A 50,794-nucleotide genomic window follows, 5' to 3' on the forward strand; every position below is an offset into this window, starting at 1 on the left:
GGTATATTATTACAACAACATCAGGATTAAAACCAGTTTGAAAATGCCGCCTTCACAGTATTACGCCCTTACCGCCAAAGGTTGATTTATATGGACAAAAGTGTCCGAATTTCGGGGTGCATGCCACGGTTCGTTCCAATTTTTTCCGTAAAAGATTTTATTTCCATAAAATCTTTGGACAAAGCAAGTTTTTTGGCGTAGTTAGCGTCAATTATCCATTTTTTCAATGGTTCGAGCCAATTGTTTCCCTTTCGCCCAAAATCAGATTTCTTTTCTAAGAGATCTGTTTTTGTTTGGATGAGTTCGTTTTTTTTAGCTAAATAAATATCTTTTTCAATTGTGCCGTCCAAATACGCATTAACAAGTTTATCTAATTTCTGTTCCGTGTCTTTAACTTTTCCCTCAAGATTTTTGGCGAAAGATTTATTATCATCTTTCTGCTCGCTTTCCCAAATTTTAACTTTAGCCAGCATTTTTTCTTTCCAATCATCGTTAAGAGCGACTTTTTCTAGCCGTTCAGTTAGTTGGTTAAAAAGTTTTTTCTCGCCAATATATTTTTGACTACATTTGCCTAATTTTTTAGTACAGCGGTAATAGGTATAGATACCGCCGTTGCCTTTAGCTAATTGGGCGGTAATAGCTCCGCCGCATTCGCCGCACTTTAAAAGTCCGAGAAAAGGGAAGCCGTGTTTTTTCTTTTTAACCCTTATCCTCTTGCCATTGTTAATAACCTCCTGAACGGCTGTAAAAGCCGCTCTGGAAACAATTGGCGGGAAATCGCCCTCATAGCACTCGCCGCCTCTTTGGATAATCCCTAAGTAGATTTTATTATTCAACATCCGATGTATAACCGCCTTACATAGCGGTTTACCTAATTTGCCGACTACGCCCAAAAACTCCAGGCGCTGGCCCAAGCTTTTGTAAGTATGCTTGCCTGTGGCAAATTCCTCAAAAGCGATTTTAACCAGTTTAGATTTAAAAGGGTCGGGTTCAATATTCCTGGTCTTAGGATTATTAACATAGCCGAAAGGAGCCAAGCCCGGATATTGGCCGCGCCTGAGTTTTTGTCTAATTCCGCGCTTAACGTTTTCCGACAAATTATCCGAATAGTATTTAGATTGCCCGAAAGCCACTTGGAGCATAAACAAGCCTTGCGGAGTTGGCTCAAACCAGAAAGTAGGGAAGCGCAAAGAAACGATCTTGCCGATGTCTATACTATAAATAATTTGTCCGCCGTCAACCGAATTTCTAGCTAATCTGTCCGGGTGCCACGCAATTAAGCCGACTGGCTCCTTACTCTCATAAACTTTACTCATCATCTCGTTAAATATCTCTCGTCCTGGCTTCTTTGCGCTTTTGCTTTCAATAAACTGCTCGGATATAACAATATTTTCCCGCTTGGCGTATTCTGCCAACTCCGCGAGTTGTGCCTCAATACTCATAATTTGTCTTTCCTCGTCCTCGGTTGACTTTCGGGCATAAAGAAAGTATTTCATAGATGTTTAAAATTAGAGCGCGGAATTAAAAAACTTGCTTTGTCTCCGCCGCTCCCGCGGCGGACCGAAAAAATTGGTAAGACAAAAACAATATTTTTATAAATCGTGGGTTTATCCGCGAAATCAGTATTTAAATCATTATTTAGAAAAATTTTGTTTTTGTCTTCTGGCGCTTCGCGCCCGACGAACCGCCGCTTGCTAAATAGAGAGGTGGTTTGGGAGTGGAGGCAGGAGTGGAAAATTTTGGCTGATTTTAATGCTGAATTTAAAAACTTTGCCTTAATGCGCGAGCCCGCCTCCTCGGCGGGTAAACTCCGCGAGCGCATTCCATGCGCTCATAACGCTGAAGGTTTCATATGGTCGAGTTTATTAGACATAGGACGAACCTTTTTTATAAAAAAGGTTCAAAATTAAAAAAGCAATTCTCCCACAAAAAAATTCAAAGGCAGGGCGGGCAAAAAAGGAAAGGGGTCGGGGGAAAGGAAATTTTTGCCCGCCGTGCCTTTCTCCCGCCGAAGGCGGGCTAATCCGCCTCTTTTTCAAGCCAAGATTATTTTTCGTATCCCGATTACGGGATGCGCCGCCATTAGGTTGCGCTTGACCCGCCCACCCGTTCGCGCGCAACGACAGAGAACTCCCCAAATACACGCTAGTCTGGTATATTCCATTTTGGCATATTACACTATGGAATATATCATATAAATATTAAAACAACAAGTATGGGTAAAACAATTTATTCAAAAGATCACAAATTTTTAGTTGAACAATTAAAAAAAGCCCGAATTAAAGCTGGGCTTGACCAAGGGAAGGCAGCGGAACTATTAGGAAAAACTCAATCCTACATTTCTAAAATTGAAGCAGGGCAGAGGCGTATAGACATCGTTACGCTAAAAGAGTTTGCGAGGATTTATAAGAAGAATTTATCTTCTTTCATTAAATAATTATGCAAAAGTGGACACTAACAAAAATTAAATATGCGCTTAAAGAATTATCCGAAAAGGGATGGATAAAATCTAATCGCTTGCATAATACGGGAATTGGTAAAACTCTTGAGGATTATCTTGGAATTACCGAAAACAATATCGCCCTACCAGATTTTGGCGTGATGGAATTGAAATCGCAAAGGGCTGGTACTGCTTCCATGATGACTCTTTTTACCAAAAAGCCAGAGGGTATTACAAACGCGGAGATATTGGAAAAATTTGGCTACCCTGATCCAGAATATCCAAAACACAAAATTTTGCATCAAACTATTGCGAATGGAAAGAAAAATGCTCGGGGCTTCCGCTGTAAGATTGATGAAAAAGCTGGTAAATTATTAATACTTAAAAATAGGACTATCCTTGGATATTACGAATTAGAATTTTTGCGAAATAAAGCCATAGAGAAAATAGGAAACGGTCTGATTCTCGTTTTTGCTGACTGTAAGAAAAAAAATGGAGAAGAATATTTTCATTATGAAGAAGCCTGGTTGCTCAAAGATATAGATCCGGCGCAATTTCTTAAACTATCAAAATACGACATACGACTCGGTGTTTACCGAAGTGGTAAAAATGCAGGTAAACCACACGATCATGGCTCGGCTTTTCGCCTAACCCGCCTTTCGGAAAAAACATTTCCGTTATTGTTTAAAACTCATAGGCGAATTCTTTAATTTTTACGGAGAATTACGATGCTCTCTTTATTCATCGTTTCCTCCAATGCCCCAACAATATTTGTCGGCGAGTTTTTTATTGGCATTCTTTTGCCGGGGATATTTCTGACAAAAACATCTTCGCAGGTAAAGCCTATTTTTTCTCCCAACTCGGCAATAATAAAATCAGTTGGTATTCGTACTTGTTTTACTAGCCGATTGCCAACAACGAGACAAAAATATTTTTTAGATTTTAATATTTTATATGCTTGTCTTAAGCAATCGTTTAAGCCAATATAAAAACTTAAAACGTCTTTAGCTCTCTTTTCGTCTATTTTGGCAATTTTATTTAAAGAATCTTTCAAATATTTTGAATCAAGCGCGTGCTCTAAAGTTTTAGTCGCTCTTCCACCCAACAATTCGTTATCAACTCCCGATGCCTTGTTAGGGTCTTCAAAAATATCTATCCATTGCGCGGAGAGGCGAGAAAACTGGCCATAGGCGACTGTAGTTCTCGAATCTCCGTAAGGTGGAGAAGTTATAATACAATCAATTGAATTGTCTTTTATGTCGTTGGTTTTTGAGGAATCGCCGTAAATTATTTTGGTCCGAGCCTTTTTATTTACATCTTTGTAAAATTCAGTCATTCCCTTAATGTTCGCTTCAGTTTTCTTTTTAAAAATTCCTAAGACATCAGGACTATAATTTTCTAGTTTTTCTTTTTTAATTCTAACGAGTTTAAATTCACCATTTTTTGTGTTTGACGACAGCCGCGCGGTTTCGCTAAATGAAACTATAAAATAATTTCGTATATTTTCGTCTTTTATTCTTAAAATTGCCTGTTTGATTTTTGCCAATTGAATTATAACTTTTTCTTTAAACCAAAAATCAATATTATTAAAATTTGGTTTTTTTATTTCCGCATCTTCAACTCTTTCAATTTTAGCAAGAAGTTTAAAATACTCTTTTGTGAGCTCTGCGGGGTCAATTGGCGTTGTTTTGGCTTTGGCCAAGAATATTGCCAACGGATTTAGGTCAATGCCATAAGCATCCCTGCCTAAGAGTTTGCTTTCAACCAGCGCGGTACCGGACCCGCAAAAAATATCACAAATTATTTCTCCCGCTTGACTATAATTTTCTAAGAGTCGTCTAGCGACTTGCGGAATAAACATTGCCGGGTATGTATGTATTCCATGAGTATATGATTTTGTTTTTTCTCCTTTATAGTCCCAAGAATAATCAATTCTTCTAACGTATTTTTCGTCTTTGGCTTTTTCTTTTTCAATTTGCGTTTCTAAATTCCTAATGATTTTTACGACAACGCCCCTAATTTCAACTTCATCTCTATATATAGGAAAAAGGGTAGGATTTGCCGGCTGTAATCTAATACGATTTTTTTCTTTATATAATTTTTTAAGCGTAGCTTCGTTATCGTCTATAATCGCGACGACGGTTTGTCCATTATCGGCGTATTCTTGTTTTCTAATAATTACAATATCGCCATCAAAAATTCCTTCGTCAATCATACTATTTCCTTGCACGCGCAAAGCGTAATTATTTCCGTATTTTCCGACCTCGTCTTTTGAAACAGTTATTGTTTCGCCGGGAATTTCAATTGCTTCAATTGGCTGTCCGGCCGCTATTGTTCCCATTAGCGGAACTTCAATTGTTGTCTTCTCATTTCTGGTTGAGACCGCCCGTGGCTGGTTTTGCTCTTTTCGCAGATAGCCAGCTTCTTGGAGCTTTTTAACATGATGATGAGCCGTGGAAACAGAGGATAACTTAAAGTGTTTTTTAATTTCCTCAAGAGAAGGCGAAAAATCATTCTTTTTTTGAAAAGAAGTTATAAAATCAAGCACTTGTTTTTGTCGTTTTGTGATCATAATTTTAGAGCTATTGACTTTCTATTTATTTTCTACTACACTTTAATTATAGGTTATCTTTAAATTATCGTCAATAGGTAATGTATGCGGACAAATTAATTTTTTAAATATGGCAATACCAGAATCACAACTAACAACATGGTCAAATCAAGGAGCGGTTACCACTTCCGCCGCTGTTTATAATTCTGTGCGAACGGCGATTGAATCAAATAGTTCCCCCTTGAATGACCAATTAGACAATATTGAAATCTATTTGCAGGGTTCGTATAGTAATAAAACTAATATATTTGCGGAAAGCGATGTTGATATAGTAGTGCAATATAATCATACATTTAAAAGGAATATCACCAACCTGCCGGTAGACCAACAAAGAGCTTACTTAAACAGCTATTCTAATGCCTCATATCTTTGGCAACATTTTAAAGCCGATGTACTGAGGGCTTTAGAATTATATTTTGGGGTACAAAGAGTAAAATGCGGAAACAAAGCGATTAAAGTTATTTTCCCAAATAGCAGAATTACAGCCGATGTCATTCCTGCCTTACATTATCGAGAATATACAAGGTTTAACTCTGTCGGCAACGAGCATTATTTTGACGGGATTTCATTTGAAGATTCGGCGGGCAATCAAATTATTAATTTTCCTAAGGAGCATAGGAAAAATAGTGAAGATAAAAACGCGTCTCACCGAGCAAACCAGTGGTATAAACCAACAGTAAGGATATTTAAAAATGCGAGAAGCCATTTAGTTGATCTTGGAAAAATTTCGGAAGATTCCGCCCCCTCTTATTTTGTTGAATCAATGGTCTACAATGTCCCCGATAATTTATTTGGTCAAAATTATGAGTTAACGGTTCAAAATTCCATAAATTTTTTATACCAACACCAATTCAATAAATTTATTTGCCCTAACCATCAACATTTATTGTTTGGCGATGAATCCGTCCACTGGGATTCAGACAATATGACCCATTTTTTAAAAGAATTAATTGTCTTGTGGAACAACTGGTAAATTTATGCACCCATATTCAATAGATACAGAGGAAAGAAAAAACATTTTATTGTTTCTAGCCGTCATCAGCATTATTTTTTCTTGGAGTTTTTACAAAATACTCGGCTACTATCAATTCTCTTTGTCATGGTGGATTGAAAGTCCTTCGATATTATTTTTTTATGGTTTGTTTTTTGTAATTTTTGATAAGTGGCTTTGGCGATATCTTAAAAAAATAAAGTTTGTAAAAACTCCCAATCTAAATGGTGAATGGAACGGTAATTTAAAATCTTCTTTTGACAATCACAATGAGGAAATAAAAGCTACATTAAAAATTTTTCAAACTTGGACAAGGATTAAGATTTTATTAAAAACAGATCAATCTTCGTCACGGAGCGAAACCGCCTCAATTGTGGCTGATGCACCTGAAGGCATCTATTTAAGTTATCAATATATAAATGAACCAAAATCAAATGCAGTTAAAACTATGAGTATTCATAGAGGAACTGTGAGGCTGGTTTTTGATGAAAAAAAGAATACTTTGGACGGTGAATATTATTCTGGTAGAGATAGACAAAATTTTGGTAGTCTAAGTTTTAAAAAGAATATAAACATTAAAATTATTTAATTATAATTTTAAAGACTTACCAGATTATCGATATACATTTTGATTAATTAGTAAAATTATAAGTTATATATTATAATTAATTAAAGAAACAAAAAGCATATGAAAAGAATAGAATTAGAGGAGATAATAAAAAATATAAATAATAAAATTGAAAGTGTAGAAGTTTTAAATTCAAAAGTTGATAAGGCGAGTAATATTATTCAAAATTTAGAGACTAAGTTAACCACCCTTGAAGAGCGTAGAGGAAATATCAAGAGATTTGAAACAGAAATTGAATCAGTAAAATCTCAAATTGAGCCAAAAAAGCAAATTGTTGATGACTTAGCAGAAAAAGTAGATGACTATAACGCAATTATTGAAGAGCAGAAAAAAGAATACGCTAAATTAAAAGAAAATTTTGATAAATTATTGGAAGATAATAATAATCTTGAAATTACAATAAAAAATCAACTTGGGCTAGTGAGTGCCGAAGTTTTAGCTAACTCATTTTTTAATGAAGTAGGAAAGTTAAAAACAATTGTGGAAAGATGGTTTAAGTGGTTGCTTGGATCATATTTAGCCTTATTTATTTCAGTAATAAGTATAGCGATTTGGCAAGTTATTGAGGAAGGTTCTCTTTTTAAGTTAACCTTATTAATAAGGTTGCCCCTTATTACTCCTATAATATTTTTTGTATATTTTATAGAGAAGCAATATTGTATAGATCGTAAGTTGTCTGACGAATATATTTTTAAAGCAACGGTTGCACGATCGTTTGAAGCTTATAGAAAATTATTAAATGAGGAATCAGCCTGCGATAACGATAACCAAAATAAGCTTTTAGAAAAAAAATTAGATTTTGTTGTTGAGTCCATAAAAAATATTTATACGTCTCCATTGGTAAATTTTAAAGAGAAAGATAATAATGAAGTTGTTGGAATCGGATTATTGGAAAGAGTTGTTAGTATTATTAATAAAGTAATAAAGTAATTATTAGGCGGCGCGCCAATAGTATTGGCACGAAAAATAATTTTGGCTTGAAAAAGAGGCGGATTAGCCCGCTTTCGGCGGGGAAAAGGCACGGCGGGCAAAAATTTCCCTTCCCCCGACCTTTCCTTTTTTGCCCGCCTTGCCTTTGAATTTTTTTGTGGGAGAATTGCTTTTTTAATTTTGAACCTTTTTTATAAAAAAGGTTCGTCCTATGTCTAATAAACTCGACATAGACGAACGCTCACGTTCACGGAGTGCGTCCGCCTTAAATATATAAATATAATTCATGGAAAATAATTGGCACGCGAAATTAGGGCTTGATATTTTAAAGCAGCTGCAGTCTGATAATAGCGGCTTAAGCTTAGAAGCGGCGGCGGACAGGCTGAAAAAGTATGGCGAAAATAGGCTATTGGAAATTAAAGTTGACAGCCTGGTGGTTATTTTTTTCCGCCAATTTCAAAGTCCGTTAATTTATATTTTGTTTATTGCTTCTTTAATAATTTTTGCCATGGCGGAAATTATTGACGGTTCAATTATTTTAGCCATTTTGATTTTTAATGCCATCATCGGCACCATTCAGGAAGGCAAAGCGCAAAATACGCTTTCGGCTCTTAAAAAATTCGTGGAAACAAAAGCTATGGTTTTGCGCCAAGGCAGAGAAATGATTATTCCTGACAGCGAAGTCGTGCCCGGGGATATTATAATTTTGCAAGAAGGAGAGAAGGTGCCGGCTGACGCGCGCGTCATTTCTTCGCATAATTTGAATATTGACGAATCCATGCTTACCGGCGAATCAGAATCAGTGCATAAGACTGAGGAAGTTATTAAGAAAAATAATTTGCTCATATCGGAACAGAAAAATATGGTGTTTAAGGGAACTTATGTTTTATCCGGCAACGGCAAGGCGATTGCGGTAGAAACCGGTTTAAATACTGTTATCGGTAAAATAGCTAAAGAAATTCAGGCCATAGATACGGAAATGCCCTTTAAAACTAATGTTAGATATTTAACCCGTTTAATTGTTATGGCGGTTTCCGGCATTAGCGTTTTATTATTTTTGTCCGGCTTGGCTTCGGGAAAATTAATGGCTGATATGTTTATGACGGTGGTTTCTTTAGTAGTTTCCATAATTCCCGAAGGTTTGCCGATTGTTATGACGCTAGTGTTGGCCAGCGGCGTTTGGAAAATGAGTAAACAGAATGTTTTAATAAAAAAGCTGCAAGCGGTTGAAGCTTTGGGCCAGGCGCGGATTATCGCGGTGGATAAGACTGGAACAATTACCAACAATGAAATGGTGGTGCAAAAAATTTATTTGGCAGGCAAGTTATTTGAAGTCGGCGGCTCGGGCTATGAGCCTAAAGGAGAGGTTAAGCTTGAGAAAAAGGCGGTTTGTCTGCCTAACCATCCCGAACTATTGTTGGCCGGCCGGATTGCCGTTTTTTGTTCCAACGCGCGCATTATGTTTGATGAAAATTCCAAAAAGTGGAGCGTGGCCGGCGATCCGACTGAGGCGGCCATGAATATTTTCGGGCAAAAACTTGGGTTTAGTAAAGATCAATTAGAAGAAGAATCACCTTTAATGGTTGATTTGCCTTTTGATTATAAGCTTAAATATCATGCTACGGTTCATAGGCTGGACGGCAAGAAATTTTTAGCCGTGGCCGGCGCTCCGGAAGAAATTTTAAAACTTAGTCAAAAAATTTCTCGTGACGGCCAGAACTCACCGCTTAAGGATAAAGAGAAAGAAGAATTAGAATCGGTATTTTTAGAAATGTCAAAAAAAGGCATGCGCGTAGTGGCTTTGGCCGGAAATTTCGTAGATGGAGATGTATTAAAAGCGGAAGAAATCAATAATTTAACTTTTGTCGGATTTTTAGGCATGAGAGATTCGCTCCGCGAGGGCGTGGCCGAGGCTATTAAAAAAATAATTTCAGCCAATATCCGCGTGGTCATGATTACCGGCGACCATAAAAATACGGCGTTAGCGATCGCTAAAGAAGCGGGCATCTACCGTTCCGGCGATATTATTTTAACCGGCCAAGAAATAGACTCCTTAACCGATAAGAGCCTAAAGGAAAAAATTTCGGCTTGTTCGGTTTTCGCCAGAGTAACGCCGGGCCATAAATTAAGAATTATCCAAGCTTACAAAGCGCGCGGAGAAATTATCGCTATGACCGGCGACGGCGTTAATGACGCGCCTTCGCTAGTAGCCGCCGATTTAGGCATTGCCATGGGCAGGATTGGCACCGAAGTGGCTAAAGAAGCTTCCGATATAGTGCTGCTTGACGATAATTTAATTAACATAATTTCCGCGGTTGAAGAGGGCCGCAATATTTATAAAACGATTAAAAGAGTAATTCTTTATCTTTTTTCAACCAGTGTAGGCGAAGTTTTAACCATTGCCGGGTCTTTAGCCATTGTTTTGCCTTTGCCTTTGCTGCCGTCGCAAATTATCTGGTTAAATTTTGTCACCGACGGTTTTCTTGATGTAGCGCTGGCCATGGAACCAAAAGAAAAAGGGCTTGCGCAGAGAAAATTTGAACGGCCGAAAAAATGGATAGTCGATGGCTTAATGGCGCGGAGAATATTTTTAATGGCCGTGCCCATGGCTATAGGCGCTCTTTGGCTTTTTAGCTTATACTTTGAAGCGGATCTTGCTAAAGCTTGGACAATTTCCCTGACAACTTTAGCCGTTTTTCAATGGCTTAACGCCTGGAACTGCCGTTCTGAAGAAAAATCACTTTTTCAAATGAATCCTTTTACCAATAAATCTTTGGTCGGCATTACGCTGGTTGTGGTAATTTTACATTTTTTAGCCGTCTATCATCCGGTAATGCAAAAAATTATGCGTACCGTACCGCTAGAATTATCCGATTGGCTGCTTATCATTCCGGTGGCGTCCTCTATCATAGTGGTTGAAGAAATTAGAAAATTTTTTTATCGCAGAAAATTAAATAAACTTTAAAAAATAATTTAAAAATTTATGGCTATTTCCAACGAAGCAAAAAATCAAAAACCGCAATTTTATTTTTTGCTGGCCTTATTGGCCGGAACTTTGATTTTGTCATTTTTTGTCTTGCGCCCGTTTGTTTCAGTTTTTATTTTAGCCGTGATTTTTACGGTTGTCTTTCAGCCGCTGTACCGCAAGATATTAAAATATTCTTTTAATCATGAAGGCCTGGCCGCGCTGCTCACGACGATTATCGTGGCGGTTATTATTTTAACGCCCTTGATTTTTTTAAGCGTGAAAATTTTGCAGGAATTGCGCCAGCTTTATGTCTCTTTAATAGAAAACGGCGGTAAAGATAATTTTATTAATATTTTTAACAGCTTGTCGGAAAATTTTCGCCATTATTTTCTTCTGCCGAAAGAATTTTCCATTGATTTCGGGCAATACTTTAAAGAAGGCTTGAATTGGCTCTTAAATAATTTAGGCGGTTTATTTTCCAACTTCGCCAGCATTTTGGTAACTTCTTTTATTTTCTTGTTTTCATTTTATTATTTGTTAAAAGACGGGCAAAAGCTTAAGCAGGCGATCATAAAATACAGCCCTTTGGACGATACTGACGATGAGATGATTTTAAATAAGCTGGAGCTAGCCATCAGCTCGGTTGTTAAATGTAATTTTACTATCGCTTTTTTGCAGGGTTTTTTATCCACTGTCGGTTTTATGATTTTTGGCCTGCCTAATGCCATTCTTTGGGGCGTGGCCGCGGCCATAGCGGCTTTAGTCCCGAGCGTCGGCACTTCGCTGGTATTTATTCCGGCTATTATTTTAATGTTCGCCAGCGGGCATCTATTCTCCGCGGTCGGCTTGTTGTTTTGGGGGATATTAGCCGTCGGCCTGATAGATAATTTTTTAGGCCCGAAGCTTATCGGCCGCGGCATGAAACTGCATCCTTTGTTAGTTCTTTTTTCAGTTATCGGCGGCGCGGTTTTTCTCGGCCCCATCGGTTTTATTTTAGGCCCGATTACTTTAAGCCTGCTTTTTGCCTTACTGCATATTTACTTTTATATTATAAATAATAAAAAATAAAAGTCGTAAGCGGCTTTAAGAAGATAATTATGAATAAATTTTCCGGCGGTTCGCCGGTGCTTCGCAATATAAAGATAAAAGAATTGTCGTGCGACGGCTGTACCGTCTGCTGCGAGTATATTTCAATATTTATAGAGAAGCCGAAAACCGCGGATGATTTAGATGAAATCAGATGGTTCTTTTTGCATGGCATGAATATTTATGTGGATGAGGACGGTTGGTTCGTTGAAGTGCCGAGCCGCTGTCGAGAGCTCGGGCCGGACGGCTTATGTAAGATATACCAAACCAGGCCGGATGTCTGCCGACTTTACAATCAAAAAGAATGCGAAAGATACGCCGGCGACGCCGGCTTGATACGTTTTGAAAATTATCAAGACTTTCTGCGTTATGCCGGAGAAAACAAGGAATTATCGGAAATATGCCGGGCGGCCGGCTTTAAAAAATGAAATAATAAAAAACTGGCCGGTTTTTTCGGCCAGTTTTTTATTTGATAAAAATTATTTTTTCGCCATAGTCTTGATGCATTTGGCACAGACGGCCAGGCTTTTGCCGTTGATTTTTTTTACCTGAAGATTGATATACTGCCTTTTAATGGTTTTAATATTGGAATGGGACCTGGAGGCGTCTTTAGTTGAACCTCGTCCGCAGACATCGCATTTTTTTGCCATACAAATTTTGTTTAATTATTTTTAATAATTTTATACTAACAGCTTTTGATGTAAAAGGCAAGGTATGGTAGAATTAAATTAAATTGTCATTGCGAGCCTGCCTGCCGGCGAGGCAGGGAGCCTGTAATCGGGCGACGCGGCAATCTCACGTACTATTTGTTAAATATAAAGATTATTTTTATAAAGAGGTTTATTTTAGAAAGTTGTGCGTGAGATTACATCGGCTTGATTGGGTTAAATTTATAAAATTTTCTACTGCGGAACTCGGCCGAGATTACTCGACCTCAGACAGTCCTCGCACGAAAATTTTCCAAATTTAACCCAATCTTATAAAATTTATTTACATTTATATGAATATGATCTTCGCTTTAATTATAATATTCTTTTCCGCCATTATTCATGAATATATGCATGGCTGGATGGCTGATTACTTAGGCGATCCGACGGCGCGCGATCAAGGCCGTTTAACCTTAAATCCAATCGCCCATATTGATATTTGGGGTTCAATCGTCATGCCGGCGTTGATTTTTATCGGTACGGGCGGCGGGCTTATTTTCGGCTACGCCAAGCCCGTGCCTTTTAATCCCTATAATCTGCGCGACCAGAAATACGGCGTGGCCAAAGTAGCCTTAGCCGGGCCGCTGGCCAATTTAATTACCGCCTTATTTTTCGGTTTATTTTTAAGATTCGTGCCCGGGCTTAATCTGGTAATGATAAGTTTTTTAGCCGCTATCGTCCAAATTAATTTAGTCTTGATGATATTTAATCTCTTGCCTATACCGCCCCTGGACGGCTCAAAGGTAATACTGCCGTTTTTGCCTTATGAGTGGCAGATGAAATTATTAAAATTTGAGCAATTCGGCTTTGCTTTTGTTTTGCTTTTCGTCTTTTTCGGCTTTTCCCTAATCATACCGATTATTAATTTTTTGTTTAAGCTGATAGTGGGAATTTAAAGTGGATAAAAGCCTCTTGACCGTTTTTATTTCTTGTGTTAAATTGTAATAAGCAATAAAAGTTATTAATATCCCGCATGCACGGGTTTGTTTTTTTACTATAAATATTTATGCCAACATTCAACCAATTAGTCCGCAAAGGCAGAAAGTCATCAAAAACTAAAACCAAATCGCCGGCGCTGCAGTCAACGCTGGATACTTTGCATAGAAAAAGAACCGAATTGCCCAAAGGAGCTCCTTTTAAGCGCGGGGTTTGTTTAAAGGTGACCACGACTACGCCGAAAAAGCCTAACTCGGCTTTAAGAAAAATCGCCCGCGTTAGATTGTCCAACGGCATGGAAGTAACCGCCTACATTCCCGGCGTCGGCCATAATTTGCAAGAGCATTCCATTGTTTTATTAAAAGGCGGGAAAACCAAAGATTTGCCCGGCGTCAGATATAAAATAATCCGCGGTGTTTATGATACCCAGGGAGTTGAAGGCCGAAGGCAAAGCCGCAGCTGCTATGGAGCTAAAACACCTAAACAATAATCACACAACTCGTAACCCACAACTCGTAACCCGAATTATTAAAAGAGTTATGAGTTACGCGCTACGAGTTATGAGAATAAATTTATGAGAGGAAAACCAGTTTCCAAAAGAAAAATACAAGTAGACGTAAAATATAACGATCCGGATATCGCCAAGTTTATTAATTACATAATGGAACGGGGTAAAAAAACCATAGCGCAAAAAATTGTCTATGCTTGTTTGGATATTATTAAAGAAACGACCAAGCAGGACCCTCGGCATGTTTTCAATAAAGCTTTAAAGCAGGTTAGCCCGCTACTTGAAATCCGCGGCCGCCGCATCGGCGGAGCCAATTATCAGATTCCGCATCAAGTTAGAGGCGAACGCCGTTTTAATTTAGGCTGCCGCTGGATTATCAACGCGGCCCGGGCCAGAAAAGGCAAATCCATGGCGGAAAAGTTATCCATGGAAATTTTGGACGCGGCCAAAGGCGAAGGCACGGCCGTTAAGAAGAGGGCTGAAGTCCACCGCATGGCCGAAGCCAATAAAGCTTTCGCGCATTTCTCAAGATAAATATGCCGTTGGATTATAATAGACAAAAAGGCTTTGGTTTGATAATTATTCTAATTGCTATTTTAATAATTGCAGTTATTGCCTTAGGAGCGATGAATCGGAAAGGCCAAATTGAGCAAAACAAGGAAGTAAAAAATAAAGCAGTAGAAGATTTAAAAAATATAAATATTAATTTAGAAAAAAATAATCAGGAAATTCAGAATAATATTAAATAATTACCAATTTTCAATTAAAAATTAAATCATTAAAAATTAGAAATTTTTTGTATTATGCCCAGAGAATATTCGTTGGAAAAAACCAGAAATATTGGGATTATCGCCCATATTGACGCCGGCAAAACTACGGTTAGCGAGCGTATTCTTTTTTATACGGGTAAAAAGCATAAAATCGGCGAGGTGCATGAAGGCGCGGCCGAAATGGATTGGATGGAGCAGGAACGCGAGCGCGGCATTACTATAACGTCCGCGGCTACGACTTGTTTTTGGAAAGATTGCCGCATTAACCTGATTGATACGCCCGGACACGTTGATTTTACGGCCGAAGTTGAGCGCTCTTTGCGCGTCTTAGACGGCGGCGTAGTAGTCTTTGACGGCGTGGCCGGAGTAGAGCCGCAATCAGAAACGGTTTGGCATCAGGCGGATAAATACAGCGTGCCGCGCATCGCTTTTATCAATAAAATGGATCGGACAGGCGCGAATTTTTATGCCGATTTGGAATCAATTTATAAAAGATTAACCAAGCATGCCCATCCGATTCAGCTGCCGATTGGCGCTGAAGATAAATTTTTGGGCATCATTGATTTATTTGAAAAAAAGGCGCGATTTTTTCTGGATGAACTGGGCACTAAATGGGAAGATCGCGAGATTCCGGAAGATATGAAAGCTAAGACGGAAGAATATCGGTCTAAGCTGGTTGAAGCCATTGCCGATAATGACGAAATTTTAATGAATAAATATCTGGCCGGCGAAGAAATTGTCGTCGCTGATTTAAAAAGAGTTTTGCGCCAGGCCGTTAATAATAATAAAATTGTGCCGGTGCTTTGCGGCAGCGCTTTAAAGAATAAAGGCGTGCAGTCGCTCTTGGACGCGGTAGTTGATTATTTGCCATCACCCCTAGATGTGCCGGTTATCACCGGTTTTGATCCGGATGACAAAGAAAAAAATATAGAAGTTAAGCCGTCTGACGATGAGCCTTTTGCGGCTTTAGCTTTTAAAATCGCCACCGATCCCTACGTGGGCAAGCTTTGTTTTATCAGGGTTTATAGCGGAGTTTTGCAGTCAGGCTCCTACGTTTTAAATACCACTACCGGCAACCGCGAAAGAATCGGCCGCATTGTCAGGATGCACGCTAACCACCGTGAAGAAGTCCAGGAAGTTTATTCCGGAGAAATCGCGGCCGCCATCGGCTTAAAAGCCACGACTACTGGCAATACTTTATGCGATGAAAGCCGGCCGCTGGTTTTAGAATCAATTACTTTCCCGGAAACGGTTATTTCCATCGCCATTGAGCCGAAGACTAAAGCCGATCAGGAAAAAATGGGCATGGCGCTCGCTAAATTGGCCGAAGAAGACCCGACTTTTAGGGTCAGAAGCGACGAAGAAACCATGCAGACTATTATTGCCGGCATGGGCGAATTGCATTTGGATATTATCGTTGATAGAATGAAGCGCGAATTTAAAGTTGAAGCTAACGTGGGCAAGCCGCAAGTGGCTTACCGCGAAACCATTAAAAAATCGGCTGAAGCCGAAGGAAAATATATTAAGCAATCTGGCGGGCGCGGCCAATACGGCCATTGCTGGTTAAGAGTTGAACCGAATGAAACCGGCAAAGGCTTTGAATTCCTTGATGAAGTAAAGGGCGGATCAATTCCGCGAGAATACATACCGGCGATAGAAAAAGGCGTTAAAGAAGCTTTGGATAAAGGTATTTTAGCCGGTTATTCCATAGTTGATGTTAAGGTGGCCGTGTTTGAAGGCTCTTACCATGAGGTTGATTCTTCGGAAGCGGCTTTTAAAATTGCCGGCTCCATGGCTTTTCAGGAAGCTTGCCGTAAAGCTACGCCGATTATTTTGGAGCCGATTATGAAAGTTGAAGCGGTAACGCCTGAAGAATTCATGGGTGAAGTTATCGGCGACCTTAATTCAAAAAGAGCGCAAATTGAAGAAATGGGCGACCGCGCCAATGTTAAATTTATTAAAGCTAAAGTTCCTTTGGCCGCCATGTTCGGTTATGCCACGCAGTTAAGATCAATGACCCAGGGCCGAGCCAGCTATAGCATGGAGTTTGCTTATTATTCCGAGGTGCCGAAAAATGTAGCCGAAGAGATTATCGGCGGTAAAGGGAAATAATTTTTGTTTCGTTTGACAATTTGTTGAGTTAGAATATATAATGTTAATATTATTAATATTTTCATTGCCCCTATGCAAGATCAATTGCAAAAAGCGATTAATTTAGCAAAAAAAACCGGCGACAAATTGATTGTTTTTGATAGCTCAAAACCGGAAAATGTTTTCGTTGTTTTATCCCTAAAAGATTATGAAAATTTAGTTTTAGGCAAAAGCGAAGTTAGAGGCTTGACAGAAGATGAATTACTTGATAAAATAAATCGCGATATCGCAATTTGGAAAAGCGACCAGTCGGAAGCGGAAAACATTGAGACGATTCCGGATTATTTTAAAGAATTGCCGGCTAAAGAAGAACGCTTTGAAAAAACCGTGAAAAAATCCGGCAGCAGCTGGTCAATTCCTTCAAGAAGAAAATTGAACGCCGAAGAAATAATTGAAGAAGATCGGCAGTATCTAGAAGAATTAGCATTTTAAATTTATATATAAATAATAATAAAGACGGCTGGGAGCCCGGCCTTATTTAAATAATAAGGGCAAATAACTCCGAAAATTCGGAGGCCGTTAAGGAAAAATAAATATGGCAGAAAAATTTGAACGCACAAAACCCCATGTTAACGTGGGGACAATCGGCCATGTTGACCATGGCAAAACAACTTTGACTGCCGCTATGTTGGCGGTGTTAAAAAGCAAGGGTTTTAGAGCGTCTGAAAAAAACGTTGATCAGATTGACGCGGCTCCGGAAGAAAAGGCTCGCGGCATTACTATTGCCACTTGCCACGTTGAGTATGAAACTGAAAAAAGGCATTATGCTCACGTTGATTGTCCCGGCCACGCCGATTATGTTAAGAACATGATTACCGGCGCCGCCCAAATGGACGGAGCCATACTCGTGGTAGCGGCTACCGACGGGCCCATGCCCCAGACCAGAGAACATATTTTGCTCGCCAGACAGGTCGGAGTGCCTTATATCGTTGTTTTCTTGAATAAATGCGATATGGTTGAAGATAAAGAATTAATTGATTTGGTTGAGGAAGAAATTCGCGATTTATTGAAGAAATATGAATTCCCGGGCGATACTACTCCGATTATCAGAGGTTCGGCTTTAAAGGCCTTGGAGAATCCCAGCGGCGAATACGGCCAAGGGATTATGGATTTAGCCAAAGCTTTAGATGAATATATTCCTGAACCGAAACGCGATACTGACAAGCCGTTTTTAATGCCGGTTGAAGATATTTTTTCAATTGAAGGGCGTGGCACAGTGGTTACCGGCCGCATTGAAAGAGGCATGATTAAAGTCAACGAAGAAGTGGAAATAATCGGTTTAAAAGATACCCAAAAGACTGTAATTACCGGTATTGAAATGTTTAATAAATCTTTAGACGAAGGACGAGCCGGAGATAATGCCGGGTTACTCTTGCGCGGCACTAAAAAAGACGAAGTGGAAAGAGGCCAGGTTTTAGCCAAACCGGGCACGGTTACTCCTCATACTGAATTTGACGCCGAAGTTTTTATTTTAACCAAAGAAGAAGGCGGACGGCATAAACCATTTTTTAAGGGCTATAAGCCGCAATTTTATGTCCGCACGACCGATGTTACCGGCGAAGTTGAATTGCCTGAAGGCACCGAAATGGTTATGCCCGGCGATACGGTCAATTTGAAAATCAAATTGATTTCTCCGGTGGCTTTGGAAGAAAAACAGAGATTCGCCATTCGCGAAGGCGGCAGAACCGTCGGCGCCGGCGTAGTTACTAAAATTATTAAGTAAGCATTTTGCCTCGCTCATGATTATGGGCGAGGTTATAATGTATATTTAAAATTACTACAGCATTGATTGGAATAAATTTGTAAAATTTATTCCAATCATAAATAATAAATAATTTGAAACGAAAACATGACTGAAGTTAAAGAAAAAAAGAAAACGGCGGCGGCAGAGGCTAAATCGGAAGTAAAAGCTTTCGAAGAATCTAAGCAAAGAATCCGCATTAAGATTAAAGCTTTTGACCACAAGATTATTGACCAGTCAACCAAGACTATTATTGACACCGCCGAGAGGACCGGAGCCCAAATTTACGGTCCCATACCCTTGCCAACCGAGAAGAAAAAGTATACGGTTAACAGCTCAACCTTTGTCCATAAAGATTCACGGGACCAGTACGAAATTAGAATTCATAAAAGATTGGTGGATATTATTGATCCGACCCCTAAAACCATAGAATCTTTAACCAATCTTGGCCTGCCGGCCGGAGTTGACGTTGAGATTAAAATGTAGTCCTTAAAAATTACGACATTAATGACTAGGCAAAATTCATTAAATTTTCTACTGCGGAACTCGCCTGAGATTACTCAGGCTCAAACAGTCCTCGCACGAAAATTAAACAAATTTTGCCTAGTCAATTAGCAAATATAATATTAATGAAGTTTTAAGCGGCTCTCGAAAGGGAAAGTGTTTAAAAAATAGTTAATATAATAGCGAGGTAAAATTCAACAAAAATCAGTAAAAAATTAAATTCTGCATTAGTGCGAATTAATTTAGGCTAACCGCCGAGCGCGGTTTATAACTGGTTTGTTGAAAAAACCGGTTTTATTTTATAAAAAATATGAAATTTATTATAGGCAAAAAAATTGAAATGACCCAGGTTTGGCAGGGCGAAAAAGTAATCGCCGTGACCAAGATTCAAGCCGGGCCATGCCCGGTAGTGCAGTTAAAGACTACCGCTAAAGACGGCTATAGCGCGGTTCAGCTTGGTTTTGGCGAAAAGAAAGAAAAAAATATCAGAAAACCGCAGTTAGGCCATTTTAAAAAAGCTAAAATTTCCTCTAAAGATGGAAAAACCAATTTAAGGCATTTATGCGAATTTAGAGATGAAATTAAAGATTTAAAAATTGGAGATATAGTTTCATTGGATACTTTTGAGGTTGGCGATACGGTGAAAGCAGTCGGCACTTCAAAAGGCAAGGGTTTTCAGGGCGGCGTCAGGCGGCATCATTTTCATGGCCATAACGCCACACATGGCACTAAGGACCAGGTTAGAACCGGCGGATCAATCGGCGCCGGCGGCCCGCAGCACGTTTTTAAAGGCTTAAGAATGCCGGGGCGCATGGGCAATTCACGAGCGACTGCCAGTAATTTAAAAATCGTTCAAATAGATAAAGCCAATAATATTTTATATATTAGCGGCGCTGTTCCGGGCGCGAGAAACGGCTTGGTTTTAATTTCCGGCGAAGGGGAGTTGAAAATTGTAAAACCGATTGTTGAAGAAATAAAACCGGAAGTGAAAATAGAAGAAACTGTAAAAACTGAAACCGTGGAAGAGAAAAAAGAAGTGCCAGTAGAAGTAAATAAGAACAGTTAATTATAATAAATCTGGATTCCCGCTTTCGCGAGAATGACAAAAAGGTATGTCAATTAAGATAAAAATTTATAATCAAAATGCTGAAGCGGCCGGGGAAATGCAACTTAGCCTTAAGGTTTTTGGCGTGAAAGTTAATAATGATTTGATACATCAGGCCGTTGTAACCCAGATGGCTAACGAAAGGCAGGTTATCGCCCACACTAAAGATAGAAGCGAAGTCAGGGGCGGCGGTAAAAAGCCGTGGCGCCAAAAAGGCACCGGCCGGGCGCGCCATGGTTCAAGCCGATCTCCGATTTGGATTGGCGGCGGAGTAACTTTCGGCCCAAGAAACGACAGAAATTTTAAAATGAGAATCAATAAAAAAATGAAGCAAAACGCTTTGCTGATGGTTTTATCCGATAAAGCGGCCGGCGATAATTTTATAGTATTGGATAAATTGGCAACCGCTGAATTCAAAACCAAAATTTTTGATAAAATTATCAGCGGGTTTGAAAATAAAATTTTAAAGCCGGTTAAAGATGTTAAAGCCGGCGCTAAGAAGAAAGACGTTAAAAGAAGTTTTCTGATAATCGTTGATAAAGGCGATGAAAAATTAAGCTGTTCGGCCAGGAATTTGCCCGGCATTAAATTAATGAACACGGATAATCTTAATATAGTTGATTTATTAAAATACAAGAATTTAATTTTAAATAAAGCGGCGGTTGAAAAATTAACCGAAAGATACGGTAAATAAAAACTATGGGTTTATTTAATAAAAAAACTGAAATTAAGAAACAGTCGGCGGCTAAAATCGCTAAGGTTAGCGATGCAAAAAGCGCGGTAAAAACAGGAGTGGAAACTAAAAGCATGAAAGATCTATATGGCGCGGCTGAAGCGGGAAAAGCTAAATCGACGGCTAAGCCAAGCGAAAAAAAATCAGTTTTTGGCAATGCTTATAAAATAATCATGAAACCTTTAGTTACGGAAAAAGTAAGCGGCTTAGGCGCTTTGAATAAATATGTTTTTGCCGTGGCTAAAAATGCCAACAAAATTGAAGTAGCCAAAGCGATTAAAGAAATTTACGGCATCAAGCCGGTTGGCGTAAACGTAATTAGGATGAGCGGTAAAAAAGCGCGCTACGGCCGGATTAGCGGCCAAAGAAAAGATTGGAAAAAGGCTATTATAACTTTGCCTAAAGGCGAAACGATTAAAGTTTACGAAGGCGTGTAACCTTTAAAAACTTTTTCAGAAAAAGTTTTTCCCCCTCCGGGGATAAATAATATTTTCAAAAAATATAACGTATCAAGTAAAAATTTAATAGCGGACAAGGTCCTACTGCCATTAAATTTTTATTTGATATAATAAATATGGGGATAAAAAAAGTAAAACCTACATCACCAGGCAGAAGATCGGCCACCTTCGATGATTTTTTGGATATTACCAGAACCGAACCGGAAAAGAGCTTGATTATCATAAAAAAGGGCCAAGCCGGCAGAAACAACCAAGGCAAGATCACGGTCAGGCATCAGGGCGGCGGCGTTAAAAGATATATCAGGCAGATTGATTTTTTCAGGGATAAATTTGATATACCCGGAAAAATTATGTCTATTGAATATGATCCTGGCCGCGGCGCCCGCATCGGCTTGGTAAATTATAAAGACGGGGCGAAAAGATATATTATTATGCCTTTAGGCCTTAAGGTTGGCGATGAAATATTAAGTTCAAAAAATCAAATTGAAATAAAAACCGGCAATGCCATGCCGATTAAATTTATTCTGCCGGGCATAGAGGTTAATAATATAGAGCTAGAGCCGGGCCGAGGCGCCAAAATCGCTCGTAGCGCTGGAGATTTGGTTTTTGTCATGGGCACTCTGGGAAATTACGCGCAAATCAAGATGCCTTCAGGAGAAATCAGATTGGTTAATAAAGATTGCCTTTGCACTGTCGGACAGGTTTCCAATCCTGATAGAAGGCATATTACCATAGGGCGAGCTGGAAGGCAGAGGCTATTAGGCATTAGGCCGACGGTTAGAGGCACGGCCATGAATCCGGTTGATCATCCTCATGGCGGCGGCGAAGGCAAACAGTCTATCGGCTTAAAGCATCCAAAAACCAGATGGGGCAAACCGGTCTTTGGCGTTAAAAGCAGAAAAAATAAAAAAAGATCAAATAGATTAATTATCCAAAGAAGGAAAAAATAATATATAATATATGTCCAGATCACTTAAAAAGGGGCCGTACATAAACGAAAGATTATTAAAAAAGATAAAAGCCTTGCGCCCCGGCGACAAGACCATAATTAAGGTTTGGGATAGGTCTTGCACGGTTACGCCGGAAATGGTAGGCTTTACCATTGGCGTGCATAACGGCAAACAGCATACCCCGGTGTTTGTAGTGGAAAATATGGTTGGGCATAAATTAGGAGAATTTTCGCCGACCAGAAAGTTTGTCAGCCACGGCGGCAAGATGGCTAAAGATCAGGCTAAAGAAGAGGCTCCGGCCGCTCCGACCGCTCCGACCGCTAGAGCAAAAAAATAAACATAACGATATAATTTAGAATATATTTATAATATGGAAGTTAAAGCAAAAGCAAAATTTATCAAGATGTCTCCGGCTAAAATACGCTTGGTAGCTAATTTGATTAAGAAAATGCCGGTTGAAAAAGCTTTAAATCAGCTGCAGTTTATTAATAAGCTGGCCAGCGGCCCGGTGGCCGTATTAATTAAATCAGCCATGGCTAATGCCGAGCATAATTTTGAATTGGCTAAAGATAATTTATTTATAAAAGAATTAAGAGTTGACGAGGGGCCGACTTTAAAACGTTCAATGCCTCGGGCGCATGGCCGAGCGACGCCGATCAGAAAAAGAACCAGCCATATTAATTTAATTTTAGGTGAAATTAAGCCTTCGGGCGCTGTCAAAGCCAAAAAACAAGTTATTGCCGCGCCGATAAAGTTAGAGGCGCAGCCTAAAAAAGAGCCGGCAGTTAAATTAAAAGAATCGGTTAAAGCGGAAACGGCTGAACCTAAAGATGATGCCGCTAAAGAAAAGGGTAAAGTAATAGTTGATCCGCGGATGGAAGGCCGTGGCGGACACGCCAAAATTGAAGGCGGCAAAGGTTTTACCACTAAAATATTTAGACGCAAAAGCGGATAATTAATTGTAAAAAGTTATATATGGGACACAAAGTAAATCCAAAAGTTATTAGGCTGAATATTACTAGGACCTGGCCGTCCAAGTGGTTTGGCGTTGGAAAAGTTATGATTAAAAATCTGGAACAGGACGTCAGAATAAGAAAATTTTTATTTGCTGAATTGCGCGAAGCCGGGTTGGACAGGGTTGAAATAGAAAGAAGCGGCCATAAGGTTAGTATCGGGGTATTTACGGCCAAGCCGGGTATTATTATCGGCCGCGGCGGCAGCGGAGCCGGAGATTTAAAAAAGAAATTGCATGATAAATTTTTAAAGAATTTCAGATTAGCCGATATAAATTTAAATATTACGGAATTTGACAGGCCGAATTTAAGCAGTATGATAATCGCCCAAGCCATGGCGATTGACATTGAAAAAAGAATGCCGTTCAGGCGCGTTATGAAGCAAGCGATTAATAAAGTGGAGCGGGCCGGCGCTTTAGGCGTGAAAGTTGTTGTTAGCGGCCGGCTTAACGGTTCGGAGATCGCCCGCACGGAGATGTTGACTTCAGGCAAAGTTCCTCTGCATACTTTAAGAGCTGATATTGATTTCGCTAAAACCACGGCCAGGACTACTTACGGCGCTATCGGCATAAAATTTTGGATATACAAGGGAGATATTTTTAAAAAAGAAGAAGCCGGTAAAGGCGAAATAGTCGGGGAGAAAAAATAATATGTTAATGCCAAAGAAAACAAAATGGAGAAAAATGCATAAGCGCCGCCGGGGCGGGAAAGCCACCCGTATGATTAGCGTGAGTTTCGGCGATTATGGGCTAAAGAGTTTAGAGGCTTGCTGGATATCTTCAAGGCAAATTGAATCGGCCAGAAAAGTTTTAACTAAATATATTAAAAAAGGCGGAAAAATTTGGATTAGAATTTTTCCCGATAAATCGGTGACGGTCAAAGGCGGAGAGATTCCTATGGGTAAAGGCAAGGGAGCGGTTGATCATTACGTTGCCATAGTTAAGCCAGGCATGATAATGTTTGAAATGACCGGCGTTAACGAAGCTGAAGCTAAAGAAGCTATGAGAATGGCTGCCTATAAGCTGCCGGTTAAATGCAAATACGTAACTAAGCTATAAATATGGAATTTAAAGAATTAAAAAGTAAAACCGAAAAAGAGTTAAAGCAATTTCTAGGAGAATCCCGAGACAAATTGAGGGATTTGCGTTTTAAAGATGCTAATAAGCAATTAAAAGATGTTAGAGAAATAAGAGAAATAAAAAAAATAATTGCCAGAGTTTTAACATTATTAAGCAAGAAAAATTAATTATATGGCGGATATTAAGCAAGACAATTTTAAAAAAGAAGTTATTAAGCGCAAATTCAACGGCGTGGTGGTTGGCGATAAAATGGATAAAACCAGGGTAGTTTCGGTTGAATCGGTAAAAATACATCCGATGTATAAGAAAAGATATAAGGTTAACAGAAAATATAAAGTGCATGATGAAAAAAATTTATATAAAACAGGAGATAAGGTGCGGTTTCAAGAATGCCGTCCGCTAAGCAAAGATAAAAGATGGCGGATGATATATTAATAAGTAATTAGCGTATATTTTATGATACAAGTACAGACAATAGTAAAAGTCGCGGATAATAGCGGCGCCAAAAGAGTTATGTGCGTTAGGGTGCTCGGCGGCTATAAAAAACGCTATGCCCACGTCGGAGAAATAATTACCGCCGCGGTTAGAGAAGCCGCGCCTCATGCCGCCATTAAAAAAGGCGACGTGGTGCATGCCGTTATTGTCAGAACCAAAAAGGAAATCAGGCGATCGGACGGAGTCTATGTGCGTTTTGATGAAAATGCCTGCGTGATTATAGATAAAGAAAAAAAAGAGCCTAAAGGCACAAGAATTTTTGGACCGGTGGCCAGAGAATTGAAGCAAATGGGGTTTTTAAAAATTGCCTCGCTGGCGCCGGAAGTACTGTAAAATAAATGATTGGCCTAAATTTATAAAATTTTCTACTGCGGAACTCGCCCGAGATTACTCGGCCTCAAACAGTCCTCGCACGAAAATTTTACAAATTTAGCCCAATCATAAAAGCAAGAATTAAATTTATGAAGATAAAAAAAGGCGACAAAGTAAAAATTTTAGCAGGTAAAGACAAAGGCAAAATTGGTAAAGTTTTGCAGGTTTTCGAGTCGGCCAATCGAGCCAGCGTTGAAGGCTTAAATCTTTTAGTTAAGCATATGCGGCCGAGAAAACAGGGAGAAAAAGGGCAAAGAATAGAATTCCCGGCGCCGATTAATTTATCAAATGTTATTTTAGTTTGCACAAAGTGCGATAAGCCGACCAGAGTCGCTTATAAATATCTGGAAGTAGTAAAAAATGACATTAAACAAAAAAAGAAAGTTAGAATCTGCAAAAAATGCAAGCAAGTAATAGATTAATTTATATGAATTTAAAGGAAAAATATAAAAAAGAAATAGCGCCAAAAATGACAGACAAGTTCGGTTATAAGAATTTGCTGGCCGTACCTAAACTAACCAAAGTAGTGATTAATTCCGGCGTGGGCAGAAACGCTAAAGATAAGAATTTTATAGATAGCGTAATCAGCAGCCTGGAAAGAATTAGCGGCCAGAAGCCTATGGCGACTAAATCCAAGCAGTCAATTTCCGCCTTTAAAACCAGAAAAGGCATGGTTATCGGCGTGGCCGTAACTTTACGCGGCCAGAGAATGTTTGATTTTGTGGAAAAATTAGTTAACATAACTTTTCCGAGAATCAGGGATTTTAGAGGCATTAACGCCAAACAGGTGGACAACCATGGTAATTTAGCGGTAGGTTTTAAAGAGCATATTGCTTTTCCGGAGATTGAAGCCGACGAGGTGGATAATATTCACGGGCTTCAGGTTTGTCTTTCTACGACCGCTAAAACTTATGAAGAAGGCTTGGAATTATTTAAATTAATGGGTTTTCCGTTTAAAGCGGAATAATATTTTATGGCCAGAACAGCATTAATCGTAAAATCGAAAAAGACACCAAAATTTTCCACGAGGATTGTAAGGCGTTGCTGGCGTTGCGGCCGCGACCATGGTTTTATGAGAGATTTCGGCCTTTGCCGTATTTGCTTTAGAGAGTTAGCCTCTAATACGGATATACCGGGAGTAACCAAATCTTCATGGTAAATATTTTATTTTTTATTTTTTATTTTTTATTTTAATATGACGGATCCAATAGCAGACATGTTAACAAGAATAAGAAACGCCCAGGCCGTAAATATCCAAACGGTTGTTTTACCTATGAGTAAGATCAAGCACGGCATCGCTAAGATACTGGAGGCTGGCGGCTGGGTGGAAAAAGTTGATATTGTTAAAACCGAAAGTAAAAAGAACTCAAGCTCGATTTTTAACGAGATTAAGATTGATTTAAAATATAGAAACGGCCAGCCGGCGATTACTTCTTTAAAGAAAATAAGTACGCCGGGCCGCAGGATTTATGCCAATAAAAATGAATTACCGAGAGTTTTAAATAATTTAGGCATAGCGATTATTTCCACGCCGCGCGGATTAATGACTAATAAAGAAGCTAAAAAGCAGGGCATCGGCGGGGAAGTGATTTGCGAAATTTACTAAGTAAAACATGAAGATTTAGGTAGATTTTATAAAATTTTCTACTGCGGAACTCGGCTGAGATTACTCAGCCTCAAACAGTCCTCGCACGAAAATTTTACAAAATCTACCCAAATCAAATATATAGATAAATAATAAACTTATGTCACGTTTAGGAAAATTACCAATAGAATTGCCGGCCGGAACTCAAGCCAGACTTGATGATGGTTTTATAATTGTTAAAGGGCCGAAAGGCGAGCTTAAAACTAAGATGCATGAAATTATAAAAACAGAAATAACCGATAAAGAAATTAAATTATCCATTGATGATCAGACTATCGGTAAAAATAAAGCTTTATGGGGGCTGTTCAGAAGTTTGATTAAAAATATGGTAGTCGGAGTTAACGAGGCGTATACTAAAAAATTGGAGATTAACGGCGTTGGTTATAAGGCGGCGGTAAGCGGCGATAAGTTAACTTTAAACGTCGGTTATTCTCATCCGGTAATTTATAATTTGCCGGCCGGCATAAAGGCTGAAGTCCAGGCTAATATTATTGTTATTAACGGCATTGATAAGCAGTTAGTCGGTGAAGTCTCGGCGCAAATCAGGAAGATTAGGAAGCCGGAGCCTTATAAAGGCAAAGGCATTAAATATAGCGAGGAAATATTAAGGCGTAAGGCCGGTAAGACCGCCGGTAAGGCCGAAAAGTAAACATATATGCTTGGGCTAAATTTATAAAATTTTCTACTGCGGAACTCGCTCCGCTATTGCGGAGCTCAAACAGTCCTCGCACGAAAATTTTACAAATTTAGCTCAAGCGATAACATAAATATAGAAAGTATTATATGGATATTAATAAAATTAAACAAAATAAAAGGCTTAGGCGCAAAGGCAGAGTTAGAGCAAAAGTTAGCGGCACGGCCGTTTGCCCGAGATTAAGCGTTTTTAGGTCTAATCGCGGAATTTACGCTCAAATCATCAATGATGAAATTGGCAAGACTTTGGTTGCCGTCAGCGCCGGAGAAATAAAAAAGAAAGACCTGCCTACCGGACAGGCAGGCAAAAAAATTGCCGTAAGTTTGGAGTTGGGAAAATTGATTGCTTCCAAAGCTATAGCTAAGGGTATTGGCCGGGTTGTGTTTGACCGCAACGGCTATAAATATCATGGCCGAGTAAAAGCTTTGGCCGAGGGCGCTCGCGCCGGCGGTTTAAAATTTTAAAGCTTTAAAAACTTTTTTAGAAAAAGTTTTCCCCCTCCGGGGATAAATAATATTTTCAAAAAATATAATGTATCAAATTAAAATTTAATAGCGGGTAAAGCCCTATGGCCATTAAATTTTAATTTGATGATAAAATATGGAAGATATAAAAAAACAACAAGAAATTACAGATAGCCAAGCGGTGCCGGCGGCGGAGCCTAAGGTTAATAATGCCATGCCTGCGCCAACATCAACATCAACTATTGAAGGCAGAAATAGCGGCGGTTTTTCCGACAGAAAAAGAAATTTTAAAGGCAAAAGAGGCGCCGGCCGCGGCCGGGGCGACGGGGGTCTGCCGGAAGAATTTGAGCAAAAAATGATTGATATCGCCCGCGTTACCCGCGTTATGGCCGGCGGTAAAAGAATGCGCTTCAGGGCTTGCGTGGCTATCGGCAATAAGAAAGGCCGAGTTGCCATCGGCTTGGCTAAAGGCGCCGATGTTACCGGAGCCGTGACTAAGGCCGTTAATAAAGCTAAAAAAGATTTTATTGACATACCGATTGTTAACGAAACCATCCCCCATGAAATTTATCAGAAATTGGGCGCGGCTAAAATTTTATTCAAACCGGCTAAAAAGGGCCGAGGCATTATCGCCGGCGGCGCCGTTAGAATTCTTCTGGAGCTTTCCGGCATAAAAAATATTACCAGTAAAATATTAGGCACCGGCAATAAAGTCAATAATGTAAAATGCACGATTGAAGCGCTGAAAAATTTAAAAAGGCCGGTCAAGCAGGAAAATAAGAATAATAACGACAAAGCGCAGAATTTAAAATAACCATATGTCTTTATCACTTTCTACAATCAGGCCGGCTCGCGGCTCGGCTAGAAATAAAAAAAGAATCGGCAGAGGCAACGCTTCTGGCCATGGTTCTTATAGCACTCGCGGGATAAAAGGCCAAAGGTCAAGAAGCGGCGGCAGAAATAAATTAAGAAGATTAGGCTTTAAGCAGATATTGGCCGCTACGCCGAAGAACAGGGGCTTTAAATCAGCTAAGACTAAAAATCAAGTTGTTAATCTTAAAGATTTAAACGATAATTTTTCCGCCGGCGCTAAAATCAACGCCGCTAGCCTGTTTAAAGCCGGTTTAGTGCAAACCGTTCAGGAAAAAATAAAAATTTTAGGCCAGGGCGAACTAACTTTAAAAAATTTGGAATTTGAAGGAGTTAAGGCAAGCGATAGTGCTAAGCTGCAGATTGAAAAAATGGGCGGAAAAGTGATATAATTGAAAAGGCGGGAATTATATATAGCAATACAAACTATGTACGATAAGCTAATACAAATTTGGAAAGCGCGCGATTTGCGCTATAGCATACTTTTTGTTTTAGGCATGCTGGCTATTTTCCGCTTGGCCGCGCATATTCCGGTTCCCGGAGTCGATACCCAGGCGCTTAAAGATTTTTTCGCTTCTAACCAGATTTTGGGCCTGATGAATATATTCGCCGGCGGCGGCATGACTAATTTTTCCATTGTCATGATGGGCGTCGGACCATACATTACTTCTTCAATTATTTTTCAGCTTTTAGCCATGATTATTCCGAAGCTGGAAGAGATGAATAAAGAAGAAGCCGGACGCCAAAAGGTTAATATGTGGACTCGCTGGATGACCGTGCCTCTGGCCGTTTTAGAAGCTTACGGCATGATTACACTACTCCGCCGGTCATCGCATTTAATTTTAGGCGATATCAGCCCGTTTGATTTATTTGCTATGATTATGACCGTGGCCGCCGGTACGGTTTTTTTAATGTGGCTGGGCGAATTAATGACCGAGAAGAAAGTCGGCAACGGGATTTCCTTGTTGATTTTTGCCGGCATCGTTTCTGGGCTGCTGCAAACCGCCCAGCAGGTAATAGTTACCTTTGACCCGTCAAAGCTCTATGTGATTTTAGGCTTTTTAGCTATCGCCATTATTACCGTAGTCGGCGTGGTAGTAGTTAATGAGGGCCAGCGCAATGTGCCGGTGCAATATGCCAGGCAGATTAGGGGCAACCGCATGTTCGGCGGCACTTCAACGCATTTGCCGCTTCGCGTTAATATGGCCGGCGTCATCCCGATTATTTTTGCCATTTCCGTAGTAATTTTTCCGCCCATGATTGCCCAATTTTTTATACACGCGCGTACGGCTTTTATCGCTAGCGCCGCCCAGTGGACTATCGGTTTTTTTCAAAATCAATTAGTCTACGCGATTTTATATTTTTTGTTGGTTTTTGCTTTTACTTATTTTTATACCGAGGTTATTTTTCATCCGACCCAGATTGCGGAAAATCTGCAGAAGCAAGGCGGTTTTATCCCGGGGATTAGGCCGGGGCGCCATACTAGCGAATATTTAGCCAATACTACGCATAAAATTATATTTGTCGGCGCTTTATTTTTAGGCATTATTGCCATCTTGCCTTTGATTTTAAGATATTTTACCGGCATCCAATCTTTAACTATCGGCGGCACATCTCTCTTAATCGTGGTCTCGGTGGTTATTGAAACCGTTAAACAGATTGAATCGCAGTTGACTATGCGGGAGTATGAAGGGATGTAGATAAAAAATAAATATTTTACCTGATTTGGTCAGATTATTTTTCCTGCTTAGACGAAATTTGATCTCCCTGCGGTCGCTACAATTTCGTATGCGCGATAAAAATAATCTGACCAAATCAGGTTTTCTGATAATATTAGAAAATCCCATGCTAATGGGGTTTTTTGTTTGGTTAAATTGTGATATAATAAGGCTATAATAAGTTTAATTTTAAATATATGGCTCAAAGACTCGGGCTTTATGATCTTAATAAAAAATTATCGGCTTATAAATTAGCTAGATCAGTTGGAGGCTTAAATTTTAAGCCAAGTAAAGGCTCTGGCGATGCTCTCCGAGGCATACAGAGAGGAGCAAATTTAAAAAAAACTTTAATCAATATCGCAAAGGGAAAATCGGCCTATACATTTGAAAGAGAATTAAAATTAAAATATGGTATCGCTGGTTCGCAGGCTTATAAGAGACAAGGAATAATGAAATTAATCCAAGGCAGTAAAAAAAGCGGTTTGACTCCCGAACAAATAAAAAGAAATTTAAATTATAGCCAGCAAAAAGACAAGTTGACTGAAGAGGAAACTGAAACACATTATGCCAGTAATGTGATTACTACCAAGTCTATCGGCGTTTCTAATGTGCAAAAAAAAGAAAAAGACATGGGCATGGGCAGAATGACCAGACCGGTCGGATATGCCGGCGGACAGACTAATAAGCCCACCATAGGCATAAATTCTAAATCTTAAGTATGTCTAAAAAAATTATTATTTTTTTCGGCCCGCCCGGATCGGGTAAAGGCACGCAGGCGGAAATGCTCGCGAAAATTACCGATTGGAAAAAAATTTCCACCGGTGATTTATTCCGCGCTGAAATCGCGGCCGGAACTAAATTAGGTAAATTGGCGGATAAATATATTAAGGCCGGGAAATTAGCGCCGGACAAAGTAACTATAAAATTAGTTGAGCAGGGCTTAAAGCAAAAAGCTTCCGGTTTTATTTTTGACGGTTTTCCCAGAAATCGGCGGCAATTAAAGGATTTATTGGTCGTCTTTAAAAAGGCGCTTAAGAAAAACGATCAAGTTTACGCTATTGAAGTGGCGGTTGGCGATAAAGAAGTTAGAGAACGCTTAAGCCAGCGCCGCTTGTGCGCTTGCGGGAAAGTTTATCATCTGGTTTATAATCCGCCGATTAACGCCGGAGTTTGCGATATCTGCGGCGGCAAGCTTTTTATCAGAAATGACGATAAGCCGAAAGTTATTGCCGGCAGGCTAAAACTTTATCATAACGAGAGCGAACCAGCGCTTGACTATTGGCAAAAACAAGGTAAACTTATAAAAATTGACGGCGAGCAGGCGATTAAAAAAATACATGAAGAAATAGCGGGGAAATTAAAAGAATTGAAGTTGCTATGATTACCATTAAAAAAGACAATGAAATAGAATTATTACGCCAAGGTGGAAAAATTTTAGGGCAGATATTAAAGCAACTAATGGCTGAAGTAAGGCCGGGCGTAAGCACAGGCCATTTAGAGCAAATGGCTGATTTTTTAATTAAAAAAGCCGGCGGCCGGCCCTCTTTCAAAGGTTTTAAATCCGATAAAGACGATAAGCCTTATCCTACTGTTTTATGCGCCTGCATTAACAATGAAGTCGTGCATGCGCCGTCTTTGCCGCCCAAAGAGTTAAAATCAGGCGATATTATTAATATTGATATAGGCATGGAATTTCCTTTTTATCCTAAAGTTTTATCCGGCAAAGCTGTAAAAAAAGGCTATTATACGGACATGGCGGCCACGATCGCGGTCGGCAAGGTTAGCCGGGAAGCGCAAAAGTTAATTAGAGTGGCAAAGCAGGCGCTGGCTTTAGGCATAAAAGAAGTTAGGCCGGGCAATAGCTTGAACAATATCGGCAAAGCGATTGAGCGATATGTTAAGGCTAATAATTTTTCCATAGTGCGCGATTTAGTCGGCCATGGCGTCGGTTATGATTTGCACGAAGATCCGCAGATACCTAATTTTGATTTGGACTATAATAAAAAAATAATTTTAAAACCGGGCATGGTTTTAGCCATTGAGCCCATGGTTAACGCCGGTGATTGGCGCGTTAAAGAAGGGGAAGACGGCCTGACGATTTTAACGGCTGACGGCAGTTTAAGCGCGCAATTTGAGCATACGGTTTTAGTGACCGAACAAGGCTATGAGATATTAACAAAATATGAGTAATAAATTAACGAAAATATATTTAGGCATTGATTGGGGCGAAAAGCGCATTGGTTTGGCCTTGGCCGACGGCGAAACTAAGCTGGCTACGCCGTTTAAGACCGTGGCGAACGCGGAAGAAGTGGCTCGGGCGGTGGAAAGCGAGCGAATAGATATAGTGGTCGTTGGCCGGCCGGTGCGGATTATTAATTATGAGTTAGAAATTACAAATAAAAAGTATAATGAATTTATTGATAATTTAAAGAAAAAAATAAATGTACCGGTTGAATTAGTGGACGAAAGATTGTCCAGCAAAGCGGCGGACGCTTTGCCTGGCGATAAAAAAACCAAATCAAGTCGAGACGAAATAGCGGCGATGCTAATTTTGCAAAGTTATTTGGATAAAATTTAGAAAATAGTGTTAATATATACAGATAAAGTCAGTTAAAATTAATGATTTTTTTCGTTGCGCCTGCCTGCCGGCAGGCAGGGAACTCGCTGCGCTCAGACAGTCCTCACTTCAAAAAATAATTAATTTTAACTGACTTTTTATAAATATATGGAAGAAACTTTTAATATAAAAGCGATAATTTTAAATCGCAAGCCGTTTTCCGAAGACGGCTCAAAGGTTACGGTTTATTCTGAAAATCTAGGCAAGCTTGAATTAGTGGCGCGGGGGACAAAAAAAATAAAATCAAAAATGGCCGGCCATTTAGAGCCGATCGGCTTAGTTGAAATTATGGTGGTTCGCGGCAAGCGGTATAATTACATCGGCGCCGCTGTTAGCGAGGATTGCTACGCGAAGATAAAAAATGATTTTGCTAAAATAAAAGCCGCGGGCGAAGCCATAAAAGTTTTTAATTTAATCGTTAAAACAGGCGAGAGCGATCCGGATATTTTTTATCTGTTAAAAAGCTATTTTGATTTTTTGAATAATGCCGGCGTTAAGGCGGATTATGATTTATTAGCTCAATTGTTTATTTTTAAATTATTAATTAAGCTGGGGCATAAGCCGGAGCTATATAATTGCGTTAATTGCCGCAAAAAAATTCCGCCGTTAGGCAATAAATTTGATTTAGCTAAAGGCGGCTTGGCTTGCGCTAAATGCCTGCCTGAATTGGGGAGAGCCCACCAGTTGGCTATTTCAGAAAATTCCATCAAGATATTAAGGCTGGCGGATAAGAGCGATTTTAAAGAGTTGGAAAAAATCAGCCTAGATGGCAATATAAAAAAAGAAGTTATAAATATTATCAGTTTATTTTTTAAATATAGTTTTTAATAATATTAAGGAGCTTTAAGGTTGCTATGGCTATTTAGCTCTTTTTTCTTGCTTAAATTAAAAAAATAAGCTAATATTGAAGAATAACAAGGTTAGCCATGAACTAATTAATTTTTATTTTTTATCTAATATTAGATAAATTTTTATGCTTAGAACTCATACTTGCGGCGAATTAACTAAAAAAAACGCCGGCCAGGCCGTTGAGCTTGCCGGCTGGGTGCATAGCCGGCGCGATCATGGCGGTTTGATTTTTATCGATCTTCGAGACCGCTATGGTTTAACGCAATTGACTTTTGACCCGAAAATAAGCGAAGAGGCTTTAGTCGAGGCTGATAAATTGCGCCACGAATGGGTAATTAAAATAAAAGGCAAAGTCGCGCTTCGGCCGGATGACATGATAAATAAAAAACTGCCGACCGGAGAAATTGAGATTGAATGCGAGGCAATAGAAATTTTATCAAGATCAAAAACTCCGCCTTTTGAATTAAACGAAGAAAAAGCGGATGACGCTAACGAAGCTTTGCGCTTAAAATACCGCTTTGTTGATTTAAGAAGATCAAAACTGCAGTCCATGCTGAAAATTAAAGATGAGTTTTTCCGGCATATCAGAAAATATTTTCAAGCCAATGATTTTATTGAAATACAAACTCCGATTTTAGCCAATTCTTCGCCTGAAGGCGCGCGCGATTTTTTAGTGCCGTCGCGATTTTATCCCGGAAAATTTTACGCCCTGCCCCAGGCGCCGCAGCAATTCAAGCAGCTTTTAATGGTCGGCGGGCTGGATAAATATTTTCAAATCGCGCCTTGTTTCCGCGACGAGGATCCGCGCCTGGACCGCCATTACGGTGAGTTTTACCAATTGGACATGGAAATGAGCTTTGTTGAGCAGGACGATGTTTTAAAAATAATGGAGCCGTTGATGAAAGAGCTGACGGAAAAGTTTAGCGCTAAAAAATTGGTTGGGCTGGAAAAGAGCGGCAGATTTAGAGAGATACCATGGAAACAGGCCATGGAAAAATACGGCACGGACAAGCCGGATTTAAGGTTTGAGCTGGAAATTAAGCCGATTACCGAGCTGGTAAAAGGCTGCGGTTTTAGCGTTTTCGCTAATGCTGTAAAAGATAAAGGCGTAGTCCATGCTTTAAAAATTGACGGCGCGGCAAAATTCAGCCGTAAAGAAATTGACGAATTAACGGAAATCGCTAAAACTAAGGATGCTAAAGGCCTGGCTTATATTGTGATTAAAGATAAGGGAGAATTGCAGTCGCCAATTGTGAAATTTTTAGGCGATGAATTGGCGGGAAAGATTGTTGAATATCTTGGCGCTAAAGCCGGGGATATAATATTTTTTGGCGCTGATAGCTGGAAAACCGTTTGTTTAAGCTTGGGCGCGGTTAGAAATGAGTGCGCTCTTAAACTTGGCTTAAAGGATAATAAGAAAGCCGCTTGGTGCTGGGTGGTTGATTTTCCCATGTATGATTATTCGGAAATTGAAGATGGGCGGGTTGATTTCGGGCATAATCCTTTTTCTATGCCCCAAGGCGGCTTGGAGGCGCTGCGAAACAAGAATCCGCTGGAAATTTTAGCCCAGCAATTTGATTTGGTTTTAAACGGCTTTGAAGCGTCTTCGGGCGCGATAAGAAATCATAAGCCGGAAATTATGTATAAAGCATTTCAAATCGCCGGCTACACCAAAGAAGAAGTGGATAATAAATTCGGCGCCATGATCAGGGCTTTCGCGTACGGGGCTCCGCCGCATGGCGGCAACGCGCCGGGCGTTGACCGCATCTTAATGGTGCTTTTAGATTTGGATTCAATCCGCGATATTTACGCTTTCCCTAAAGACGGCAAAGGGCGGGATGTTATGATGGATTCGCCAAGCGAAGTCGGAAGCAAGCAATTGAAAGAGCTTAATATAAAAGTTGATATAGAATAAAATTTATGCGGTTATCAAAACTGCAAAAATTTATTTTAGAAAAGTGCCATAATTTTAAGGCCTCGTCGCCGGCTGAATTTTACGATTTTTACTTATCAGCGCGGGCGGGCAAGAAAGCCGTTAAAAGTAAAAAGTTAATTCAGGACATAATTCGTAAAAGTTTGGACTCGCTCGTTGCCGGCGACCTGCTTACGGCTATTGGCAAAAAGACGGCTAAAAAATGGTTTATTCATAAAGTTAAATTAACTAATATTGGCAAAAAAATAGCCAATTTAATAATTAAAAACCGGCAAAGAAAATTGCCGATTAAATAAAAAATTTATGGAAAAACAACAAAATGCCAAGTTCGCGTTTTTTTACCTGCTGTCGCTCGTGGCCTTGGTTTTTACGGCCGTTTCCACAGGTATGATAATTTTTCAGATTATTAATAAAACCATAGCGGATGATTTAAGCCTGGCGCCGGGCGGTTTTACCCAGGACGCCTTAAGGTTCGCCATTTCCGCCATTATTATCGCGGCGCCGATTTTTTTCGTCATGATGCGCCTCATAAATAAAAATCTTTTGTCGGGAAAAATGGAAAAAGAATCCGGCGTCAGAAAATGGCTGACCTATTTTATTTTGTTCGTATCGGCCGTTGTCATGATCGGCTGGTTTATCGCCACGGTCGGCAGTTTCTTAAACGGCGAACTGACCACGAAGTTTATTTTAAAATCCCTGACTTCAATTTTAATTTCCGCCCTGATTTTCAGCTATTATCTTTATGACATCAAGCGCGAAGACGTCAGCAAAAATAATGATGTCATCAGAATTTATTTTTACGGCTCAATGGCCATCGCGGCCATCGCGCTGATAGCCGCTTTTTTCTTTATTGATTCGCCTTTAAAAGTCAGGGACCAAAAATTTGATCAGGCGATTATAAATAAATTCAGCCAGATTGATAATGCTATTAACGCTTATTACGGCGAAAATAAAAAATTGCCGGCCGACTTAAACGCTTTGGTTAACGGCGGCTCAACTTATTATATTTTATTAAGCGACATAACCGATCCGGCGACTGGTAAAGTGCTTAATTATAATGTTAAGGGCAAAGACGCCTACGAACTTTGCGCCACTTTTAAGACGGAAAATAAAACCCAGGCCAACGATAAATCGTATTACGTAGATACGCGCTGGCTGCATAACGCCGGCTACCAATGCTTAAAGCAAAGGGTGGTTATATTGGATAATACTAAAGGCGAGCCTACGTCCGTGCCGGTAAGATAAGAAGGTGTTGACATTAGCTAAAAAAAGCTGTTAAATTAACTGAAATAAGCCTAAGGAGAAATCCTTAGGCTTATTTATAATTAGTATTGTCATTGCGGGCTCCCGCCCGCCTCGTTGGTCTTTAACAACTTGAGAATTATTTAAAGAGTTTATAATTATAAACAATTTAAGATTATAGGGAGATGAAATGTCTGGAAAAGGGAGAAAAAGGAGGAAATCGATGGCAAATGTAGGCGGGCGTGTAAGAGGGTGTTATAGAATTCCCGGGTATGGATCATGCGTTAAACAAATGCACAGTTCGCATAATGGCAAATGTAGACATTGCCGTGCGCCAGTAGTGAGGAATGAGAGGATTAAAGTGTTCGGATTATAAACAACTTTAAAGATAAAAGGAGGTATAATGGCATGTCCAATATATTTTAATTGTTGCGGGTGTTCTTGCGCTTGCCCAGCCTTTCCGTTAATGGCAGAGGATTTGCGAAAACTAAAAAATGAAAACAGGGAAATTTACGAAGGGATACTTTCTTTGAGGGGCATTCTTATTTATTGCGCCAGAGACGCGATTTATAAGTTTGTTCAAATATCTTAAGAATAAAGAAAGGAGGCGAAATTGAGGCCTAAAAAAGGTAAAAATGGAAATGGCCGATATCTAGGACGGCCGAGCGGCTGCGACAATATTCCCGGTGAGCCGGCATGTTTAGAACAGCTTAATGGACCAAAAAACAGCCAGTGTCAGAATTGCTGGGCGCTGGAAGTTTCGGCGACTAAAATCAGAATTTTTGGAAAGAAATACTAATTTTAAAAGGGAAGGGAGAATGAATAATGGAGAAGAAGGATAGCTTACCTGCAATGGAAGTAAAACATGCACATATTGAGCTGGCTGAGGCGCAGAGAGTACAGAAGACATTGTTGGCTCCGGGGCCTTGCCCGCATAGGTTTTATGGTGCGAAAGCAAATTACGAGGTCTATGGACACGTTACCAAGGGTCCGGAATTTGAATATTACGAAGCGCTTTTGGCCCTGACTAATTTAAAGGGTCGCGCAAAACGCCGGAGAAAAGCTGAATTTATGGCCGCGGCCGAAATTTACACTAAACGCATGTATCAGATTTGGGTGGAAGTTTGCGGCCTACGTACCTTCAAGGATCAGGACGGTGTCTTCCAGGGTTGGGGGCCTCCGGGCGACTTTATGATGATGCGGGTGATTGACTATGCTCGCAAGCTGGAGAAAAAACACGGCAGAATTATTATACAGCATGATTGTAAACGAGGCGACCTGGGCGCTACCATGATCGGTTATTATGACCGCTTCATCGGCAGCCTCAAAAAAACCCTGGGCATTGACCACTCCTATCTGAAATATGACACCATGAATATCCAGATTTATATGGGCAAGGACGTGGCCATGCTGGACGAAGTCAATAATAAAAAGAATTTCGTTCCTGCTCAGGGGCTTATTTTAATGCGGGAAAAAGGCAAGGGCGTAATCTTCGTCGACGTAACCTCAAACGATACCGGCCCGGACTATCAAGAAAAATTTATACCGGAGCGGGGAAAAACGCTGCAAGAATGTATAGCTGAAGATGTTGGTTCCTGGGTTACACAGTACGGACTCGTCTATGATGAACTTTCCCCCGCCGGATTGGTAACCGGCTGTACGCGTAGATCAACGGGTATAATTCGCGCTTTATGTCCTTACGGAACTTTCTGGGATCCTGGCTTCGGCAATCAAGGCGGTAAATACGCGAACGTAATGCTCGACTTAATCCGGACAGGTAAATGGAATGGCCAAGGGGCGATTTTTATCAACGAAACCGCTATGATGTATTGTTGGATGGAGAAATTCGGCGGGACCGGCAAGGTGGCTGATGTCGAAAAATGTGCTCTGGCGGCTGTTAATAAACACCGTCAGGAAGAGTATGAGGCCTACCAGGCGCCGGAAGTTAAAGCGGCGGGGATCAGATATCCGTTCTAAAAAACTACCGCATATAAGGAGGTAAGAGTGGAAAAAAATAAAAAATCAGGAACTATAAAAAAGGCGTGGTGGAAAATTTTAAGATCACTTGCCAGCAGAGGTAATTGCCAAGCCGGTAAGATTAATTTAACGACCGAGCGGTTTAATACCCGGAGACGGTGAGAAGGGAGGATACAATGGCAGAATTTAAACCAAGTAAATCTAAAGAGGAGTGGGCGAGCAGGTTGATAGTACCTCTTTATAACGAAGGGTATATTGAGACATTATGGAATGCAAGGAAACCTTATCACAGGGAACACGGATTTACCTTAAAGGCCAGTGGAAAATGGGCATTGTGGTTTTTTAATATGAGGCCCGCCGGTAGTTCTCCGGAGTTATTCTATGATATTTGTACTTCCATGGCTGAGATGATAATCGTTCACCGTGAGCAAAAAGAACTGGATATGTTAATCGGCGTAGAAATGGCGGGAATTCCTCCTGTTGGAGCAGTGTCTCGGGCAATGTATAATTTGGGGTACCCGATGAAGTTTGGCTATACACGGCCCCTGCCAAAAAAGGTAATGTCTCCCATAGAATGCCTGGAGCTGTTAAGGAAAATCGACGCCAATGTTACCGGTTACAGCAATAAAGAATATGTGGAGGGCAGACTGGAATGGGCAACTAATGTCGGTATTCTTGATGATATGGCTACGAATTTGGGGAGTAAAATTATAGCCCGGTTGATTGTTCTTTGGCAGGCAGGATTAAGAAATACGTCAGTCGTCTGTAATCAAATATTCTATTTCCTCAATCGAACCAGGGGCAACATCCAGAAGGGTATTGATTTTGTCAACGAGACTGAATCAGGCCTCTATCCAGCGAGCCTGGATGTTAACTACATCATTGAGATGGACGATCATCTTGCTGAATTGAAAACGGTTATGAAACCGGGAGAGTTTGAATGGTTTACGGAATTTCAGAAAAATTCCAAACAGTTTGACGGATCTGAAGATGGTCTCCGTAACAGGAGAGAAGCGCTCGCCGCGGCTGCTCGCGGCTTATAGTAAAAGGAGATAAACAATTTCTATCCGGCCCGTTCGCTCACTAAGAGTGCAACGAGGCCGGTTTTTTATTTGCAGGAAACAGGCATTTTAAGGTATAATGGTAATATAATTTTTAAATAAAATTTATGGCAAAAAAATTAAAATTTCCTGAAAAGTTAGCTAAATATTTAGCTAAAGCCAAGGTTAAGCATAGTATTTTAGAGCATAAAACCGTCTACACGGCCTATGATACGGCCGCGACCATGGGTAAAAAGTTAAATGAAGTGGTGAAAACTTTATTGGTGGCGGCGGATAAAGATTATTATTTAGCGATTTTACCGGCTGACCATAATTTGGATTTTAAAAAGTTAGCGCGCGAAATAAGCAAAAAGGCTGGCAAAAAAATAAAAGCCGTAAAAATTCCCGGCGAGGCGGTTATGGAAAAATTATTAAAAGTTAAGGCCGGCGCCATGAGCGCTTTCGGCGGCTTGTATAAATTGCCCGTGGTTATGGAAAAAAATTTGGTTAAAATAAAAAAAGCGATTTTCGCGTCAGGCAGTTTTAACCATTCAATAGAGATGGCGGTTAAAGATTTCATTAAATTGGAAAAGGCCATTTTAGGCAGTTTTGGAGTCAAGAAGAAATAAATTATGAATTTTAAAATAGATAAATTTGAAGGGCCGTTGGGCCTGCTTTTGCAATTAATTGAAAGGCAGGAGCTTGATATTACGGAAATCAGCTTGGCGAAAATTGCCGATCAATATATTGAATATATCAGGAGTTCTAACCATTTAAAGCCGGAGGAGCTGGCTGATTTTTTAGTAGTGGCCGCTAAATTATTGCTGATAAAATCCCGGGCGCTTTTGCCGTTTTTAAAAGGCGAAGAGGAAGAGGAAATCCAGGAATTTGAGCATCAATTAAGAATGTATAAAGAATTTTTGGAAGCGGCTAAAAAAATTGAAGCTATTATCGGGAAAAAGCGGTTTAGTTTTCCGCGCGAATTCAACCGCCAGGCGTTTTTGACTAGCGCCCATTTATTTTCGCCGCCCAAAAGTTTAACCGCCGCCGATTTACTGGACGTTTTCAGCGGGATAATTAAAAATATCAGGCCGGTTGAATCGCTGGAGGAAAAGAGTTTAGAACAAATAGTCAATATTGAAGATAAAATATTGGCGATTCAAGAGATTCTTCTGGAAAAAATAAAGATAAGCTTTAATCATATTTTAGCTACCGCGAAAAATAAAACCGAAATAATCGTCAGTTTTCTAGCCATGTTGGAGTTGATTAAGCAAAGAGATATTACGGTAGCGCAGGGAGATTTGTTCGGAGAGATTGAAATTAATAGAGTAGTGTAATTTTAAAATTATTTCTATGTCCATAAAATCAAAAATAGAGTCTTTGCTATTCATTTCCGCCAAACCAATGGCCGCGAGCCAGCTGGCTGATTTATTAAAGGCGGACAAAAAAGAAATTATAAAAAGCGCGGATGAGCTGTTGGCTGATTATAAAAATAATCAGTCCGGCGTGCAAATTATTAAAGACGGCAGTAAGTACCAGATGGTCAGCGCGCCGGAGAACGCCAAAATTATCCAAGAATTCATTAAAGATGAAACCACGGGCGAGTTATCCCGGCCAAGCTTAGAAGCTTTAACCATTATCGCTTATCGCGGGCCGGTGGCGAAAATTGATTTGGACAGGATTAGGGGAGTGAATTGCGCTTTGATTTTAAGGAATCTGCTCATCAGAGGCTTGATTGAAGGCAAATTTGATAAAAAGAAAAATGAGACCTATTATACGGCGACTTTTGATTTTATCCGCTTCATAGGCTTAAACGACATCAAGGAATTGCCTGATTACGGCAGGCTTAACCAAGACGATACGATTGATAAAATGTTAGATCAAAATAAAAATTTAAATAGTTAAATATGCTGATACCGGTTACAATCAGTTTGTTATTATCAATTATTTTTTTAAATGTCGGATTGGCGTTTAACGGCCAGTTTTTAGCGGCCAAAAATATTGATTCGGCTAAAACCGGTTTGGTTTTGGGCGTAAGCGAGGAATACCAGGCGGCCGGTAAAATTATGGTTGAACAGGGGGATAATTTCAGCCAGGCCATTATTAAAGTAATTGAAGATGCTAAATCCCTACCTTTGCCGCGGTTGCCCCAATTTAATATGCCGATGCAAAAATTGCCGCAAAGCCCGGTAAAAGAAGCGGCGGTTAAAACAGTTAGTTTTGATTTAGCGGCCGAAAACGGGGCGATTTTAGATTGCCAAAGCCATGATTTATTTTTTTCTAAAATGCCTGATCGAGCTTGGCCTATAGCCAGCATAACTAAGTTATTCACCGCTTATGCTTTTTTGGATTATAATCCCGGCTGGGAGGAATTTTATAAAATAAAAGCCGAGGATAAGCGCGAAGGCGGAAAAATTTATTTGTTTACCGGCGATAAAGTTAAAGTAAAAGATTTATTTTATTTTAGCTTGGTCGGTTCGGATAATACGGCTACCGCCGCTTTAGTAAGTTCAACTGGCCTGACCGAAGAAGAGTTCGTCGCTAAAGTTAATAATAAGATTACCAGCCTTGGTTTTAAAAATACTATAATAGTTGACGCAACCGGCCTTAAAGACGGGAATATTTCAACCGCCCGTGAAATCGCGCAATTTGCCGACATGGCTTTAGGCGCGGATGAAATCAATCGCGCTTCTTTAACTAAAAAATATGAATTTACCACCGAGCAGGGCAGAAAAAAAGTTATTTTTAGCACTAACGAGCTGTTAAATATTTTTCCCCGAAAAGAGGTTAGCCTATTGGGCGGGAAAACCGGGTATATTAATTCTTCCGGCTATTGCCTGGTTAGTAAATTTAAAGGCCATGATGGCCGGGATATCGTTACCGTGGTTTTAGGCGCGGACAGCGAAACCAGCCGTTTTGGCTTAACTAAAGAATTGGTTGATTTATATTATAATTATAAGCCGTAGCGTCGGTTGGTTAACATGGTTTATTGTGATATAATTAAGCCACATGAGGATTGAATAATTATTAATTTTAGCATATGCCAAAAAAATATATCATCGCTAATTGGAAAATGAATTTAAATTTTGCCGAAACTTTAAGCTTGGCGAAAAAATTTAAAGAAAAATTTGCCGGATTTAACCAAGGTGAGGTCGCTATCTGCCCGTCGGCCTTAGCCTTAAGCGAAGTGGCTAAGATTTTAAAAGACAGTAAAGTTTTTTTAGGCGCGCAAAATGCCTTTTGGGAAGAGGCCGGGGCTTATACCGGCGAGGTATCGCCGGAGATGCTTGCCGAGATAGGCTGCCGTTATGTTATAATCGGCCATAGCGAAAGGCGAAAATATTTGTCGGAAAATTATGAGATAATAAATAAAAAAGTCAGAGCGGTCGTTGAAAATGAAAAATTAATTCCCATAGTTTGCATTGGCGAAAGCTGGGAGGAAAGAAAAACCGATCGGCGGGATTTTGTTTTAGTTGAACAGCTTGAGCAGGCTTTGTCCGGCATTGAAGTTTTCGGCAATCAGCAAATCATTATCGCTTATGAACCGATTTGGGCGATTGGCACAGGCACGGCCATAGAGCCGGCCGAGGCCGAGTACGCCCATAAAATCATAAAATTGGCCTTAAACGACATATTTGGCATGCAGGTAGTCAGTAAAAATTTCAGCGTAATTTACGGCGGCAGCATTAATTCAAAAAATGTTAAAAGTTTTTCCAAGCTTGAAGGCATGGATGGCTTATTGGTTGGCGGCGCCAGTTTAAAAGTTGAAGAATTTTATAAAGTCGCCAAAGAAATAATTAAAAAATAAAAATATGCTGGTTCACATAAAAGATTTGGTTTTAGACGCTAAAAAAAACCATTACGCCATCGGAGCGTTTAATATTACTAATTTTGAATCAATTTTAGGCGTGGCGCAGGCCGCGGTTAAAGCCTCTTCGCCGGCTATAATCCAAGTTTCGGAAAGCGCGATTCAATATATGGGGCTTAAACCGATTACCCATATAGTTTCCACGGTTGCTAAAAACGTGGCGGCCGGCGTGCCGGTTGCCTTACATCTTGATCATGGCACGAATTTTGACACTATTTTTGAATGCGTTAAAGCCGGCTTTACTTCGGTGCATATTGACGCTTCTAATCTGCCCTTGGATGAAAATATTAATTTAACCAAGCATATTGTCCGAGTGGCGCATGCTAAAAACGTTTGGGTTCAGGGCGAAGTCGGCGCCATTATCGGTTCGCACGGGGATATTACGAGCAAGCTAAAAGAAATACCGCTGGCCGAATTGGACGAAGTTGTTAAATTTGTTAAAGAGGCTAAGGTTGATACCATCGCGGCGGCGATCGGTACGGCGCACGGCATACATGCCAACGAAGATATTGTTTTCAGTTTGCTTAAAGCCATAAAAAATAAGGTAAAAATACCTTTTGTTCTACATGGCGGCTCCGGCGTGTCTGACGCTAAAATAAAAAAAGCCATAAAAGAAGGCGTAAATATTATCAACGTCGGCACCGATTTAAAAGTCGCTTTTTGCCGCACCATAATTGAAGTTTGTTTAAAAAATAAAAAAGAAACCGATCCTAGAAATTTATTAAAGCCGGCGATTGTTGCCATAGAAAAAGTGGTTTTTGAAAAAATGAAATTATTCGGCAGTGCCGGCCGGGCCGGCGGTAAGGTGGAAACTTAGAAGAAAGGCGAATTAACCCCGCTGGCCTTTGAATTTTAATTTTTTATATATGTATAATATAATTCCTTTATTATTAATTTTAGTCAGCCTAAGCGTGATTATTGTTATTGTCAGTAGAAAATTTTCAGTTTTAGCCGCTTTAGACGTGGCCAGCATACCAGCGGAAAAAGAGGCTAAGTTCAAAGAAAGAATTATTTCCAACCGCTTAAAAAGGAATATTATAAAATATTGGGCTAGATCAATCAGAGTTTTAGCGCCGCTGGGCCGGTTAGCCGGCAGTTATATGAAATCAAAATTGCATAAACTTTATCAGGCGAAAGATATTTACCAGGAGAACGAGAGGGTTGACGGTCCGGAAACGATTGACCAATTATTTTCCCAGGCCGAAGAATTAAAAAAACGCGACGATTTGGGTTCGGCGGAGAAAAAATATATTGAGATAATCGGCCTGGACAGTAAAAATATCAAAGCTTTTAAAGAGCTTGGCCGGATATATTTTGAAAAAAAAGAATTTGAAGAAGCTAAGCAGACTTTTGAGCATATATTAAAACTAAAAGAAGATGACGAAGATATTTACGAAAATTTAGCGAAAATTGCCAAAGAAAAAGGGGACTTGAATGAGGCTCGAGATGAATATTTAAAATCCATTAACATCAACAAGCAAAATTCCCAAACATATTTTAATTTGGCCGAAGTTTATCGGGCCATGGGTAAACTGCCGGAAGCCGCGCTTAATTTGAAAAAAGCGCTAAAAATAGAGCCGGCCAACCCTAGATACCTTGACACTATGCTGGAAATCAGTATAATTATAAAAGATAAAGCGCTGGCTTTAGACGCTTATAATAAGCTGCTTAAAGCCAATCCGGAGAATAATAAGCTTGAAGAATTTAAGCGGCAGATTGATGAATTATAAAAAGTTGTATTTTAATAACTTTTAACTTATAATCTATAATTAGGCTGGAGTTATTTAGTTTTGTTATAAATTATGGGTTATAAGTTATTTTATTTTAGTTAATTAGCAGAGCAGTATTCTTATAGAGAAATTGGTTGACCAATACATAAATAAGTCTTATAATTAACTTAAATAGTTAATTATGAACTAATTTATGAAAAATAAAAATATAACGCTTAAGTATCTTAAATATTTGTATAATATTAAGCGTAAGTCCGCGCAAGAAATTGCAAAATTAATTGGATGTTCGCCAAACCGGATAAATTATTGGCTGGCTCAATATAAAATTTCTAAAAGAACAATAAGCGATGCAATTTACATAAAACATAATCCAGGTGGCGACCCATTCAAATTTGTTCTTCCGGATAATATAGAAGACGCAAAATTATTCGGTTTGGGCTTGGGGTTGTATTGGGGAGAAGGTAATAAAGCCAATAAAAATACAGTAAGGCTTGGTAATTCAGATCCTGCATTATTGAATAAATTTATAGAATTTTTAATAAAATTTTTTAATATAAAAAAGAAAGATTTAAAATTTCATTTACATGTTTTTTCCGATATCGATGTAAATGAAGCCCTAGATTATTGGATTGATAAGTTAAAAATAAGTAAGAAACAATTTTATAAACCGATGATTACAATAAGCGGCAGTCTGGGGACTTATAAAAATAAAAGTAAATTTGGGGTAGTAACAGTTTATTATGGTAACATAAAATTAAAAAATAAATTAGTAGAATTATTGCCGTTGTAGCTCAGCTGGTAGAGCAACTCCATGGTGGGTCATTTGACTCCTGCCCCTTAGAGAATAAATTCTCTATTGAATCCCGAATAACGGTTAAAGGCCAACACAAGGCTAAGACCGTAGCGCTTAAAGCGCTCGAACGACTGACAAGGGGAGCTAAATCATTTTATGAAAAGCTCAAGATACAGTCTAATCCTCTTATATGTGTTAAGAAAAAAGAGGTGTAAATGAAGGAGTAGGTCCGCGGTTCGATTCCGCGCAACGGCTCAAGGGTTTATTAGGGTCGGTACCAAAGCGGTCAACTGGGACAGACTGTAAACCCGCCTGCCATGCCATTTATAATTTTTCTTTTGTGGAGATTTACTTTGGGTCGGTACCAAAGCGGTCAAATGGGACAGACTGTAAATCTGTTGGCTCACGCCTTCGTAGGTTCAAATCCTACCCGGCCCACAAAATTGAAAAATTAAATCCTGGCATTGGCGGGCAGGTCTGTTGGCTCACGCCTTCGTAGGTTCAAATCCTACCCGGCCCACCATAATAAATAATAATATAAATATGACCATATTAAATCAAGTGTATAAATGCGGCGTTTGCGGCAATATAGTTGAAATGACGCATGCCGGCGCCGGAGAATTAGTCTGTTGCGGCCAGCCAATGGTCTTGCAAGCTGAAAATACGGTTGACGCCGCTTTGGAAAAACATGTTCCGGTTAGGGAGTCTGTCGGCGATAAAGTAATCGTTAAGGTCGGTTCGGTTGAGCATCCGATGGAAGAGGCTCATTATATTGAGTGGATTGAAGTTCTTACAACTAACCGCGTTTATAGAAAATATTTAACGCCGGAATTAGACAGACAGGCAAAAGCCGAATTTACGGTAGATGGGGAAGTAATAAAAGTCCGCGCTTATTGCAATTTGCACGGATTATGGCAAAGCTAACAAATAATTAATAATAACATTTAATATTATGTCGCAAGATAACATGATAAAGCTGGAATGCACGGTTTGCAAGCGCGTTAATTATTTTTCAAGAAAAAATAAAAAAACTCTTAAAAGCAGGCTGGAGCTTAAAAAGCTTTGTGTGCATTGCAAGAAGCATACATTACATAAAGAAACCAAATAAAAATTTTCCGCCAACTGGCGGAACAGGCGGGTGTCGTATAATGGTAGTACAGAGGTCTCCAAAACCTCTTGCGTGGGTTCGATTCCTACCACCCGTGCCAATTGGGAAATGCGTCGCTACGCGATGCCAGCTCCCACTCAAATTGTGCTAAAAATTCAAACTTTCCGCCTTGCAAAATAAAGTTCGAGCCGATATTTTTTAGAAATGCTTTGAGTTCAGAAAGATCGCCTTCATCGGCGGTCTTTTTTGCTAACTTTGAACGCAAAATAAAATCTCTCATGGGTTCGAGCCAATTATTGCCCTTGTCTTTAATTTCTCTTATTTTATCCTGAAAATCCAGTTTCTCTTTAATCAGGCTGTCTTTTTTATTAACATAATCCGCTTTTTCTATTATCCCGTCTATCCGGTCATTAAGCAGATTATCAAGTCTGGTTTCGGTTTTATTAATTTCCGCCCGGGTTTTTTCGACAAGGGCAACGGATGATTGGGCGGCCGTTATTTTTTCTTTATCTAATTCATTTAGCATCTTATCCGCCCAATCATCGGGTAAAGAAACTTTTTGTAATATATTTTTAAATTGCTCTGTTAGTTTTTCTTCTCTAATATATTTTTCAGCGCAAAGCCCTTTCTTTTTTGTGCATCTATATATAGATATGCCCCTTTTTAGTTTCGGCGGTTATAGAACAGCCGCAAGAGCATTTTAAAAATCCGGTAAAGATAAAACCGTGCCTGATTATTTTTCGTTTTTTGCCTCTATATCGCATTACTTCTTGTACCTGATCAAAAAGCTTCTTGGTTATAATTGGCTCGTGTTTGCCTTGGTAGGTTTCGCCTTTATATTTGAACACGCCGTAATAAAACGGACTTCGCAGTATTCTATGGGCCATACTTAGCTGTAAGGCCTTATCACGCACGCTAGTTAGCCCTAGATCGTTAAATTTGGTCGTTAATGCTTCAAGCGTATGTTCACCGCCGGCATATATCTCAAATAGCTTGCGGATAAGTTTATGCTTAACCGGATCAATGACAATATTGTGGCGTTTAGGCTCGTTTAGATAACCCAAAGGCGCCCAGCCCGGATAAACTCCGTTTCTTAGCTTTTGTCTAAGGCCTCGTTTTACGTTTTCCGAAAGGTTGTCTATAAAATATTTACTTTGCCCGAAAGCGATGTTAAGCATAAACTTTCCCTGTGGCGTGTCCTCAAACCAAAAAGAGGGGAATTTGAGAGATTTTATTTTGCCCGTATCAACCATATAGATGATTCTACCGCCGTCAATCGGGTTGCGGGCTAAACGGTCAGGATGCCATGAAAGTATGCCATCAGCCTTGCCTTGTTCAATCAAAGCTAGCATTTCGCCGAATTTCATTCGGCCAGGTTCTTTGGCAGTTTTTGCCTCCGTGAAGGAGGCGGCGATTTCAAGTTTTTCTTTGGCGGCAAATTCTTTTAATTCGGCCATTTGTGATTCAATGGATAGTATTTGTCTGTCATCTTCATCCGTTGATTTGCGCGCATAGAGAATGTATTTCATAAAATTGAATTTAAAAAAAAGAAAAGTTTGCTTTTGGCTGGCAAGGCGGAAAGTTTGAATTTTTAGCACAATTTGAGTGGGAGCTGGCATCGCGTAGCGACGCATTTCCCAATTGGCACCGATTTTATATTGAAGTTCGGACAGAATTTAAAAAAAGGTTTTAAGCCAGCTTTTAAAAGCGCCCCCAGTCCCCGCTTTTAAAAGCCAAAATTCCTTTGCGGGCAAAGCCCGACTTTAAAAAACTGCCAAAGAACCTGTAAAAAATATCGGCTCGAACTTTATTTTAAGCCAAAAGCAAACTTTTATTTTTTTGTTATAACTCATTCTTGTATTATAATACATTATTGTAAGTTAATGCAAGAAGTTGTAGAATTATAAATAACATATGGCTAAGATATCAAAAAAATTAGGCAATAACCTAAAAAATATTAGATTAGAAAAAGGCATGTCGCAAGGCGATATTTGCCGTGCAACCGGTATGGATAGAGGATATATTAGCCGAGTTGAAAGTGGGCAAAAAAATCCTACTATTTCTAATTTAGAAAAAATAGCTAAGGCGTTAGGCATAAAGCCGGACGAATTATTGAAATAATTTTTGAAGTTAATTTAATATGGGTCAAATAGTTAAAAATTTTATACAAAAAGTTTCCGAACAGAATAAGACCGAGCACGCTCGCGAGCACGCTTATCGTCCGGCCTTGCAGGAACTTTTCGGGGAAATTACCGGTTTAAAAATTATTAATGAGCCGAAAAGAAGCGAATACGGCGCTCCTGATTTTGTATTTATAAATAAAAATATTGTTACTGCTTATGCCGAGGCCAAAGATTTACCCGTTTCATTGGAAGAAGTTGAAAAAGGCGAGCAGATGGCGCGTTATTACGGCTATTCAAATTTAATTTTAACAAATTGTCTTGAATTTCGTTTTTATAAAAACGGTCGGCAATATGTTCCGGCCGTGGTTATCGCAAAATTAAATAATAAAAATATAGAGGTTGACGAATCAAATTTTCAGCTTCTGGAAGACACTATCAAAGATTTTATAAAAGATTCAAAAGAGCCGATTAAATCGGGTTTACATTTGGCTAAAGTTATGGCAGGCAAGGCACGCCGCATTCGCGATAATATTAAAGTTTATTTAAGAAATAAAAATGACAAAGAGAATGATGCGCTTTTGGCTGTTTATAATGTAATTAAGAAATTGCTTTTGGCTGACTTAGATTATGATAAATTCGCGGATTTATACGCCCAGACTGTAGTTTATGGCTTGTTCGCCGCCCGGTATAATGACGACACGCCGGATACGTTTACTCGGCAGGAGGCGCGCGATTTAGTTCCAGCGTCCAATCCATTTCTCAGAGAATTTTTTGATCATATTGCAGGTGCGTCTTTCGATAATCGTATAAAATTTATAGTTAATGAGTTATGCGAAGAATTTACCCACGCCGATGTGCAGGCGATTGTCCATAATTATTATAATGTAGAGAAAGACTCAAGCCGTGATCCGATTATTCATTTTTATGAAGATTTTTTGCAGGAATAC

The 50,794-nt window shown here is 39.6% G+C and carries 61 protein-coding genes, 2 tRNA genes and 2 pseudogenes; 60 read left to right on the forward strand and 5 right to left on the reverse strand.

What is annotated here, in order from left to right:
- Positions 1-86 precede the first annotated feature (86 nt).
- Complete coding sequence (locus WC639_03960) at positions 87-1,496, reverse strand: recombinase family protein (protein ID MFA6306935.1); 1,410 nt, start codon at positions 1,494-1,496, stop codon at positions 87-89.
- A 719-nt stretch (positions 1,497-2,215) separates the two neighbouring features.
- Between WC639_03960 and WC639_03965 the strand changes: the two genes are divergently transcribed.
- A complete protein-coding gene (locus tag WC639_03965) occupies positions 2,216-2,437 on the forward strand; it encodes a helix-turn-helix transcriptional regulator (GenBank protein MFA6306936.1) in 222 nt (73 codons plus the stop codon).
- Positions 2,438-2,439: 2 nt separating this feature from the next.
- On the forward strand, positions 2,440-3,150 hold the full coding sequence (locus WC639_03970; GenBank protein ID MFA6306937.1) for an MvaI/BcnI family restriction endonuclease: 711 nt from the start codon (positions 2,440-2,442) through the stop codon (positions 3,148-3,150).
- Here the strand turns inward: WC639_03970 and lexA are convergent.
- Positions 3,147-5,012 carry a transcriptional repressor LexA gene (lexA, locus tag WC639_03975; GenBank protein ID MFA6306938.1) on the reverse strand — a complete coding sequence of 622 codons (1,866 nt, stop codon included), beginning with the start codon at positions 5,010-5,012 and terminating at the stop codon, positions 3,147-3,149. The two genes, WC639_03970 and lexA, sit on opposite strands and share 4 nt — an antisense overlap.
- Positions 5,013-5,121: 109 nt before the next feature.
- Here lexA and WC639_03980 point away from each other — a divergent pair, with 109 nt between their 5' ends.
- The 6 genes from WC639_03980 to WC639_04005 all read left to right on the forward strand — a co-directional run bounded on the left by WC639_03980 (position 5,122) and on the right by WC639_04005 (position 12,082).
- Positions 5,122-6,024, forward strand: a complete 903-nt coding sequence (locus WC639_03980; GenBank protein MFA6306939.1) for a nucleotidyltransferase — start codon at positions 5,122-5,124, stop codon at positions 6,022-6,024.
- Positions 6,025-6,028: 4 nt separating this feature from the next.
- Positions 6,029-6,631: a hypothetical protein gene (locus WC639_03985; GenBank protein ID MFA6306940.1), complete on the forward strand. Its 603-nt coding sequence runs from the start codon at positions 6,029-6,031 to the stop codon at positions 6,629-6,631.
- Between the two features lie 99 nt (positions 6,632-6,730).
- A complete protein-coding gene (locus tag WC639_03990) occupies positions 6,731-7,600 on the forward strand; it encodes a hypothetical protein (GenBank protein MFA6306941.1) in 870 nt (289 codons plus the stop codon).
- 286 nt (positions 7,601-7,886) lie between these two features.
- Positions 7,887-10,565: an HAD-IC family P-type ATPase gene (locus WC639_03995; protein MFA6306942.1), complete on the forward strand. Its 2,679-nt coding sequence runs from the start codon at positions 7,887-7,889 to the stop codon at positions 10,563-10,565.
- 18 nt (positions 10,566-10,583) lie between these two features.
- Positions 10,584-11,636: an AI-2E family transporter gene (locus WC639_04000; GenBank protein ID MFA6306943.1), complete on the forward strand. Its 1,053-nt coding sequence runs from the start codon at positions 10,584-10,586 to the stop codon at positions 11,634-11,636.
- A 29-nt stretch (positions 11,637-11,665) separates the two neighbouring features.
- The gene (locus tag WC639_04005; GenBank protein MFA6306944.1) at positions 11,666-12,082 is read left to right on the forward strand and encodes a YkgJ family cysteine cluster protein; all 417 of its coding nucleotides are present in this window, start codon (positions 11,666-11,668) and stop codon (positions 12,080-12,082) included.
- A gap of 51 nt (positions 12,083-12,133) precedes the next feature.
- On the opposite strand, the gene WC639_04010 is transcribed toward WC639_04005, so the two are convergent.
- Positions 12,134-12,304, reverse strand: a complete 171-nt coding sequence (locus WC639_04010) for a L28 family ribosomal protein (protein ID MFA6306945.1) — start codon at positions 12,302-12,304, stop codon at positions 12,134-12,136.
- Between the two features lie 350 nt (positions 12,305-12,654).
- Here WC639_04010 and WC639_04015 point away from each other — a divergent pair, with 350 nt between their 5' ends.
- From WC639_04015 to WC639_04260, 50 genes and pseudogenes are all read left to right on the forward strand, one after another.
- Positions 12,655-13,257: a site-2 protease family protein gene (locus tag WC639_04015; GenBank protein MFA6306946.1), complete on the forward strand. Its 603-nt coding sequence runs from the start codon at positions 12,655-12,657 to the stop codon at positions 13,255-13,257.
- A gap of 110 nt (positions 13,258-13,367) precedes the next feature.
- A complete protein-coding gene (rpsL, locus tag WC639_04020; protein MFA6306947.1) occupies positions 13,368-13,787 on the forward strand; it encodes a 30S ribosomal protein S12 in 420 nt (139 codons plus the stop codon).
- Between the two features lie 84 nt (positions 13,788-13,871).
- On the forward strand, positions 13,872-14,339 hold the full coding sequence (gene rpsG / locus WC639_04025) for a 30S ribosomal protein S7 (protein ID MFA6306948.1): 468 nt from the start codon (positions 13,872-13,874) through the stop codon (positions 14,337-14,339).
- Between the two features lie 2 nt (positions 14,340-14,341).
- Entirely contained in the window at positions 14,342-14,554 is a 213-nt protein-coding gene (locus tag WC639_04030; GenBank protein ID MFA6306949.1) for a prepilin-type N-terminal cleavage/methylation domain-containing protein, read from the forward strand.
- A gap of 54 nt (positions 14,555-14,608) precedes the next feature.
- Positions 14,609-16,687 (forward strand): elongation factor G, encoded by a 2,079-nt coding sequence (fusA, locus tag WC639_04035; protein ID MFA6306950.1) that lies wholly within the window; start codon positions 14,609-14,611, stop codon positions 16,685-16,687.
- Positions 16,688-16,759: 72 nt separating this feature from the next.
- The gene (locus tag WC639_04040; GenBank protein ID MFA6306951.1) at positions 16,760-17,158 is read left to right on the forward strand and encodes a hypothetical protein; all 399 of its coding nucleotides are present in this window, start codon (positions 16,760-16,762) and stop codon (positions 17,156-17,158) included.
- A 103-nt stretch (positions 17,159-17,261) separates the two neighbouring features.
- Positions 17,262-18,449: an elongation factor Tu gene (tuf, locus tag WC639_04045; protein MFA6306952.1), complete on the forward strand. Its 1,188-nt coding sequence runs from the start codon at positions 17,262-17,264 to the stop codon at positions 18,447-18,449.
- Between the two features lie 126 nt (positions 18,450-18,575).
- Positions 18,576-18,953 carry a 30S ribosomal protein S10 gene (rpsJ, locus tag WC639_04050; protein MFA6306953.1) on the forward strand — a complete coding sequence of 126 codons (378 nt, stop codon included), beginning with the start codon at positions 18,576-18,578 and terminating at the stop codon, positions 18,951-18,953.
- Between the two features lie 328 nt (positions 18,954-19,281).
- Positions 19,282-19,896, forward strand: a pseudogene (gene rplC, locus WC639_04055) (50S ribosomal protein L3).
- 187 nt (positions 19,897-20,083) lie between these two features.
- Complete coding sequence (gene rplD / locus WC639_04060) at positions 20,084-20,770, forward strand: 50S ribosomal protein L4 (GenBank protein ID MFA6306954.1); 687 nt, start codon at positions 20,084-20,086, stop codon at positions 20,768-20,770.
- 5 nt (positions 20,771-20,775) lie between these two features.
- Positions 20,776-21,246, forward strand: coding sequence for a 50S ribosomal protein L23 (gene rplW / locus WC639_04065; protein MFA6306955.1), 471 nt, complete (start codon positions 20,776-20,778; stop codon positions 21,244-21,246).
- 137 nt (positions 21,247-21,383) lie between these two features.
- Positions 21,384-22,217 (forward strand): 50S ribosomal protein L2, encoded by an 834-nt coding sequence (rplB, locus tag WC639_04070; protein MFA6306956.1) that lies wholly within the window; start codon positions 21,384-21,386, stop codon positions 22,215-22,217.
- Positions 22,218-22,227: 10 nt separating this feature from the next.
- On the forward strand, positions 22,228-22,554 hold the full coding sequence (rpsS, locus tag WC639_04075) for a 30S ribosomal protein S19 (protein ID MFA6306957.1): 327 nt from the start codon (positions 22,228-22,230) through the stop codon (positions 22,552-22,554).
- 33 nt (positions 22,555-22,587) lie between these two features.
- A pseudogene (gene rplV / locus WC639_04080) lies at positions 22,588-22,914 on the forward strand (50S ribosomal protein L22).
- A 278-nt stretch (positions 22,915-23,192) separates the two neighbouring features.
- Positions 23,193-23,879 (forward strand): 30S ribosomal protein S3, encoded by a 687-nt coding sequence (rpsC, locus tag WC639_04085; GenBank protein MFA6306958.1) that lies wholly within the window; start codon positions 23,193-23,195, stop codon positions 23,877-23,879.
- A gap of 1 nt (position 23,880) precedes the next feature.
- Positions 23,881-24,288, forward strand: a complete 408-nt coding sequence (gene rplP / locus WC639_04090) for a 50S ribosomal protein L16 (protein MFA6306959.1) — start codon at positions 23,881-23,883, stop codon at positions 24,286-24,288.
- Between the two features lie 2 nt (positions 24,289-24,290).
- Positions 24,291-24,476: a 50S ribosomal protein L29 gene (gene rpmC / locus WC639_04095; GenBank protein MFA6306960.1), complete on the forward strand. Its 186-nt coding sequence runs from the start codon at positions 24,291-24,293 to the stop codon at positions 24,474-24,476.
- 4 nt (positions 24,477-24,480) lie between these two features.
- On the forward strand, positions 24,481-24,744 hold the full coding sequence (gene rpsQ, locus WC639_04100; protein MFA6306961.1) for a 30S ribosomal protein S17: 264 nt from the start codon (positions 24,481-24,483) through the stop codon (positions 24,742-24,744).
- A gap of 21 nt (positions 24,745-24,765) precedes the next feature.
- Positions 24,766-25,137, forward strand: coding sequence for a 50S ribosomal protein L14 (gene rplN, locus WC639_04105; GenBank protein ID MFA6306962.1), 372 nt, complete (start codon positions 24,766-24,768; stop codon positions 25,135-25,137).
- Between the two features lie 128 nt (positions 25,138-25,265).
- Positions 25,266-25,598: a 50S ribosomal protein L24 gene (gene rplX, locus WC639_04110; protein ID MFA6306963.1), complete on the forward strand. Its 333-nt coding sequence runs from the start codon at positions 25,266-25,268 to the stop codon at positions 25,596-25,598.
- A gap of 5 nt (positions 25,599-25,603) precedes the next feature.
- Positions 25,604-26,143: a 50S ribosomal protein L5 gene (gene rplE, locus WC639_04115; protein ID MFA6306964.1), complete on the forward strand. Its 540-nt coding sequence runs from the start codon at positions 25,604-25,606 to the stop codon at positions 26,141-26,143.
- A 6-nt stretch (positions 26,144-26,149) separates the two neighbouring features.
- The gene (locus WC639_04120) at positions 26,150-26,335 is read left to right on the forward strand and encodes a type Z 30S ribosomal protein S14 (protein MFA6306965.1); all 186 of its coding nucleotides are present in this window, start codon (positions 26,150-26,152) and stop codon (positions 26,333-26,335) included.
- Between the two features lie 36 nt (positions 26,336-26,371).
- On the forward strand, positions 26,372-26,782 hold the full coding sequence (gene rpsH, locus WC639_04125; protein MFA6306966.1) for a 30S ribosomal protein S8: 411 nt from the start codon (positions 26,372-26,374) through the stop codon (positions 26,780-26,782).
- A 139-nt stretch (positions 26,783-26,921) separates the two neighbouring features.
- Positions 26,922-27,470 (forward strand): 50S ribosomal protein L6, encoded by a 549-nt coding sequence (rplF, locus tag WC639_04130; GenBank protein MFA6306967.1) that lies wholly within the window; start codon positions 26,922-26,924, stop codon positions 27,468-27,470.
- Positions 27,471-27,604: 134 nt separating this feature from the next.
- Positions 27,605-27,979 (forward strand): 50S ribosomal protein L18, encoded by a 375-nt coding sequence (gene rplR / locus WC639_04135; protein MFA6306968.1) that lies wholly within the window; start codon positions 27,605-27,607, stop codon positions 27,977-27,979.
- Positions 27,980-28,115: 136 nt separating this feature from the next.
- Complete coding sequence (gene rpsE, locus WC639_04140) at positions 28,116-28,793, forward strand: 30S ribosomal protein S5 (GenBank protein ID MFA6306969.1); 678 nt, start codon at positions 28,116-28,118, stop codon at positions 28,791-28,793.
- 4 nt (positions 28,794-28,797) lie between these two features.
- Positions 28,798-29,241 (forward strand): 50S ribosomal protein L15, encoded by a 444-nt coding sequence (gene rplO, locus WC639_04145; GenBank protein ID MFA6306970.1) that lies wholly within the window; start codon positions 28,798-28,800, stop codon positions 29,239-29,241.
- 36 nt (positions 29,242-29,277) lie between these two features.
- Positions 29,278-30,549: a preprotein translocase subunit SecY gene (gene secY, locus WC639_04150; protein MFA6306971.1), complete on the forward strand. Its 1,272-nt coding sequence runs from the start codon at positions 29,278-29,280 to the stop codon at positions 30,547-30,549.
- Positions 30,550-30,764: 215 nt separating this feature from the next.
- The gene (locus WC639_04155; GenBank protein ID MFA6306972.1) at positions 30,765-31,283 is read left to right on the forward strand and encodes a hypothetical protein; all 519 of its coding nucleotides are present in this window, start codon (positions 30,765-30,767) and stop codon (positions 31,281-31,283) included.
- 2 nt (positions 31,284-31,285) lie between these two features.
- Positions 31,286-31,948: a nucleoside monophosphate kinase gene (locus WC639_04160; GenBank protein ID MFA6306973.1), complete on the forward strand. Its 663-nt coding sequence runs from the start codon at positions 31,286-31,288 to the stop codon at positions 31,946-31,948.
- On the forward strand, positions 31,945-32,757 hold the full coding sequence (gene map, locus WC639_04165; protein MFA6306974.1) for a type I methionyl aminopeptidase: 813 nt from the start codon (positions 31,945-31,947) through the stop codon (positions 32,755-32,757). Before WC639_04160 ends, map begins: the two co-directional genes overlap by 4 nt.
- Positions 32,750-33,145 carry a Holliday junction resolvase RuvX gene (ruvX, locus tag WC639_04170; protein ID MFA6306975.1) on the forward strand — a complete coding sequence of 132 codons (396 nt, stop codon included), beginning with the start codon at positions 32,750-32,752 and terminating at the stop codon, positions 33,143-33,145. The genes map and ruvX overlap by 8 nt, the downstream gene beginning before the upstream one ends.
- Positions 33,146-33,292: 147 nt before the next feature.
- Positions 33,293-34,012, forward strand: a complete 720-nt coding sequence (gene recO / locus WC639_04175; GenBank protein MFA6306976.1) for a DNA repair protein RecO — start codon at positions 33,293-33,295, stop codon at positions 34,010-34,012.
- 145 nt (positions 34,013-34,157) lie between these two features.
- The gene (gene aspS / locus WC639_04180) at positions 34,158-35,948 is read left to right on the forward strand and encodes an aspartate--tRNA ligase (protein MFA6306977.1); all 1,791 of its coding nucleotides are present in this window, start codon (positions 34,158-34,160) and stop codon (positions 35,946-35,948) included.
- A 5-nt stretch (positions 35,949-35,953) separates the two neighbouring features.
- The gene (locus tag WC639_04185; GenBank protein ID MFA6306978.1) at positions 35,954-36,262 is read left to right on the forward strand and encodes a hypothetical protein; all 309 of its coding nucleotides are present in this window, start codon (positions 35,954-35,956) and stop codon (positions 36,260-36,262) included.
- 7 nt (positions 36,263-36,269) lie between these two features.
- Positions 36,270-37,211: a DUF5671 domain-containing protein gene (locus WC639_04190; protein ID MFA6306979.1), complete on the forward strand. Its 942-nt coding sequence runs from the start codon at positions 36,270-36,272 to the stop codon at positions 37,209-37,211.
- Between the two features lie 822 nt (positions 37,212-38,033).
- Positions 38,034-39,185, forward strand: a complete 1,152-nt coding sequence (locus WC639_04195) for a hypothetical protein (protein MFA6306980.1) — start codon at positions 38,034-38,036, stop codon at positions 39,183-39,185.
- Positions 39,186-39,361: 176 nt separating this feature from the next.
- Entirely contained in the window at positions 39,362-40,228 is an 867-nt protein-coding gene (locus tag WC639_04200; protein ID MFA6306981.1) for a hypothetical protein, read from the forward strand.
- A gap of 125 nt (positions 40,229-40,353) precedes the next feature.
- A complete protein-coding gene (locus WC639_04205; protein ID MFA6306982.1) occupies positions 40,354-40,854 on the forward strand; it encodes a YbaK/EbsC family protein in 501 nt (166 codons plus the stop codon).
- Between the two features lie 3 nt (positions 40,855-40,857).
- Complete coding sequence (locus tag WC639_04210; GenBank protein MFA6306983.1) at positions 40,858-41,562, forward strand: segregation/condensation protein A; 705 nt, start codon at positions 40,858-40,860, stop codon at positions 41,560-41,562.
- A 16-nt stretch (positions 41,563-41,578) separates the two neighbouring features.
- Complete coding sequence (gene scpB, locus WC639_04215; GenBank protein ID MFA6306984.1) at positions 41,579-42,130, forward strand: SMC-Scp complex subunit ScpB; 552 nt, start codon at positions 41,579-41,581, stop codon at positions 42,128-42,130.
- A 2-nt stretch (positions 42,131-42,132) separates the two neighbouring features.
- Positions 42,133-43,191, forward strand: a complete 1,059-nt coding sequence (locus tag WC639_04220; protein ID MFA6306985.1) for a serine hydrolase — start codon at positions 42,133-42,135, stop codon at positions 43,189-43,191.
- 74 nt (positions 43,192-43,265) lie between these two features.
- A complete protein-coding gene (tpiA, locus tag WC639_04225) occupies positions 43,266-44,033 on the forward strand; it encodes a triose-phosphate isomerase (protein MFA6306986.1) in 768 nt (255 codons plus the stop codon).
- A 4-nt stretch (positions 44,034-44,037) separates the two neighbouring features.
- Entirely contained in the window at positions 44,038-44,910 is an 873-nt protein-coding gene (locus tag WC639_04230) for a class II fructose-bisphosphate aldolase (GenBank protein MFA6306987.1), read from the forward strand.
- A gap of 49 nt (positions 44,911-44,959) precedes the next feature.
- Positions 44,960-45,823 carry a tetratricopeptide repeat protein gene (locus WC639_04235; protein ID MFA6306988.1) on the forward strand — a complete coding sequence of 288 codons (864 nt, stop codon included), beginning with the start codon at positions 44,960-44,962 and terminating at the stop codon, positions 45,821-45,823.
- Between the two features lie 193 nt (positions 45,824-46,016).
- Positions 46,017-46,613 carry a hypothetical protein gene (locus tag WC639_04240; GenBank protein ID MFA6306989.1) on the forward strand — a complete coding sequence of 199 codons (597 nt, stop codon included), beginning with the start codon at positions 46,017-46,019 and terminating at the stop codon, positions 46,611-46,613.
- A 358-nt stretch (positions 46,614-46,971) separates the two neighbouring features.
- Positions 46,972-47,054: transfer RNA gene (locus WC639_04245), tRNA-Tyr, on the forward strand.
- Between the two features lie 105 nt (positions 47,055-47,159).
- Positions 47,160-47,540, forward strand: a complete 381-nt coding sequence (locus WC639_04250; GenBank protein MFA6306990.1) for a desulfoferrodoxin — start codon at positions 47,160-47,162, stop codon at positions 47,538-47,540.
- 28 nt (positions 47,541-47,568) lie between these two features.
- A complete protein-coding gene (gene rpmG / locus WC639_04255) occupies positions 47,569-47,724 on the forward strand; it encodes a 50S ribosomal protein L33 (protein ID MFA6306991.1) in 156 nt (51 codons plus the stop codon).
- 26 nt (positions 47,725-47,750) lie between these two features.
- Positions 47,751-47,824: transfer RNA gene (locus WC639_04260), tRNA-Trp, on the forward strand.
- Here WC639_04260 and WC639_04265 read toward each other — a convergent pair.
- The gene (locus WC639_04265) at positions 47,810-48,250 is read right to left on the reverse strand and encodes a hypothetical protein (protein MFA6306992.1); all 441 of its coding nucleotides are present in this window, start codon (positions 48,248-48,250) and stop codon (positions 47,810-47,812) included. The genes WC639_04260 and WC639_04265 overlap by 15 nt on opposite strands.
- 115 nt (positions 48,251-48,365) lie before the next feature.
- Positions 48,366-49,253, reverse strand: a complete 888-nt coding sequence (locus WC639_04270) for a recombinase family protein (protein ID MFA6306993.1) — start codon at positions 49,251-49,253, stop codon at positions 48,366-48,368.
- Positions 49,254-49,638: 385 nt separating this feature from the next.
- On the opposite strand from WC639_04270, the gene WC639_04275 reads away from it, so the two are divergent.
- Both WC639_04275 and WC639_04280 read left to right on the forward strand, forming a co-directional pair.
- Positions 49,639-49,845: a helix-turn-helix transcriptional regulator gene (locus tag WC639_04275; GenBank protein ID MFA6306994.1), complete on the forward strand. Its 207-nt coding sequence runs from the start codon at positions 49,639-49,641 to the stop codon at positions 49,843-49,845.
- Between the two features lie 19 nt (positions 49,846-49,864).
- Positions 49,865-50,794: DNA methyltransferase (locus WC639_04280; GenBank protein ID MFA6306995.1), on the forward strand; the 930-nt coding region annotated here is incomplete at its 3' end.

The organism is Patescibacteria group bacterium, assembly GCA_041662965.1.
Classification (GTDB): Bacteria; Patescibacteriota; Patescibacteriia; order Patescibacteriales; family GWC2-42-12; genus JACPHD01.

Bases quoted from the DNA above. Each gene is read 5' to 3' on its own strand.
- secY (MFA6306971.1), top strand. From the start codon at position 29,278: ATGTACGATAAGCTAATACAAATTTGGAAAGCGCGCGATTTGCGCTAT.
- WC639_04250 (MFA6306990.1), top strand. From the start codon at position 47,160: ATGACCATATTAAATCAAGTGTATAAATGCGGCGTTTGCGGCAATATA.
- WC639_03985 (MFA6306940.1), top strand. From the start codon at position 6,029: ATGCACCCATATTCAATAGATACAGAGGAAAGAAAAAACATTTTATTG.
- lexA (MFA6306938.1), bottom strand. From the start codon at position 5,012: ATGATCACAAAACGACAAAAACAAGTGCTTGATTTTATAACTTCTTTT.
- rplR (MFA6306968.1), top strand. From the start codon at position 27,605: ATGGATATTAATAAAATTAAACAAAATAAAAGGCTTAGGCGCAAAGGC.
- WC639_04040 (MFA6306951.1), top strand. From the start codon at position 16,760: ATGCAAGATCAATTGCAAAAAGCGATTAATTTAGCAAAAAAAACCGGC.
- WC639_04275 (MFA6306994.1), top strand. From the start codon at position 49,639: ATGGCTAAGATATCAAAAAAATTAGGCAATAACCTAAAAAATATTAGA.
- WC639_03970 (MFA6306937.1), top strand. From the start codon at position 2,440: ATGCAAAAGTGGACACTAACAAAAATTAAATATGCGCTTAAAGAATTA.
- scpB (MFA6306984.1), top strand. From the start codon at position 41,579: ATGTCCATAAAATCAAAAATAGAGTCTTTGCTATTCATTTCCGCCAAA.
- WC639_04205 (MFA6306982.1), top strand. From the start codon at position 40,354: ATGGCAAAAAAATTAAAATTTCCTGAAAAGTTAGCTAAATATTTAGCT.
- rpmG (MFA6306991.1), top strand. From the start codon at position 47,569: ATGTCGCAAGATAACATGATAAAGCTGGAATGCACGGTTTGCAAGCGC.
- rplN (MFA6306962.1), top strand. From the start codon at position 24,766: ATGATACAAGTACAGACAATAGTAAAAGTCGCGGATAATAGCGGCGCC.
- WC639_04220 (MFA6306985.1), top strand. From the start codon at position 42,133: ATGCTGATACCGGTTACAATCAGTTTGTTATTATCAATTATTTTTTTA.
- rplW (MFA6306955.1), top strand. From the start codon at position 20,776: ATGGGTTTATTTAATAAAAAAACTGAAATTAAGAAACAGTCGGCGGCT.
- rpsG (MFA6306948.1), top strand. From the start codon at position 13,872: ATGAGAGGAAAACCAGTTTCCAAAAGAAAAATACAAGTAGACGTAAAA.
- rpsJ (MFA6306953.1), top strand. From the start codon at position 18,576: ATGACTGAAGTTAAAGAAAAAAAGAAAACGGCGGCGGCAGAGGCTAAA.
- WC639_04015 (MFA6306946.1), top strand. From the start codon at position 12,655: ATGAATATGATCTTCGCTTTAATTATAATATTCTTTTCCGCCATTATT.
- rplE (MFA6306964.1), top strand. From the start codon at position 25,604: ATGAATTTAAAGGAAAAATATAAAAAAGAAATAGCGCCAAAAATGACA.
- rplX (MFA6306963.1), top strand. From the start codon at position 25,266: ATGAAGATAAAAAAAGGCGACAAAGTAAAAATTTTAGCAGGTAAAGAC.
- WC639_04230 (MFA6306987.1), top strand. From the start codon at position 44,038: ATGCTGGTTCACATAAAAGATTTGGTTTTAGACGCTAAAAAAAACCAT.
- WC639_04195 (MFA6306980.1), top strand. From the start codon at position 38,034: ATGGAGAAGAAGGATAGCTTACCTGCAATGGAAGTAAAACATGCACAT.
- rpsQ (MFA6306961.1), top strand. From the start codon at position 24,481: ATGGCGGATATTAAGCAAGACAATTTTAAAAAAGAAGTTATTAAGCGC.
- rplD (MFA6306954.1), top strand. From the start codon at position 20,084: ATGTCAATTAAGATAAAAATTTATAATCAAAATGCTGAAGCGGCCGGG.
- rpmC (MFA6306960.1), top strand. From the start codon at position 24,291: ATGGAATTTAAAGAATTAAAAAGTAAAACCGAAAAAGAGTTAAAGCAA.
- map (MFA6306974.1), top strand. From the start codon at position 31,945: ATGATTACCATTAAAAAAGACAATGAAATAGAATTATTACGCCAAGGT.
- rpsC (MFA6306958.1), top strand. From the start codon at position 23,193: ATGGGACACAAAGTAAATCCAAAAGTTATTAGGCTGAATATTACTAGG.
- WC639_04200 (MFA6306981.1), top strand. From the start codon at position 39,362: ATGGCAGAATTTAAACCAAGTAAATCTAAAGAGGAGTGGGCGAGCAGG.
- rpsE (MFA6306969.1), top strand. From the start codon at position 28,116: ATGGAAGATATAAAAAAACAACAAGAAATTACAGATAGCCAAGCGGTG.
- WC639_03990 (MFA6306941.1), top strand. From the start codon at position 6,731: ATGAAAAGAATAGAATTAGAGGAGATAATAAAAAATATAAATAATAAA.
- WC639_03960 (MFA6306935.1), bottom strand. From the start codon at position 1,496: ATGAAATACTTTCTTTATGCCCGAAAGTCAACCGAGGACGAGGAAAGA.
- rpsH (MFA6306966.1), top strand. From the start codon at position 26,372: ATGACGGATCCAATAGCAGACATGTTAACAAGAATAAGAAACGCCCAG.
- WC639_04185 (MFA6306978.1), top strand. From the start codon at position 35,954: ATGCGGTTATCAAAACTGCAAAAATTTATTTTAGAAAAGTGCCATAAT.
- WC639_04010 (MFA6306945.1), bottom strand. From the start codon at position 12,304: ATGGCAAAAAAATGCGATGTCTGCGGACGAGGTTCAACTAAAGACGCC.
- rplF (MFA6306967.1), top strand. From the start codon at position 26,922: ATGTCACGTTTAGGAAAATTACCAATAGAATTGCCGGCCGGAACTCAA.
- WC639_04005 (MFA6306944.1), top strand. From the start codon at position 11,666: ATGAATAAATTTTCCGGCGGTTCGCCGGTGCTTCGCAATATAAAGATA.
- WC639_04270 (MFA6306993.1), bottom strand. From the start codon at position 49,253: ATGAAATACATTCTCTATGCGCGCAAATCAACGGATGAAGATGACAGA.
- WC639_04030 (MFA6306949.1), top strand. From the start codon at position 14,342: ATGCCGTTGGATTATAATAGACAAAAAGGCTTTGGTTTGATAATTATT.
- tpiA (MFA6306986.1), top strand. From the start codon at position 43,266: ATGCCAAAAAAATATATCATCGCTAATTGGAAAATGAATTTAAATTTT.
- WC639_04120 (MFA6306965.1), top strand. From the start codon at position 26,150: ATGGCCAGAACAGCATTAATCGTAAAATCGAAAAAGACACCAAAATTT.
- rpsS (MFA6306957.1), top strand. From the start codon at position 22,228: ATGTCCAGATCACTTAAAAAGGGGCCGTACATAAACGAAAGATTATTA.
- WC639_04190 (MFA6306979.1), top strand. From the start codon at position 36,270: ATGGAAAAACAACAAAATGCCAAGTTCGCGTTTTTTTACCTGCTGTCG.
- fusA (MFA6306950.1), top strand. From the start codon at position 14,609: ATGCCCAGAGAATATTCGTTGGAAAAAACCAGAAATATTGGGATTATC.
- WC639_04210 (MFA6306983.1), top strand. From the start codon at position 40,858: ATGAATTTTAAAATAGATAAATTTGAAGGGCCGTTGGGCCTGCTTTTG.
- WC639_04265 (MFA6306992.1), bottom strand. From the start codon at position 48,250: ATGCTAAATGAATTAGATAAAGAAAAAATAACGGCCGCCCAATCATCC.
- WC639_04160 (MFA6306973.1), top strand. From the start codon at position 31,286: ATGTCTAAAAAAATTATTATTTTTTTCGGCCCGCCCGGATCGGGTAAA.
- WC639_04000 (MFA6306943.1), top strand. From the start codon at position 10,584: ATGGCTATTTCCAACGAAGCAAAAAATCAAAAACCGCAATTTTATTTT.
- rplB (MFA6306956.1), top strand. From the start codon at position 21,384: ATGGGGATAAAAAAAGTAAAACCTACATCACCAGGCAGAAGATCGGCC.
- rpsL (MFA6306947.1), top strand. From the start codon at position 13,368: ATGCCAACATTCAACCAATTAGTCCGCAAAGGCAGAAAGTCATCAAAA.
- WC639_03980 (MFA6306939.1), top strand. From the start codon at position 5,122: ATGGCAATACCAGAATCACAACTAACAACATGGTCAAATCAAGGAGCG.
- recO (MFA6306976.1), top strand. From the start codon at position 33,293: ATGGAAGAAACTTTTAATATAAAAGCGATAATTTTAAATCGCAAGCCG.
- tuf (MFA6306952.1), top strand. From the start codon at position 17,262: ATGGCAGAAAAATTTGAACGCACAAAACCCCATGTTAACGTGGGGACA.
- rplO (MFA6306970.1), top strand. From the start codon at position 28,798: ATGTCTTTATCACTTTCTACAATCAGGCCGGCTCGCGGCTCGGCTAGA.
- rplP (MFA6306959.1), top strand. From the start codon at position 23,881: ATGTTAATGCCAAAGAAAACAAAATGGAGAAAAATGCATAAGCGCCGC.
- ruvX (MFA6306975.1), top strand. From the start codon at position 32,750: ATGAGTAATAAATTAACGAAAATATATTTAGGCATTGATTGGGGCGAA.
- WC639_04235 (MFA6306988.1), top strand. From the start codon at position 44,960: ATGTATAATATAATTCCTTTATTATTAATTTTAGTCAGCCTAAGCGTG.
- aspS (MFA6306977.1), top strand. From the start codon at position 34,158: ATGCTTAGAACTCATACTTGCGGCGAATTAACTAAAAAAAACGCCGGC.
- WC639_03965 (MFA6306936.1), top strand. From the start codon at position 2,216: ATGGGTAAAACAATTTATTCAAAAGATCACAAATTTTTAGTTGAACAA.
- WC639_04240 (MFA6306989.1), top strand. From the start codon at position 46,017: ATGAAAAATAAAAATATAACGCTTAAGTATCTTAAATATTTGTATAAT.
- WC639_03995 (MFA6306942.1), top strand. From the start codon at position 7,887: ATGGAAAATAATTGGCACGCGAAATTAGGGCTTGATATTTTAAAGCAG.
- WC639_04155 (MFA6306972.1), top strand. From the start codon at position 30,765: ATGGCTCAAAGACTCGGGCTTTATGATCTTAATAAAAAATTATCGGCT.